The organism is Niveispirillum sp. (assembly GCF_052437035.1).
Lineage (GTDB): Bacteria > Pseudomonadota > Alphaproteobacteria > Azospirillales > Azospirillaceae > Niveispirillum.
This window is the reverse complement of the sequence record NZ_JBQVOH010000003.1, coordinates 230,004-287,674: the sequence shown is the minus strand read 5'-3', so window position 1 is coordinate 287,674 and position 57,671 is coordinate 230,004. Positions and strand designations below refer to the sequence as shown.

Below are 57,671 nucleotides of genomic sequence, written 5' to 3'. Positions count from 1 at the left end.
TCAGCGTCGTGGGCATGCCGACCAGCAGCCGGCGCAGGTTCGCCTCTGTCAGCAGGCTTTCAACCTGTAAAAGCTTGCCGCTGACCGGGTTAACGGCACTCCACCCGACGCTGGCAGCCAGCACTGACAGGGCGATGACCAGCAGGATGAAGCCCAGGAAGATGAACACCGGGTCGGGCAAGGCATTGCCCCAGCGTTCAACCCGGTCCAACCAACCGGGACGGTCATCTTTGCGCGTGGACTGCATGATGTAACCTTCAGACATCCGGCGGACGGGCAGCATGTCAGAACTTGGTCGACAGGGTGGCATAGAAGTACCGGCCCCGGATGTCGTAGGTGTACATGTCGAAATTGATGGGATTGTTGGCGGCGGACAAGGGCGGCTGCCGGTCCAGGACATTGTCGACGCCCAAGGCCACGCGCGTGTCGCTGTCGGGGATCGTGTAGCCCAATTGCAGATCCTGATAGGTGATGCTCTTGGTCCGTCCGCCATTGATGGCATTGCCGGCGACATCGGTGGAGGAGCCGATATAGCGGGCCTTCCAGCCCAGATCGACGCTGTCCACCTTGTACCGGGCCGATGCCTGCCCCTTCCAGCGGGGGAAGGTGGACCGCGGCTGATCACCCTTGCCAGCCCGGTCATCCACGGCGACGCTGCCATCGGGCTGCGGCACGAAGGTGCGGTACTTCTCCAGGTAGGAGACATCGACCGCAACCTCGAAATCACCGACATCGGTGGTGAATTCATAGCGGGCGGTGGCGTCGATGCCTTCCACCTCGATCCGGGACAGGTTGACCACTGCCTGGGTCAGGCGGGTGACCTCACCGCTGGCGGCGCGGGTCACCAGATCGCAGAACACGCCGGTATTGGCGCAGGAAGTCAGGATCTGTGTGGCGGTCTGGGACGCGATGGCGTCCTTCACCTTGATCTCAAACCAGTCGGCGGTCAGGGTGAGGCCCGGCAGGCCGGACGGGGTGATGGCCAAACCGGCGCTGTAGGTATCCGCCGTTTCGGGCTTCAGGTTCTGGTTGCCCGCCGTGATGCCGGCGATCAGGCCGCCATTGAACTGGTTCTGGTTATAGGCGGTGGGAACGCCGGTGCAGCCCGTCTTGCCCGCCCCGCCCCCATTGCAGGGATCGACACCCTGGAAATTCGTCTGACGCTGGCCCTGGTACAGTTCCAGGATGGAGGGGGCGCGGAAGCCCTGGGAATAGGTGGACCGGACCAGCAGATCCTCCACCGGGCGATAGGAGACGCCGAACTTCGTCGTCGCCTTGCCACCCACCGTGGAATAGTCGGAATAGCGCACAGCGGCATCGACATCCAGGCGATAGGCGCCCGGCAGATCGGCCAGAAGCGGCACATTCACCTCGCCATACACCTCATGCAGGTCATAGGAACCGCGCGTGGGGTCGCGCGACTGCGCCGTGGTCGGGGACTGCCGCGCACCCGACACCAGGGGCAGGACGGTCGACAGGCTGGCCGCGAAGGCGTCAGGCAGATCGTAGGCCTTTTCCTTGCGGTATTCATACCCCGCCGCGAAGCCCAGCGGGCCGGCGGGCAGTTCCCACAGTTCGCGGGAGACATTGACGGCCAGATCATACTGGCTGGCGCCGTTTTCATCATGCGCGTTGTAGCGGATATAGTCCGCCATCTGCGGCGTGATGGCACCAAAGATATTCAGCGGCACGCATCCAGCCGCCGCCGCGCAGATGGCGGGAGAGGCGAGCGAACGGTAGACATTTTCCAGATTGATCTGGTTGACCGCATCGAACGACGCCTTGTTCTTGGCATAGGATGCAAACGCATCCCAACGCCATTCACCGGCCAGATCAAACTGGCCCTCCAGGCTGCCGGCCAAACGATAGGTATCCACTTCCTGGATATTGTCGCGGTTACCCACCTCCAGCGGTACCCGCTGGATGCGGAAGGTGGAGCCGGAGAAGGCCAGGGCATTGGCGGTGGGCACGCCATTGGCCGTGCCGAATGGGTTGAAGGCCTGATCACGGGAGATGCTGAAACCGTTGGAACCGCGGATATCCAGGGGGAAGGGCGAGAAACGCTGGCTGGATTTGCGATTATTGTACAGCGCCTCCACCCGCGCCGTGACGCTGTCGGACAGGTCATAGGTCAGGCGCCCGAACAGGCCGGCCCGTTCTGCCGGACCCGTGGCATAGATGCCCTGGGTCATGGTGTTGTAATCATCGGCCACCAGCGTGGCGACGCGGAAGCTGCTATCGGCCGCCGCCCCGGCCCCGATGCTGCTGGTACCGGGGATCAGGGTGATCGCGTTGGCGGCATTGTTGGCGAAGGCGGCGGGGGTGCCGAAATAGCTGTTATTGGCCAGACCCGGCAGCACGAACAGGCCACGCGGGCTGGTCGGCGGTGCCGTCAGCGGGGCCAGCGCACGGCGCGTAATCTTGCGATCGCTGGTCAGGATCGGTTCGGATTTCGTGTAGCTGGCGGACAGCAGCACATGGCCCCGGTCAAAGCCGTGACCGGCATTCACATAGGCGCTGACATTCTCATTATCTCCGCGCTCGGTGATGCCGGCGCGCATATTGGCCTCAATGCCTTCCACCTTGCGCTTGGTGTGGATATTCACCACACCGGCAATGGCATCCGCGCCATAGATGGCCGAGGCACCGTCCTTCAGCACCTCGATCCGGTCGATGATGCCCAGCGGGATGGTGTTCAGATCCACGAAGTCGCGAAAACCGCGCCCACCGACGGCATTGACCCAGCGATGCCCATCCACCAGCACCAGGGTGCGATTGCCGCTGCCTTCCGCGCTGCCCAGATAACGCAGATTGATGGAACTAACACCGAAGGATGTCCCCTGGGTGCCGTTGGAATTCAGCGAGACGCCGACGCTAGGCAGGCTTTGCAGCAAGTCACCGACGGACGTGGGGGCGGCATAGACCATGTCTTCTGCCGTCATGGTGGTGATGGGCCCCACCGCCGTCGCATCGCGGCGGGCGATGCGCGAACCGGTGACCACGATCTCTTCCAGGATGCCGGCGTCGTCGGTGCTGCCCTGCGCCATTGCCTGGGGCGCCGTACCGGTCAGCAGCAAGGCCGCCAGGGTCAGTTTCGCAATCTTCGCACGTTCAAGGCTCATCACCGGTCCCCTTCTGTCCATGGGCGGCGCCATTCACGCAGCACCGCCATTTCGTTGTTTCGAAGGGCAGGTTATCGGCCAAGTCGAAATGCATGCAATGTGATGGTCATTTTTTATCAGGCCATAAAAAATTGATATGGCTGTGGCTCTACATTGACAGTGCAAGGAAGGCATCTGGCAACCATCCCTGACGGTCATCATCGGTACGGCACCAGATGAAGCCACTTTCGCTGTAAAGCGGCAGCACCCTGTCGCCGGTAGCGACGGTTAGTTCAATGGCATTGAAATCCCGCAGCAGGGTGCGCTGGTTCCCCGCCCCCTCCAGCCACGCCTCCGGCGTCCAGCCTTCCCGCCCGTCCGGCGCCCGGCACCAAACCCAACCGAACAGGTCGGTCTGTGCGCTCTTGCCCGGATCAATCTCCACCGCCTCACCCGCCCACACATTGATCGGATCATCATAAGGTCGTGTGTAGGCCTTTGTGACGCGGGCCTGAAGGCCGGGGGGAAAATGGTACAGCATGACAAAGCACCTCCGCCTGAACCGAACGCTCCCATCGAACGGTTCCACAACCCTGCTTGTCAATCATCGGCGCCGAAACGCACCACCATCAATTCGGTAGCTTTTTTCCGACCGAATTGGAATGTCTCATAACAAAATAAACGCCGAGGGTGGCAGACACGAAATCCGTGCGCGCCTTCGCAAAAAGGGGAGGTTGACCAAGATGAAGTCAAAACTGCTCGCGACCGTTGCCGTCGCGGCCTGTACAGCCCTGCCGACCATTGCCGGGGCGCAGGCCCCCGCCGACCCCGCTTCCTTCGATGGGTTGGAGGAGATCGTAGTGACGGCACAGCGCCGGTCGGAAAACCTGCAATCCGTGCCCATCGCCGCGACGGCCCTGACGGGTGACGCGCTGGAGGATAAGGGGGTGGAACGGCTGGCCGATCTGCAATTCGCGGCCCCTTCCCTGTCCATCACCGATCAGGGCCTGACCCAGTCGGTGAATATCCGCGGCATCGGCATCGCCAGCGGATCACCAGCCGTCGCGAACGGTGTCGCCACCTATATTGATGGCGTGTTCCAGCCTCCGATCCTGACCACCAGCAGTTTCTACGACATCCAGAATGTGGAAGTGCTGCGCGGGCCCCAGGGCACACTGGTCGGCTCTAACTCCACCGGTGGGGCCATCTTCATCAATACGCAAAGCCCATCGACCGACCGCGTGAAGGGCTATGCCCAGGCCAGTTACGGCACCTATGACGAGGTGACGGGTCAGGGGGCCGTTAATGTGCCGGTGTCCGACACGCTGGCAGTGCGTGTAGCCGGCAATTATCGCAAGCGCGACAGCTATTACGACGATGTCGGCAGCTTCAACAACAAGCCCGATAGCCTGGACGAGAAGGCGGGGCGCGTGGGTGTGAAATGGGAGCCGGGCAGCTTCCAGGCCCTGGGCAAGATCGAACTGATCGACAAGGAAACCGGCGGCTATGCCTATCGCCCCATCGCCAGCACGACCTTTGCGGTCAACCGCCGCGCCGATTTCCGCGAGTTGACCTATAACGCGCCCACGAAGAACCATGAGCGGGCGTTGCTGGCCAGCCTGGAACTGCGCCAGGAATTCGACAATGGCCTAACGCTGCGGTCGGTCAGCGGTTTCACCAACAAACGCATCAATAATCTCTATGACACAGATGCGGCCATCACGGCCCCGGCGGGCGAAAGCGCCACGCAAACCCAGGATCAATATGTCCGCGAACGGCAGTGGAGCCAGGAATTCAACCTGATCTCCCCCACTGACGGCGTCTTCGACTGGATACTGGGCGGATATTACCAGCGGAACAAGATCGACGTGGATATCCAGACCCGCAGCGGATCACCCGTCGATCCCACCGATATCAACCAGTATCCGGACAAGGTGACGACCGGCGTCTTCGCCCAGGGCAATTATGAACTGGCATCGTCGCTGGAGCTTCAGGCGGGCCTTCGCTACTCGCATTTCAAGGCCGAACAGGAAGGCAGCGTCGTGATCGGTGCCGGGTCCGCCATTTTTGGTCCGGCGGGCCTACAGGTTGCGGACCTGAAGGGCAGCCACCAGGATGGCCGCGTCACGGGCAAGCTGGGTTTGAACTGGCAAGCCGATGACGAGACTATGGTCTACGCTTTCGCCGCGCGCGGTTACAAGCCGGGGGGATCGAATTCCGCCGTGTCGGAATTCGGGCCGGAAACGGTGTGGGACTATGAGGCGGGCGTGAAATCGACCCTGCTGGACGGGCACCTGCGCACCCAGGCCGGCATCTTCTACATGAATTACAAGGGCTTCCAGTTCGATGCCCGCGACACCTCCACCGGTCAGTCGGGCGTGTTCAACATCGCCAACGCCACCATCAAGGGGGCGGAGCTGCAGGTTCAGGCAAAGGCGGGCGGCTTCTCTATCGATGGCGGCCTTGCCTATGTCGACAGCAAGCTGGACAAGCTGACGCTGGTCAATACCCGCACCCTGCCGTCCTTGGCGCAGTATGGGCCGCAATGCCCCGCCGGCACTGCGTCCAACCCGCCCGTCTGCTTTGATTTCCGGCCCTACCTGACGACGGCGGGTGGCGGGGACAACCTGTTCTCCCCGAAATGGAGCTACAATCTGGGTGTGCAGTACGACATGGATGTGGGGCCGGACATGGTCCTGACCCCGCGCCTGAACTATGCCTATGTCGGGCCGCGCTGGACCAACCTGCTCTATACCCCGACGCTGGATTACCTGAAGGCACGCGGCCTGCTGTCGGCGCAGCTTACGCTGGCCATGGGTGACTGGACGCTGGAGGCCTATGGCAGCAATCTGGCCGACAAGGATTATGTCAGCGGCCAAAGCGGCAATAACGAACTTTATGGCGCCCCGCGTGAATACGGTATCCGCGCCTCTGTACGGTTCTAAGGGAAAGGAAACGAAATGCAGCGCATGTTCATGATGGGGGCAGCGACCATTGCCCTTATGGCCTCACCGGCCGCCTGGGGGCAGGGCGCGCCGATGAGACCAGGCGAACCAGCCAGCCGCTGCGCCGCACTGGCAGGCTGGACGGGGGGCAATGGTGCACGCATCCTGTCCGCCACCTATAATGAGGCGGGACCCGCGAAGCTGCCGCCGCCCAACCCCATGGCGCCACCGCCGGGGCCGCCGCCGCAATTGCCGGCCCATTGCGAAATCGTGGGCGTCATGAAGGAACGGACGGGCGTTGATGGACAGCCCTATGCCATCCGTTTCCACCTGCGCCTGCCTGCCGCCTGGAACCAGCGCTTCCTGATGCAGGGTGGCGGCGGAACCAACGGGGAGTTGGGGGACGCGCTGGGCCGCACGGGACCGGGGGCGCCGGCCCTGGCCCAGGGCTACGCGGTCCTGTCGCAGGATTCCGGGCATGACAATGCCGTCAATGCCGCACCGGAACGCGGCGGCGCGCCGGCCTTTGGTTTCGACCCCGAGGCGCGGGCGGATTATGGCGGCTCCTCCCTGCCTTTGTCAGTTGGGGCCGCGAAGACGCTGATCGGCGCCTTCTACGCCGCCAACCCGCGCTACAGCTATTTCGCCGGCTGTTCCAAGGGCGGGCAGGAGGGGATGATGGCCGCACAGCGCTATCCCGACCTGTTCGACGGCATCGTGGCCGCCGCCCCCGGCATGTCCCTGCCCCGTGCCGCCGTTGCGGAGGCCTGGGACACGCAAAGCCTAGCCGCCGTCGCCGCCAAGCCCATCACCCCGGCCAGCCTGGCCGCTAGTTTCAGCGATGGCGACCTGAAGCTTGTCACCCGTGCCGTCCTGGATGCCTGCGACGCCGATGATGGCTTGGGGGATGGGCTGATCGGGAACTATCCCGCCTGCACCCCGCAGAAGGTGATGCCGGTTCTGCGCAAGGCCACCTGTACCGGCGACAAGCAGGCGGGGTGCCTCAGCAATGCCCAGGTCGATGCCTTGATCCGGGTGCAGGAAGGGGCACGCAACAGCAAGGGGGAAAGCCTCTACGCTTCCTTCCCCTGGGACGCCGGCTGGGCCGATATGGGGTGGCGGGTCTGGAAGCTGGGTTCCGGCGACGGGCGCATCCCCGCCATCAATGTCATGATGGGCGCCCCGTCATTGGCCATGGTCTTCACCACACCGCCCACCCTTCCCCCACCCGGCCTGCAAGGCCTGATGGACTATGCGCTGGCGTTTGATTTCGACCGGGATGCATCGAAGATCAATGCCACGGGCGGGGCCTTTGTCCGCTCCGCCTGGACCGATATCGGCGCGCGTTCACCCGATATCGATGCATTCGCGCGGCGGGGTGGGCGAATGATCGTGCCCCATGGGGTTTCCGATCCGGTCTTTTCCGTCAATGACACCACCGCCTGGTGGCAGGAGGTCAATCAGCGCACAGGCGGGAAGGCGGCACAGACGGTCCGTGTCTTCCCTGTTCCCGGCATGGGTCATTGCGCCGGCGGCCCGGCAACCGATGGGATTGATGCCTTCAGCTCCCTGGTTGCCTGGGTTGAACAAGGCAAGGCCCCAGACCGGCTGACCGGCATCGCCAACCCGATGTCGCCCTGGCCGGGCCGCACGCGGCCCATCTGCGCCTATCCCACCACGGTCCGTTACAAGGGAACCGGGGATGCGGAGAAGGCAGAGAACTTCACCTGTCAGGCACCATGAAGGTCAGCGGCGGGGCGTTCAGAATGGACCGCCCCGCCGCTCTGGCATCAGCAATTTCCCTGCTCCCGGTTGACGACGCCATGGATAGCACGGGCGACCTCGCCGCACTCCGCCATGGCGAAACGGGCGTCATCTGGTTTGCCGGCAAGGATTTCGGCCACAATCCGCTGTGTGACGGCAATCATCTCCCCCGCCAGCGCCGTGCTCAGGATCACCGGCGGCGCAGCGTTGCGCATGACCTTGTGGTGCCAGTAGTACCACAGGCAGCGGACCAGCATGTGCAACACCTCGTTCCCCGCACTGGTCGCGACATGCCGAAGCAGCGCCACATGCGAGGCGACGTTTCCGCGCCGTAATTCCTCCACCTGCAGCCGACCGGCCAGCATCCGCAGCCGCTCCGGGTCCCGTTCCCGTTCTGCCGCCTGAGCGGCATTGATCTCGTTCACGATGCCGATCAACTGGTTGCAGACCTCGATATCCATGGCGTGGGCCACGAAATGCGGCAATGTCGACCGAACCAGCGATCCAGGCGTGGGATCAATCCGCTTGAACCCGCCGGTACGGCCACGGACAGAGATGGCCACACCCAAATTCTCCAAAATCCGCAGGGATTGGATGATGATGGCGCGGCAGGCGGAATGGGTCTCCATCAGGTCATCGATGGTCCCCAGTTCAACGCCACCGCCCCATCCGTCACGCAGGATACGGTGCGCGATGCGAAGGGCGCGGTTGTTGGATGGCTGGGCCGCCTGCACATCCTGCCAGGCGCCTTCGATATGTCCGAAAAGCTCCACCACGAAGGCCCGCGCCGGCGCCAGATCAATCTGCCCGATGGGAAGACGCAACAGCAGGGTTGTGCGGGCGGCACGCACAGCTTCCACCGGAACACCGCGCGCCATCAGATGCAGGGCCATAAGCCGGCGCCCCGTGACGGCCAGTGACGGCGTATGGATAAGAAGGCCGCCTGACGCCCCCCTTCGCATCTGGCCCAAACCACGCCATTCCAGAACGCGCAGCGCCTGACGCATGGCCGGTGGTGTGGCGCCATGCTCGCGGGCAAGATCAATCTCCGACCCCAGGACGTGACCGACAGGCCAGCCCCGATCCATCAGCGACATTTCAAGGCGATCCGCCAGCAGCAGGGCGCGGCTGGTCGGGACATAATGATGGATGCCTGTCGCTTCCTGCAATTCGGGCGTCATCATGACCGCATCTCCCCCGGCATTCACAACCTGGCTGACCACGTCACTTCACTATCATGCATAACAATTAACAGGGGCAATCAGAATTCTGCAATCGATTGCCGCCTCGCCGCGACGGCATCGGCAGGCGGGGATTGCCGACAAGGCATGCGCACACGGCCCGCGCCCGGCAATCAATCATCAACGTCCCTCCTAAACGCGGCAAATGCCTGCGGCTGACAGGTAAGAAACCCATCCCATGGCCGGCGTGCGGATTCTTCATTTATTGTGGAGTTCATTAATCATTTATGGACAAAACCAACAGCCGCTTCTGCGCCGATACGAACGCTTGCAGGAAGATCGGTTGACCGAACATCAGGCAACCGAACTGTCCGGCCAGCATCTGGCCGAACAGGGGCAGTTCGCGGTGCAGATCGCCGGTCTGGCAACGGTCGGCTTCGGCAGCCTGATGGTCCTGGATGGCAGCCTGTCCGTTGGCGGATTGTCGGCCTGCATGTTGCTTGTCGGGCGCGCCCTGGCACCGATGCAAAGCATCATGCAATTCTGGTCGCTGCTGCAATCCGCCTCCATCGCCCGCCAGCAGTTGGCTCAGATCCATGACATGCCCCTGGCCGCCCGCAGCACCGGCACAGCCGACGCCATGGCAACCGAACCCCGCTTGCAGCTGTCGAACATTCACTACGGTTTCGATAATGGAAACAATCTACTGGACGGGATCGACCTTGAGGTTGGCCGGGGGGAGATTGTGGCCCTGGTCGGCGCGAATGGCAGCGGCAAGAGTACACTTCTGTCCCTTATCGCCGGCTTTTACGCGCCGTCAAAGGGCAAGGTTCTTCTCGATGGGCGAGAATTGACCGAATATGATCAGGAAAGCCTTCGTCACGCGATTGCCCTGCTTCCCCAACACGGAATACTGTTTCGCGATACTATCACTGAGAATATCACCATGTTCTGCCCCGAACTGGAGGAGGCGGACATGGCCCCTGCCGAACGGGCGGGCCTTCTAGACCTTATCCACGCCCTGCCACATGGTTTTTCAACCTATGTAGGTGACGGCGCGACCGAGCCGCTGCCCCGTGGCCTGGCCCAACGGATCGCCGTGGCACGCGCCCTGATGAACCGCCCCCGCATCATCCTGTTCGATGATGCGAATTCAGCAGTCGATGATGATGGCGACCGCAGCCTTTTCGCCCTGCTGAACGAAGTGCGTTCCGAATCCCTGGTCATCCTTATCAGCCACCGCCCGGCAGTCCTGAAACTTGCCGACCGCATCTACAGCCTTGCTGATGGCAAGCTCGACCTCACACAGGAGTGCCAGGCATGACCCTGTCACTGGAGGCCACCAAGACCCATCCCCCCGATTTCATCTGGGGCACCAATGCCGGAACGGCCAATGCCACGGTATCGCCCGTTATGACCCCTTGTTTTGAGGGTCTTTCGCTCCTGCTGAAGCATCTGGGCTGGCCGGTAACGTCCCGGCAGGTAGCGGAAGCGATGCCGGTTACGCCCGGCCTCGACCCGGCGAATGACCTGCGTGACGTGCTGGGCTGGCTGGGGGTTATTTCAGCCCGAAGACACTGGCCCGGCTGCACGGTACGCGGGCGCGATCGGCGCCTGCCCCTGCTCTACCTGCCGGTCAGCGGCCCGTACACCCCGCAGGGCGGCTCCATCCAGATCGATGGGCGCGACATCCGGCAGTTCGATCCGGTGCAGCTGCGCCGCTCCATCGCCTTTGTCACGCAGGTCCCGCAGTTCTTCCAGGGGACGCTGGCCGACAATCTGCGCCTGGCCGCCCCCACCGCCAGCGATAATGAGCTGATGGACGCGCTGGACCGGGCGGGTGCACTGGAGTCGGTTCGCCGGTTGAAGGATGGGCTTCAGACCCGCTTCGACCTGCATGAGAAACCGCTGCCGACGGCTGTCCTGGCCCGCCTGTCGCTGGCCCGCGCCTATCTGCGCCGCGCCCCGCTGGTGCTACTGGACGAACCGATCAGCGGCTTCGATTTCGAGGGTGAGTTCGCCTTCATGTCGGCCATCGAAACGCTGCGTCAGCAGGCAACCGTCTTCTTCGTCACCCACCGCCGCAACCATCTGGGGATCGCCGACAAGGTGCTGATCCTGGAACACGGCACCACCCGCTATTTCGGCACCGCGGACAAGGTCCGGGACCGTATTCCGAGGGGGATGATCTGATGCGCACCGCCCCCGCCCTGTCCATGCCCGCCCCCCCCTTCGCCACAGACGAGATGGTGGAAGATCCCGGCGTCCGCCCCCTGACCCGCGCCGCCATCCTGTTGTCCGGCGTCAGCGTCGCCGCCTTCATCGCCTGGGCCTCCCTGACCCCCGTGCAGGAAGTCGCCGTCTCCTTCGGTGAGATCGTGCCTGCCGGCGCCGTGCAGATCGTGCAGCATCTGGAGGGCGGGATCGTCGCCGAAATGCTGGTCCGTCAGGGTGAAATGGTGGAGCCTGGCCAGCCGCTGCTGCGCTTCCAGGGGGCCGCCACCCAGTCCAGCCGTGACCAGATGCTGGTCCGTCAGCGGGCGCTGCGGGCCCAGGCCGAACGTCTGGGCGCCTTTGCCGACGGACGGGAGCCCGACTTCTCCGCCTTCAGCGATAATCCCGACCTGATGGCCGAGAATGCCCGACTGCTGTCCAGCCAGATCGAGGCATGGGACAACCAGCGCAAGATCCTGGCCGATCAGGCGCAGGAGCTGCGCTCGCTGCTGCAATCCAGTCAGGCGCAGCTGGCCAGCGTCAACACCAACCTGGGCTTTGCCGAAAGCAAGGTGGCGCTGCGCGCCGACCTCGTGGAGAAGGGGTTGAACTCCAAACTGCTGCTGATCGAGGCGGAACGAGAACGCGCCGCCGCCATGTCGGAGCGGCAGCGGCTGGAAGGCGTCATCGCCGGCACGCGCAGCAACCTGAGCGGCAATGCCTCCCGCCTGACAGAGCTGGACGGACGGCTTCGGCAGGAAGCACTGGACAAGCTGGGCGCGGTCAATACCGAGCTGGCGGAACTTGAAAAGATGCTGGACGGTCAGGAGGATCGGGTCGAACGCCTTGTCTCCACAGCGCCGGCCCGCGGCATCGTGCAGGAACTGCCGGTGAAGACCGTCGGTGGCGTCATCTCCCCCGGCGGCGTTGTGGCGCGGCTGGTGCGCTTGGATGACGAACTGGTCGCCGATGTGCGCGTATCCCCGCGCGATATCGGCTTCGTCAAGGTCGGACAGCCGGTGAAGGTGAAGATCCAGGCCTTCGACTACACCCGGTTCGGGCGCGTGGAAGGCACGCTGGAAAGCGTGTCGCCCACCACCTTCCTGGATGAACAGAAGCAGCCCTATTACCAGGCCCGTGTGCGGCTGGGCACAAACCATGTCGGCAATGCCGACCTCCACCATGTGCTCGTGGCCGGCATGACGGTACAGGCCGACATCACCACGGGTGAAAAGTCGCTGATCCAATCCCTGCTCCCCCGCCCACCTCTTCTCGGCTGGAGATACCCCCATGGCCCCGTCCAACGGCGACAAGCCCACCCCCGCCCCCAAAGCCACCTTCGTGCGGGAAAGCGTCGCCGATGCCCCCGACCGCCCACTCAAGGCTCTGGAGCGCCCCGTCGCCGAAACTGTGCGCCAGACGCAGCAGGGTCAGGCCTATCCGGGGACCGTGCATCATGGCAGCCAGCAGGAAGGCGGGATCGGTGAAAGCTTCACCGGCGGTATCGCTTCCCTGGCACCCGTGACACCAGGGGGCAGCGGCGCCGCGCCGACCGGAACCGCCACCATCGGCGATTTCCGTCAGCACCTGGCCATAGGCACGGACGTGATCGCGGATCAGGGTGGTGCCGGAATGGTGGATGTCGGCGGCGGCGGTGGTGGCTTCGCCCAGGTCACCGACACGACGCCCCCCTCGCTTGCCGACAATGGCCGCCCGGTCACACCGACCCAATCTTTTGTCGCACAGCCCGGCGCCGGCGAGGCCCAAACCAGCTCCACCCCCATCCGCAGCGCCGCCGCCCCCGCCGAATCCACCAGCTTCGCCACCCCCGGCCCCGCGACAACACAAACGACGGGGGGTGAAACGGGCACCGGAACCAACACCGGCAGCACTGGCTCAACCGGCACCGGGACGGGCACTGGCTCCAACACCGGCAGCACAGGCAGCACCGGGGCGGGTCTGTCTGCCCCCTCGCTGACAATCTCTTCGGCCATCGGGCTGGAGGATCAACCGGTGTCGCTCTCCATCGCCGCAGGGCTGGTGGGCGCCGCTACGGGTGAGGTCCTCGCCGTCACCATCACCGGCGTCCCGGTGGGCGCCAGCCTGTCTGGGGGCACCAAGAATGCCGATGGCACCTGGACCGTGGGGCAGAGCCTGCTATCCACGCTGAAGATCACGCCGCCAACCAATGACAGCAGTGATTTCCAGCTGGGCATATCGGTCAAGATTCTGGGCATTACCACGCAGATCGGCCTGCTGAACGTCAATGTCGAAGGCGTGGCCGATCTGCCGACCGTCACCTTCTCCGCGGCAGCGGGAACGGAGGATCAAGGGGTGGCCTTGTCGCTGGGCGGGGTGTTGGGCGATCTAGACGGGTCGGAGGCCCTGTCCTTCGTGGTGAAGTGCCTGTCGGCGGGCACCAACAATGGCAATGGCACCTGGACCCTGACGGCAGCACAGCTGACCGGGTTGAAGCTGACGCCGCCGGCCAACGGCGACGCCGATTTCAACCTGGGCGTCACGGCCAAGGTTACCGGTCTGGCCGGCATCGACAGCAGCGTCAGCGCGCAACTGCATGTCACCGTGTTGCCGGTGGCGGACATGCCCAGCCTGAATGTCGCCGCTGCGGTGGGCGTTTCCGGCCATAGCATCCCGCTGAACATCCAATCGGCGCTGACCGATCTGGATGGGTCGGAGGCGCTGCATGTCACCATCGCCGGCGTGCCGGTGGGGGGCCTGCTGTCCGCGGGGACCGACAATCATGACGGCACCTGGATACTGGCACCGGGCGATCTGCCCAACCTGTCGCTGCTGGCCCCCGATGGCAGCAGCGGCACCGTCAACCTGACAGTCACCGCCACAGCGGTGGAAGGGGCGGATAACGGCCGGGCGTCGCTGTCCGCGAACCTGTCCGTCGCCATGACCGCCGATACGGGCGCCCTGTCCGACGATATCCTGGTCGCGTCCGGCATGGACCTGTCCCTGCTGGGTGGGCAAAGCGTGTCGCGGGCCATCATCAGCCTGGATCCGCTGGACTTCCATCAGGGCGACAGCCTGTCGCTGGCGGGTCTGCATCTGAAGACGACGGCCACGGGCAAGGTGATGATCGCCAGCACCAATATCGAACTGCTGGATGGTGGCTTCGATGGCACCAGCCATACGCTGATCCTGTCGGGTACGGCGGATGCGTCGGTCTATCAGTCCGTGCTGCGCAGCCTGTCGCTGGAACCCGGATCGGAGGGCGGCATTCGGGATATCTCCATCGATCTTTATGATCAGGCGGGTGCGGTGATCCCGGCAGGCCACCATGATCTGCATCATGGTATGGGCAATGGCGGATCGGCCATGGCCGCCATGATGGCCGCCCCGATGCCGGATATGGGCGGTGCCGATACAGGTGGCCTTGATGGGGCACTGCTTTCGGATGGGCTACACGTTACCGATCCGTTCCGGCATGATGGTGGAAGTTCCACCGTCGACCCGTCCAACGATCCGCTTCATCACCTGGATCCTACTGGAACCTGATATATGGAACGACCTATCCATGTTCTGGTTGTCGATGACGACCCTCTGATGCGGAAACTGCTGACGGCCCTGATCCGTCAGCACGAGTTCCAGGTGACCCATGCGGGCGACGGCATCGCCGCCCTGGGCCTCATCCAGGCCGGCCAGGAGGTCGATCTGATCATCAGTGACTGGGAAATGCCGGGTATTACCGGTGTTGAACTGTGTCGGGCGGTTCGGCAGACGCATCTGCCGAACTATATCCACTTCATCCTGCTGACCGCCCGCCAGCAGCAGGATGATTTCATCGCAGCCATTGAGGCGGGCACCGACAACTTCCTGCTGAAACCGATCAGTCCGCCGATCCTGAAAGCGCGGCTGTAGGTGGTGAAGCGGCTTCTGGGCCTGCATTACCGCCTGCAGAGCAAGAACAAGCTGCTGACCGATCAGCTGCGCGTGGCCTACGCCAAGCTGAAGGAGGATATGGAGGCCGTAGCAATGGCCCAGCGCTGCCTGCTGGCGGAGCCTTACAAGGAAATCGGGCGGCTGCGTTTCGCCTCCTGCCTGCTGCCATCGGCGCTGGTGTCGGGTGACATGTATAATTACCTGAAACTGCCGGACGGATCGGTCGCCTTCTATATGGTCGACGTTGCCGGACATGGGGCGCGGGCCGCCCTGATGTCGGTGACACTGAACCATCTGCTGGACGAAGCGGCCTTTCTGTCGGGGGCGGATGGCGGACCACCCCGCCCGGATCTGGTGGTGGCGGACCTGAACCGACGCTTCACCCGGGCCGATGGCGAGATGCTGGATTATTTCACCATGGTCTGTGGCGTGGTGAACCCAGCGGGCGACAGCATGACCTTCTGCCAGGCGGGGCACCCCAGCCCGATCCTAATCCAGGCCGGTCAGCCAGCTGAACTGATCGGTGATGGCGGCTTTCCCGTGGGCGTGATGGCGCATGAGGATTACACGGCGGTGACGGTCCCGTTGCCACGCGGATCACGCATCATTCTGCATTCCGACGGTACGACCGAATGCGCCCACCCGGACGGCACGCATTTCGGTCAAGATCGATTACATGCCCTTTTGGAGAAGGCGAAGGATCGGCCCCTAAACGCTCTGGAACCCCTGCTCTATGAAACCCTGACCGCGTGGCAGGGTGGGGAGAGGTTCGAGGATGATGTCAGCGTACTGGCCTTTGAAGTCGCGATAAGAGATTGAGGTAATGATGATTGAGATCAGGACATATCGGTTCCGTCCCCGTCGCCACCGTTGCCTTGCCTCGCATCGACGCCGCCGTGGCGGTACGCTTCCGGCAGCAGTTCCTGGAACAGCTGCCGGCCGCCGAGAATGGCATCGTCATCGATCTGGCCCCCGTCGCCTTCATCGATTCCAGCGGTCTCGGCGCCCTGATCTCCATCATCAAGGCCCTGGGCCTGAAGCAGCGGCCCACCATCTGCGGCCTATAGAAATCGGTTCAGACCATGTTCTCCCTGACGCGCATGGATAAGGTCTTCGCCATCCATCCCGACGTCGAAAGCAACGCTATGACAATGCGACGGATGACGTAGCGCCTGATGCCACCTCCGGTCGCGGGCTCGGCATCATCAAGCGATGCTTCGAACAGGTCCGCTTCTACCGGGCAGACGGCCTGAACCGGATCAGCGCCATCTATGTTCCGGGATGACCGGACCGGCAACCAATGTTTCCAGGCCGCCCCACTCCGCCATCACACCACATCCCGCAGGATCATTTCCGCGGCACGCCAGCCGATGACCATGGCGGGACCATTGGTGTTGCCGGCGGGTGGTACAGGCATGACGGAACAATCCACGACGCGCAGCCCCTGCACCCGATGCACCCGCAGGCAACCATCCACCACACTGTCCACCGGATTGCCAATGCGGCAGGTGCCTGTGGCGTGAACGCCCGGACTGGTCAGCCATTCCAGCACGTCAGCAATCTGCTCATCACTTTCGATGCGGGGACCGGGCACGATCTCCTCCCCGACAAAGGGCTTCAAGGCGGGCTGGCGCATGTATCGGCGAACCAGTCGCACCATCTCCACCATGAAGGCCTTGTCTGCCGGGTCACCCCACCAGTTGGCATCGACGTCGATCTGGTCGGCGATATCGGCGCTGCGGATCGCGACGCTGCCCCGACTTTTGGGGCGCAGGGCGATGGCATTGACGGTGATACCCGGCTTGTCCTCCAGCGCGCCGCGCCCCGGATCGGCTTTGATCTCCTCTGACGAGCGCATGGAGAAGGGGCCGATGCCGAACTGCACATCGGGCCAGTCGGGACGACCATGAAGGGACAGCAGCGCCGTCACCTCTGGCGAGGTATAGGCCATCAGACCCTTGCGCGTCAGGTAATAGCGCAGAACGTGGGTCATTAGGCGCCAGCCGGAAAATTCCCTGTTAAAGCCTGGATCATTATGTAGCCGGTATGACATGGAGAACATCGCATGGTCGGCCAGATTGCGCCCCACGGCGGCCAGATCATGCCGCACCGCCAACCCGGCACGGATCAGCAGATCGGCGGGACCGATGCCCGATAGCTGCAACAGCTTCGGGCTTTGCAAGGCACCGGCGGACAGGATCACCTCCCGCCCCGCCTTGATGATGCGGGTCCCCTCGGCGGTACGGATCGTGATGCCGGTGGCGCGCGCTCCCTCCAGTTCCACCCGTTCCACCAGCGTATCGGTCAGCACGCTCAGATTGGGGCGCGACAAAGCCGGCTTCAGGAAGGCGCGGTAGCTGGACGCCCGCCGGCCCCGCCGATCCACACTCGCCTGGGTATAGCCGATGCCCAGCGTGCCCGGCGTGTTGATATCGCTCAGCCGGGGCAGGCCCATTTCCACCCCCGCCTCGATTGAAGCGGCAATGGCGGGCGAACGGTAGGGAAGCTGCGTCACCTGCAACGGCCCATCAAGGCCACGCGTTGGGTGTGCCCCGTGCCCGCGATAGCTTTCCATTGCCTGGAAACAGCGCGAAATCTCCGTCCAGGACCATTCCGGTCCCCAGCCTTCATAGTCAGCCGGCATGCCACGCAGGTACCAGGTGCCATTGGTGGAACTGGACCCGCCCAGCCCCCGCCCATAGGGCCAGACCTCTCCCGCCGGGCGGCCCGGCTGCGGCTTGATCGGGAAATGCCAGAAATGCGTGGGATTGCCGAACATCTTCATGAAGGCGCGTGGCATGTTGACCAGTTCGGTCTCGTTCCGGCCACCAGCCTCCACCAGCAGGACTTTGTGCCTGCCACTGGCGCTCAACCGGTCGGCAAGGACGCAGCCGGATGAACCCGCCCCCACGATGATGTAGTCGTAAACGGTGTCGGTCATGATCAGCTATTCACGGTTGGGGTGGGGCGGTTTCCCGCCGGGATCAGGCGGGCCAGCAAGGCGAAGACCAGGGTGACAACACCCAGCGCCGTCATGGCCGGGGTCAGACCACCCGTCAGGCTGGTGGCCAGGGCGACAATGGCGCCACAGGCAAAGGTGCCGCTGAAGAAAGCGGTTGCCCAGATACCCATGCCACGCCCGCGCTGTTCCAGTGGCAGGATCGCCTGCCCCCAGGCCAGCAGGGCCGGGATCACCATGCCACCGCCAAGCTGCTGAATGGCAGCACCCACCGACACGACCTGCCAGGTCGGCCCCATACCGATGACCAATTGTCCCGCACCGATCAGCAGTGCCGCCAGCCCCAGCAGACGGCCAATGGGCCAGTGATGCAGGCGACGATACAGGAAGGCGCCGGCGATATAGGTGAGGCTGGTCGCCGCCTGGATCAGGCCGATCTCTGTCGATGATCCGGCCCCCTTGGCATCCAGCACACGGGCAATGTTCAGCGGTTCGACATAGTAGAGAACGGAGCTGATCAGGGTGACGGTGCCGATCAGCAGCGCCTCCTTCCACGGGAACGCCAGTTGGCGGCGGGTGCCGCCCTGTGCGCTGACCGTGGGGCGTGGCTCATCAATGAACAGCACCGCCATGATCAGACCGGGGATGGCCGCCAGATAGATGGAGAACGGGCCACGCCAACTGATATCCGCCAGCGCACCACCCGCCGCAATCAGCCCCGTCCCCGCCACGGAGGTGGCAACGCCGACCCAGGCGGTCCAGCGGTGACGCTTTTCACCGAAATAATCGCCGATCAAGGCGCTGGAAATGGTGATGGCAAAGGCTTCGGCAATGCCCAGCACGGCACGGCTGGCAATGATCAGGCCCAGATCGGCCACGAACAAGGGGACCAGACCGGCCAGCACATAAAGCGCCATGCCGCCGATGAAACTGCGCCGCCGGCCATATCGGTCGGCGATGATCCCCGCCAGCGGGGCGAACAGGGCGGCACAGAGCGATGGCGCCGTGACGATGGCGGGGATCAGGAAACCGGCATTGGGATTGGACCCAAATTCCGCAAACAGCTTGGGAATGGCGGGAAACAGCGAGACAATCGCCATCACCGGCAGAATCTGGGCATAGATCAGGGTAAGGCCCTTGGCCACAGTCCCCTGACCGGCTTTTGTCGCGTCGGTCATGATCACATTCCCGTTTTCGCCGGCTCTGGGCACCATCGGCCCCGCCGGCGGTGAATTCATCAGCAGGCATTGGCGCGCGCGATGGCACCCAGAACGGCGGTGCTGGGCTTTGGCGTGCGGGCGAAGGTCTGGCGGTCCAGACTATGCAGCCCGAACTGCGGCTTATACCCGAAGCCCCATTCGAAATTGTCGATCAGCGACCAATGGAAATAGCCCTTCACCGGCACGCCCTCGGCCATCACCTTGTGCAGTTCCGTCAGGGCCGCCGGGATCAGACGTTGGCGCACAGCGTCATCAGGGGTGTTCACACCATGCTCGGTCACGATCACCGGCACCTTGGCAATGAAATGGGCATAACGGACCACGCCCGCCAAGGATGCGGGATAAACCTCCGCCCCGCCCATGTTGCGGTCACCGCCGGCTGGCGGGTTGACGCGGCCCTTGGCATCCCACAGCGCGCGTTCGTAATTCTGCACGCCGATAAAATCATCCTGCTGTGCTGCGCGCAGCCAGGGATTATAGAGCCGCTCCCGCACGCTGTCGCGCATGCTGGTGTCGCTGCCCACCGCCTGATCATCGATCATGGCCAGCGTCAAGCCGACCGGCAAGTTGCCACGTTCAGCCTTGATCGCCTGCCGGCCCAGCGCGTGGCCCTTCAGCAGATTGGCCTGCACGGCAACCGGGTCGGGATACCAGATGTTATTGCCGGTCAGGAACAGCGGCACGCCGAAGCGCCTGGCCACCGCCTCGCACGCGGCCTTGTCCGCCGGTACCAGCCAGTTGACCACCGCCGGCGGCAGTACCGCAGGCAGGTTGCCCGCTAGGTTCGGCTCGTTCAGCGTCATGGCAAAAGCAATACCGTCGCCCAGATGAGCGGCGGCTTTGGCACAAAAACGCGCGAACAGATCCGGTGCTTCGGGATTGTGCCAACCGCCCGCCAACGCAAACCAGAGCGGATTGCTGAAATGGTTGAAGGTCACGGCTGGCGTCAGACCACGCGCGTGACAGCCCTCAATGATGCGCTTGTAATGGTCCAGCATGGCGATAGAGAACTCACCCTGCCGTGGTTCGATCCGCGCCCATTCCAGGCTGAACCGATAGGATGTCAGGCCCATATTCTTGACCAGATCAAGATCGACCGGCCACAGCATGAAACTGTTGGCGGCATCGCCGGCCACATCGGCATAGGGCGATCCGGGGGCGCGTTCCGCCGTCCAGACGTCGGAATTGATATTATTGCCTTCCACCTGATAGGCAGAAGTGGAGGCACCCCACAGGAAACCGTGGGGAAACTGACGCTGGCCGGTTGACGCCAGACCGGGTAAGGGGCGGGCCGCCGCCGCAACGCCAAGTCCAGCCAGACCCAAACCGATTTGCCGCCTCGTGAGCATGTTTCTAACTCCCTCATTCATTTTGTTTCATTTTACGATTTCGCGTGACCCGTCACGGTGCCGTGCTTTCCACGAGATCCAGGCGGGCACGGTAGGGGTCATCGATAAACCGCGGACCTTGCAGGGTGAAATCCAGTATCTTGTCCGCCGCAGGGTCATAGGGGCGCCAATCTGGCCCCCCCGTTGCGCTGGGCACACCGTCGCGGGCAAAGGACACGACGTAATCGTGGAAGGCCTTTGACGTTGCCTCGTCCGCCGGCGTCACCTGCCCCGGAAACCGGACATTGATGGTGCGGAAGACAAACGGAATTTCGCTGGCATGCATGGCGCCCATTGCGGTTGCCTGCTGCGATTGTGCGATATAGGAAAAACGGTACCCGTAACTGGTGGCGTTCCGCGCTGCTGCCGCGCGGACGACGTAACGCGCCGGTTCGATGAACCCCCGGTCGCCGGCAATCTTCCAGACCGTGATCAGATCATTCCGGCTGGCATAAAGGCGGCTGGCTTCATCGGCCCTGGCGCCGAAGCTGGCCAGCGCACGCGCCGGGTCGCGGTCCAGGGGAAACCCGTCCATGCCGGTGGCACCGACCATCACGGGAATGTGGGGCGAGCCATGACCCGCCGCCAACAGCCGCTCCGGCTCATCCGTCACGAACCGCCCGTCAATATGCGGGTTGATCATCAACTGATCGCCGGTTTTCAGCAGGCTCGCCATGCTTGCATCGCCCAGCGTGGATGCCGGCAGCGCCCGCAAGGCCGCAAGACCGGCGGGTCCGGTATCGGTGACACCAACGGACCGGGCGTAAGCCACACCCTTTTCTTCCGCCGCCTTACGATCCGTCATGCTCATCACGCTGCCGGGGCGCCCGGCGCCCGACATCATGATGGCCCGACTGAAAAGCCCTTTTGCAGCATCCAGCGACTGCAACATATGTACCGACCGGCCACCGGCGGATTCACCGAAGATCGTGACGTTCGCCGGGTCGCCGCCAAAGGCAGCGATGTTGCGCTGAACCCATTTCAGCGCCGCAAGCTGATCCATGAAACCGAAATTGCCAGTGGGGCCATCGGCCGCCTCCGCCGTTAGGGCCGGATGGGCGAAAAAGCCAAGCCGGCCGATGCGGTAATTGGCGCTGACCAGGATCACACCGCTGCGGGCAAAGGCACTGCCATCATAGATACCCGGAGAGGTGCCGCCATTGACGAAGCCACCGCCATAAATCCAGAACATCACCGGATATTGGACACCCGGCTTCGCGTCCGCCGGTGCCCAGATATTGAGGTAAAGGCAATCCTCCCCCAAGGGACCGCCCAGGGGAGCGGCATCCCCTGCGAACGGCAATTGCTGACAATCATTGCCAAAGGATTTTGCCTGCCGCACGCCTGTCCAGGACGCGGTAGGGGCGGGCGCACGCCAGCGCAAGTTCCCCACCGGCGGTGCCGCAAACGGAATGCCCTTGAAGGTGCGGACACCATCCTGCGCCACACCTTCCAGCGTGCCCGTATCCACCCGCACCGTCACATCGTCGGCATACGCAGCGACAGCCAGGAGAGGGAAAAAAACAATAGATGCGATGATGTGTAAATGCATTCAGCCCTCCCCATAAAATCAGCCCATCAAGGCAGGATGATCGTGGCGTGCCGTGCATCGCGCACGAAAACCGGCTGGAACTGCGGCGGGAAATAGGGGTGGCGGAAACGGATGGAACTGGCGACATGGTGGACGCCCGGCGCCAGACCACCGGCCTTGGGCACGATCACCGTGAAGAAGGTGCCAACATAGAGGCGGGCCATCGTTTCCTCGGCCATCTCGGCATGGCTGTATTCCTGGTCGCCAACACGGATGCGGCTCTGTTCTGCGGGATATTCCACCCCGTCGATTACCAGATCGACCCCTTCGATCAGGCTGAGGCGGGAGCTGCGGTAATTGGGCTGACGGATACGCACCTCAAAGCCGGTGCGCGCACCGACAGGGCCGATATTGTGGAAACCCGTGCTCTGGATATGGCTGCGCTCAAGCATGGCGGTTCCCCCCGTGGGCGGCATCGTATTCGGCTTCAAGTTTGCGGATCAGGGCGTGCTGACGGCGCACCTGCTCAATGGATACCCAGGGATCGCGCGCGCCCTCATACTCGCTCGACAGGTAACCCGCATAACCCAGCTTCTTCAGCATGGGCACGATCCGGTCCCACGGGATGTGGTGGTCGTGCAGCGTCTCGTCGATATGGTGGAACTTGGCCTGGATGAAGGGCACATATTTGATGACGTCGACCAGATGCTCCACCGGCACCTTGATACCGTTCAGGAAACTCAGTGCACCTTTGCGGATTTCGTCCGTTTCCCCGCCGCCCCATTTGTTCAGGGGACGGTCCTGGAAGATGCCGGTATCGATCATCAGACCGAAATTCTTCGTGCCGGTCCGTTCGATGAAGGCGATATAGGCATCGGTCACCGGATGGCGGATCGGTGTCGGGGAATGGATTTCCGGCAGGATCACGATATCCAGCTGCTGGGCCAGATCAAGATTGCGCTCAACCGCCGGCTCCCAGATCGGATCGGGGGTCAGGTCGCCATCGATCACCCCGAACTTGGGCCGCAGGAACTTGAAGCCCAGCCGGTGCGCAAGCCGCAGGTCCTGGGCAATCTGCGCCGTCCCCTCCTGCTCACTCATGTTGCGGCCAATGGTGATGCGGGTATCCACCCAGGCCGCCATGTTGGTCGGCTCCAACTGGTATCGGTCCAGCAGAGCGAACCAGTTATCCAGCCAGGCCGATGTCGGCTCCGGATAAGTGGGAATGCTGGTTTCACCCAGGATTTCGATACCCGTGGAACCGGTACCCGCGACATGATCGAAGGCATCCTCCAAGCTCATCACGGTACCGAGATCTTCGGTGTAGCTATAGAGCGACACCCCGTATTTGAACGCGCTCAAGGCGTTGCACTCCCTCTTGGTCAGGATTTCCGTCATCGCCCCCGGGGGAAGCGCCCGCTTCCCCCGGGGGTCGTGAGGATCAGAAGTTCACGCCCATGCGCACGCCAACGGTGCGGACGGAGTCGTAGTTGAACCGCTGCGTCAGAGACAGGGTCTTGGCATTGACGGCATCGCCGGCGTCATTGCCGATGGCGTAGGGCCTGATCTGGTTGAAGCAGTTCTTGCAGAACAGGCTGACCGACCAGCTTTCCGCCTTGATCCCCAGATTGGCGTCGAAGCGATCCGTGGTGGGAACCGTCATCCCCGGCGCAAAGCCGGAATTCAGCGGCGAGCGGTGGTAATAGGTGACGCCAGTGACGCCATCCAGGCTGTCGGTCACCGGCACCGTGTAATCCGCCGTCAAGGTGCTGGTGAACTTGGCCGATAGCGGGACCCGCAGGCCGCCGGCGTCGAACGTGTTATTCACGGCACAGCTTGCATTGGATTGCAGCACATAGCACTGCGCCCCCGGATAGGAATTGAACTTCGCATCCGTATAGGAAAGCGACGCACCCAGGGTAAGGCCCCGAACCGGACGGGCCTGCAGGGTCAGATCCGCCCCTTTGGTGGTCGCGGTGGCGGCGTTGTTCAGGGTGTTGGCCTGCAAGACCTCGTCAAATGACTGAACCTGAAGGTCGGTGAAGCGGGTGTGGAAGACCGAAGCGGAGATGATCAGCTTGCGGTCCAGCAGTGACGACTTGATGCCAACCTCACCGCCCTTCGAGATTTCAGGACGCACGCTGATATCAGCGCCCGCCTTCGGTGAGGCGTTGGAGAAACCCGGCCCCTTATAGCCACGACCATAGAAGCCATAGACGAGGGTGTTCGGGTCAAGATCATAGTCCAGGCCAACTTTCCAGCTGAAGTTGGTGTTATCGACATCGCCCTTGCTGACATTGTTGGGAACGCCAAGCGTGACGAAATACTTCTTGGTGTTTTCCACCAGATCGATGGAGGCCTTGTCGTAGGTCAACCGACCGCCGGTGGTCAGCTTCAACTGCTCGGTCAGGGCGTAATTGAACTGGCCAAAGGCGGCATAGCTGCGCACCTGGCTTTCCAGCCGTGAATCCTGCCCCAGGAAGTAAAGGTTGCTGACGCTGCACGCCGGCGGCGGCCCCGCCGTGACGGTGGCGTTCACACAGAAGGGGAAGCGCGGCAGGGCCGCGGCGGGCAGATTGTTAAAGCCTCCCCGCTGTACCTGATTGTCAGTATTGCTCTGGAAGTAATATAGCCCCGCCTGACCGCCAAAGGGACCATCATCGGGAAGCGCCAGACGTACTTCCTGGGAGAACTGGTCGTACTGCGTGCTGTTGGTATTGACGTTCAGGAAATTGACCGGGGTCTGATCGGAGTCATTCGCGTAGGAATGATCCATCTTCTTCCAGGCCGAAATGCTGGACAGTTCCATACCGTCATCGAAGACATAGGCGAGCTTTGCCTGGACACCACCCATCTCGATATCGCGCCAGGACTGGCCGTCCTGGGCGATTTCCAGGTTCTCAGCGCTGGGGACAACGCCGGCCCCGCCAAGGATCGTCCGGTACTGCGTATTGGCACCCAGCGACCGGTAGGTGGTATCCCAGAAACCCGAGATGCCGGTGCGCTTGAAATAGTCGCCGCCAAGATTGATGGTGAAACCATTGCCGGGATCGCTCAGGAACTTGAGGCGGACACCCTTCTCCTCGACATCATCCTCATAGCGGCCCGCAGGCTTGGTGACATTACGGACCAGCGAGTCCTGTGAACTGTAGGTGCCGGCAATACGAAGGGCGCTGGTTTCCGTGACCGGAACATTCAGGGCCGCGCGATTGCGGATGCCCAGGCCGTTCGATCCGGGCCGGAAACGGCTGGTGCCCTCCGCGTCGATGAAGCCGCTTGTCTCTCCCAGAACCGGATTAACGGTGGTGATGTTGACCAGACCGGCAGAGGCGTTCTTGCCGAACAGCAGACCCTGCGGACCGTTCAGAACCTCAACCCGCGCAACATCATAGAAGGCATTGGCAGCAAAGGCGGGAATGCCCAGCACAACGTCATCAACAACCTGCGACACGGTGGACTCAACGGTCGGCGCATAGGTGTTGGTGCCGATCCCGCGGATGGAGAAGGTGTCATCAATGCCGGTCTGCAGGCTGGGCGTCAGCTTGGTGATCGAGGCAAGGTCATTGACCCCGTTGGAGGTCAGCAGGTCGGCAGACACCACGGCAACGCTGGTCGGCACCTTCAGCACGCTTTCGCTGCGGCGCTGCGCCGTCACGATAATCTCGGCCAGCACATCATCCTGGGCCGATGCCGCCGGGGCCTGCGCCTGGGCAAGACCGGGGACCATGGCGGCGCACGAGGCCAACAGCAGCATCTTGATCGACTGACACGTTCTCATTCTTGCATCTCCCTAATTTTATCTTGGTTTTGTGAGCCCCAATTCGGGCGTGACGGCGCAAAGCCCCGGAAGCAGGCCGGAACCAAACATCACCTCCATCAAGAGACAGGGCCGACTGCCGGCCGCCGCAATTCCCTTGCACCAAACTCGAATTGGAATATAATTTTAGTATGGCTGTTGAAGGACGATGTCAAGTGCCCTTGTTTGCCCCCCGAATAAATCATGCTCCAAAAGGCCGACAGATCGCGACGGGGGCGGGGATGACAGCATAAGTCATTGATCTGAAATAACTCCCTTACCCATCCCGAGAAACAGCCCATGGGTTGGAACCGGCGGCATCAGATATGTCGGCGGATCAAGGGTCAGAAAATCCCTCGCAACGGACGTTGCGAAATGTGCCGTCTTCGGAGTAAGCAATGCTTATGGTCAAACAGCTGAAATCGCCTGAAAACGGACAATCCCCGGCGCGGTCCCGCCGGGCTTCCGTGCCATCGGGCGATCCGGTTCCGCTCAGCCTGGACCGAGAGCCGGTGCAGGGGCGCAGTCAGGCCTCCTTGAAACGCATGCTCGCCGCCGCCCGCGACCTGATGCTGGAACGCGATGGCGAAGAATTCACCCTGAACGAGGTGAGCAGCACCGGCAGCGTCTCCATCGGTTCCATCTATCATCGGTTCAGCAGCAAGGACGAACTGGTCCGTGCCGTCCTTGAAGCCGAAATGCATGAGATCGAGGCCGCGGAAACACTGGTTCAGCAGCAGTCGCTTGACCGCTCATCCTCGCTGGATCAGTTCATCAAGCTCTACGTTCTTGATTTCTTTGAGGTACTGAAGCGCAACTCCCTTTTCATCCGCCTCAATATCCGCCGCGCCGCCACGGACCCGGCCGCCGCAACGCTGGGTGACCTGCATGAGCAGCGGGCCGCAAAACGGCTGCATGAGGCGTTGAAAAGGTTCGCGGGTGACATTCCGGGCGATCTCGACCTGAAGGCATCCTATGCGCTGCATATGATCTTCTTCGCCCTGGCCTGGCAGCTGACACCGGAAACCCAGCGCCCGACCAAGCCACAGCAGCACCCGGACTGGGTCGTCCAGGAACTGTGCAAGATGATCAGTTCCTATCTGAAGAACTGACCAGCGCAGGCGCCACGCTGCGCAGGCCTTAGAACAATCCCCGGCTTTGGAAAGTGAACATCATGATCACGCCGAAGGGCCTTTCCGCCATTCGTCTGGCCGCAACCCTGCTGCTGGTATCCCCGGTGCTGGCCGGGGAGCCGGATGGCACATTGGACCAGCAGTTCCGTAACCCACCGGCCCAGGCACGTCCGCATGTCTGGTGGCACTGGATGAATGGGAATGTCAGCGCCGACGGGGCGAAGCTTGATCTGGAATGGATGAAGGGGGCCGGGATCGGCGGTGTCCAGATTTTCGAAGGCAATCTGGAAACGCCGCAATTGGTTCCTGAACGGCTGATCTACATGTCGCCAGCCTGGAAGGCGGCCCTACGCAGTTCTGTCGCGAAGGCAAAGGAACTGGGGCTGGATGTCGCCATCGCCTCTTCCCCCGGATGGAGTGCGACGGGCGGCCCCTGGGTCACGCCCGAAGCGGCAATGAAGAAGCTGGTATGGAGTGGCACCACCGTTACGGGCGGGCGAAAGCAGCGCATTTCCTTATCAAAGCCGCCAGACGTGGCAGGCCCTTATCAGGACGTTCCGCGAAACCTGATCAAGCCGGGCAGTGGCGATGGACCCGCCTTCTACCGGGATATTGCTGTCCTGGCCTGGCGGACGCAGACCGATCCCCTGCCCCCGGCGCGGTTGACGGCCAGCAGCGGCACGGTTCCCGCCCACTTGATGAATGACGAACGCTATGGCGAGACAATCGACCTGCCCTTCGGTGGTCCCACATCAGCCGCCTGGGTCATGCAGAGTTTTGAAAAACCGGTCACCATCCGCTCTGTCGTGGTCGGACAGCCGGGGGCGCGCGGGTTCGGTTCACCCGTCCCGCCACTGGTCCGCTTGGAGGCCAGTGACGACGGCGTCGCTTTCCGCGAAATTACCACCCTGCCCGCCACACGCTCTCCCGTTCGCTCCGCCTCCTTCGCGCCGGTGACGGCACGGCATTTCCGTCTTACCCTGTCGGTGGAGGCATCATCCGCCGGCGGTCCGCCCCCGCTGGCATCGGGTGTCGTCCTGCCCCGCTTTCCGGCACCCCCGGCAAACTACCGCCTTTCCGAATTCCACCTGGACAGCGCCCCGCGCGTCCATCGGGCAGAGGAAAAGGCCGGGTATGCCACCGTTCCCGACTATTACGCCATCGCCACACCCGCCGAAGCCGTCGGTGGCGCACCGCCGCCGGGGAATGTGATCGATCTGACCCGTCATCTGCGGCCCGATGGCATTCTGGAGTGGGCTCCGCCCGCCGGGCGGTGGCGTGTAGTCCGGCTGGGATATTCCCTGACCGGGCACCAGAACGCACCGGCGCCGAAGGAAGCGACGGGGCTGGAGGTGGACAAGCTGAATGCGCAGCATGTCGGGGACTATGCCAACAGGTATTTCGGCATGTACCGCGATGCGGTCGGGGCGGAACTGATGGGGGAGAAGGGCATCCGCGCCCTGCTCTCCGACAGTATCGAGTCAGGGCCGCAGAACTGGACCGAGACTATGCTGGCCGAATTCCGGTCCCGGCGCGGCTATGACGCCCTGCCCTGGCTGCCCACCCTGACCGGTGCGGTCATCGGCGGGGCGGAGGCCAGCGACCGCTTCCTCTGGGATTTCCGCCGTACCATCGCCGAACTGCTGGCCGAGAACCATTATGGCGTACTGGCCAGGGCCGCGCGGGACCATGGGCTGACCTACTACGCTGAAGCGCTGGAGGACCAGCGCCCGCAGCTTGGCGACGATATGGAGATGCGGTGCCATGCCGATATTCCCATGGGCGCCATGTGGACACTGCCCAAGGGGGGACAGCCCAAGCCCACCTATGTCGCCGACCTCCAGGGTGCGGCATCGGTCGCCCACATTTATGGTCAGAAACTGGTGGCCGCCGAATCCTTCACGGCCTTTGGGCAGCCCTGGGCTTTTTCCCCGCGCGACCTGAAACCGACCGCAGACACATTATTCGCCCTGGGCGTCAACCGGCCGGTCATCCACACCTCGCCGCATCAGCCCTTCACCGACGGGCGGGTCCCCGGCTTGGCGCTTGCCACTGTACTGGGCCAGTATTTCAGCCGGGGTGAAACCTGGGCCGAACAGGCGCGGGGCTGGACCGACTATCTCGCCCGCTCCTCCTACCTGCTGCAACAGGGGCAGTCGCAGCGGGATATCGCCTATTTCTATGGGGAGGAGGCGCCAATCACCGGGCTTTATGGTGAGCGCTTCCTGAACGATATCCCCGCCGGATACGCGTTCGACTTCGTCGGGGCGGATGGGCTGCTGAACCAGTTATCCGTCGAAAACGGGGATCTGGTGGGCAAAAGCGGCGTGCGCTATCCCATTCTGGTGCTGGGCGGTTCCAGCCGGATGATGACGCTGTCCGTCCTGCGCCGGATCGCGGCCTTCGCGGCGGCGGGTGCCACCATCGTGGGGCAGAAACCCGTGGGCACGCCCAGCCTTGCCGATGATGCCGGTACGTTCCGGATATTGGCCGATCAGCTCTGGGCGTCAGGCCGCATTCATCCCGATCTGGACACAGCCCTAAAGACCCGCAACCTGACACCGGACTGGGATTCCGGTGCCTTGGCGGGGGATATACAGGTGCTGCACCGCCGTCTGCCCGATGGCGACCTTTATTTCGTCAGCAACCGCCGGGCGGAACCTCTCAACGGTGAGATCAGCTTCCGGATCAGCGGCAAGGCACCGGAACTGGCGCGGGCCGAAACCGGCATTATTAATCCGGTATCCTACCGGATCGCAGAGGACCGCACATATCTGCCGCTGACGATGGATGGGCACGAGGCATTTTTCGTGCTGTTCCGCAAAGCCTCCCTGTCGGACAAGCTGGACCTGCAAACCCCACCCCTGCGGCCCATGCTTGAACTGAAGGGGCCATGGGAGGTGCAGTTCCAGGCCCAACGCGGCGCCCCCGCCCAAAGCCGCTTCGACCGGCTTATGTCATGGACGGAACGGACGGAGCCGGGCATCCGCTATTTCTCCGGCACAGCCAAATACAGCCAGACATTTGATATGCCAAAGGGCCGGATCGGGCAAAGCCAACCGGTGCTGCTGGATCTGGGCGTGGTGCGGGACATCGCAGAGATCAGCATCAACGGCCAACCCGTGGGCCTGCTGTGGCATCCGCCTTACCGGATTGAGATAACACCGCACCTGGCGCCGGGTCGGAACCGGATTGAGGTGAAGGTAACCAATCTTTGGGTCAATCGCCTGATCGGCGATGCTCAGCCGGGGGCAGAAAAGATCACCTACACCCAGGCCCCCGCCTATGGTGCGGATGCCCAACTGCTGCCTTCCGGTCTTCTGGGACCGGTACAATTGCTGACGCGATAGGCCCACATTCCGGGTCGGCGAACCGACCCGGAAGCAGGACCTTGGTCAGAACCGGGCCTTCAATTCCACGCCAACCGTGCGCGGCGGGGCCTTGGTGGTGAAGTTGAAGACGGTGGTGTTGGGCACGACCAGGACCACACCATCGACATTGTACCGCTTGTCAAACAGGTTACGGGCATAGAGCGTGGCGCCCCAGGTCTCGTTCTCCACACCCAGACGGACATTGACGAGGTCCAGGGCCGGACGTTCCGTGCCCGGCGTGTTCAGCGTGTCAAAGAACATCGGGCCGGTGCGGTTATACTCCACACGCGCCGACATGTCATAGTCGGCGAAGACCGGGACCGTGTACTGCGTACCCAGGATCACGTCATACTTGGCCGTGAAGGGGAAGCGGTTGCCCACGGTCTGCGGCAGTTCAGCATTCTTCTTGATCTCGCTGTCCAGGTAACCATAGCCGAAGAACAGGTCCAGGCCTTCAGCAATTCGCGCCTGCCCGTCCAGTTCGAAACCCTTGATCTGATTGCGGTCCACGATGGAGATCACGCGCGACAGCGAGAAGGGGAAGAACTGGAAGAACTGTGCATTCTCGACCTTCGTGCTGAACGCCGCGACATTCAGGGTCAGGCGCCCATCAAGAAGGCGGCTTTTCACACCCGCCTCATAAGACGACGACGTCTCCTTGCCGAACGCATCCTGAACCGTGGTGTTGCGAACGCCATCGACATTGATGATGTTGAAACGACTGCCCAGCGGATTGAAACCGCCCGAACGGAAGCCCTCGCCGTAGGTGGCGTAAAGCGACACGTCATCGGTGGCCTTCCAGCGCAGGGAGACGCGCGGCTGTGCGGCGCTGAAATTATCCGACCGGACCAGACCCGTGACATTGGGGATGGGGGAGTAAGCGGCCGGCGTCAGGTTCTTGGACTTGCGGTCTTCCTTGTCGTACCGCATGGCGGTGGATATTTCGAGTTCGGGCGTAATGTCATAGGCCAACTGACCGAACAGGGCCCAGGCCTCGTTGGCATTGTCGGTCCAGGTGACGGCCACGATGGGGTTGGCGGGACCGCCCAGCGGATCGGATACAATCACACCCTGCCCCAGATCGTTGCCACGGTTCAGCACGACCTCGCGGTTGAACTTGATGTAATAGGCACCGGCGATGTAGCGCAGGCGGTTCTCGCCCGGAGAGGTAAATCGCAGTTCGAAGGACGTATCGTCCTGATTACGCTCCTGATACTGCGTACCATCACGCAGGGTGGGGCCGTAACCTTCAATCAGGGCCGGATTGGTGAAGAAATCCGTCGGCGCCGGCCCACCGGGGAACGGCACGCCGAACAGCGCCAGATCGACAGCACCCTCGCCGCCCATATTCTCCTTCAGGTCATGATAGGCGGCGGTGAAGGTCAGGGTGCCGGCATCGCCGTTCCAGTCGATCTTGCCCGACAGGTCGACACGTTCCTGATTGTTGAAGCTGCGGACATTGCCGGCATAGGGGATGGACGTGTCCTTAATGTTCACGCCATTGACGAAGCCGGGCGTGCCTGCCGTCTGGTTGTTGAAATTGAAGGCATAGCCCTCGATCTCGCCATAGCCAGCCGACAGATCGACCTCGATATCCTCCGTCGCCTTATAGACGAGGCGGCCGCGCACCAAGCTCTCGGTGAAGGGATCTTCCTTCTCCTTCAAGGTGATATTGTCGTAATAGCCCTTGCGATCCTTGTGTACCGCCGTGATGCGGGCGAACAGCTTGTTCTCCACCAGCGGACCGCCGACATAGCCGCCTACCTTGTATTCATTGCCCCGGAACTCATAACCCGCCTGCACCTGACCCTCGGGCGTGTCGCCAGGCTTCTTGGTGTTGACCAGGATGGCGCCGCCAATGGCGTTGCGGCCATAGATCGACCCCAGCGGCCCCTTGATCACCTCGATCTGCTCAATATCCACCATTTCCTGGTTGAAGGCGTTGGGATTGGGCACCAGCACGCCATCCAGAACATAGGCAAAGGGCGGTTCGGCATCGCGCGGCTGGATCACGCCGCGGATATGCACCTGGCTTTCACCGACATTGGTGGTCTGCAGGAAGCTGACATTGGGCGTCAGGGCCAGGAAATCAGCCGGGCCGGAGATGCCTGCCTTTTCAATGGTCTCGGATGTGAAGGCCGCCACGGCAACCGGGGTTTCGCGCGCCGTCTCGTTACGCTGGCGGGCGGTAACGACGATCTCCTCCAGCATGATCGGGTTGCTGGCGCCCGCCGACGGGGCGTTCTGCGCCTGGGCCGGCATATTGGATACAATCATGGATGCACAGATGGCCGTGCCGGTCAGCAGGTGGCCTAAGGAAATACCGTTGCGCATGATCTCTTGTCTCCGCTGTTCTATGGATTTTATTGATTTTCCGGGGTTGGCCCGACTATTCGCCGTACCGCTCGCCTCAGCAAAAACTTATATGAGATTCCGCTTTCGGCAAGCACCGATGCATGACATTGTATACTTTATGGATGGAATGTGACGCGAAAGCCGCGCTGGCCCCCAAAGGCTGCGCAGCGCAGGGATCTGTCACTCAACGTACCGGCCCGGCAGAACGGATGGGTGGTGCGAACAGGGTTCCTTGCGCTAAGAACAAGCGTCACACCGCCGGGACGGAACCCACCAGGACATACAGCGATGAGTAATGCCGTCGAAAAGGCCTATGCCGAAATCCGCGACGCCATCCATGCCGGCCGATTCCCCCCCGGCGCGCACCTGAAGGAAGGCGAACTGGCCGACCTGATCGGCGTCAGCCGCACGCCGATCCGCGAGGCGCTGCGCCGGTTGAATGCCGAGGGGGCGGTGAAGTTCATGCGCAACCACGGTGCCTTCGTCGCCGACTGGTCGCTGGACGAGATCAAGGAAATCTTCGATCTGCGCGCCATGCTCGAAGGCTACGCCGTCGAACGCGCCGCCGAACGCGCCAGCCCGGAACAGGTGGTACGCCTGCGCCATTTGGCGGAGGAGATGCTGGCACTGGAAGCCAAGGGGACACCCGACGCGCTGTCCCGCATCGCGGAGGCCAATGGCGAATTCCATCGCCTGATCATCCAGGCCGCCGGCACACAGCGCCTGTCCTTGATGATGGCGCAGGTGGTGGAGGTCCCGCTGGTCTTGCGCACCTTCCACCGCTACAACGCCGAGGCGCTGCGCCGCAGCCTGCGCCACCATATGGAAATTGTATCAGCGTTCGAGGTGCGCGACGGCGCCTGGGCCGGCTCCGTCATGCGTAGCCACATCGCCGCCGCCTGGCACGCGATTGAGGCGAGCCGGGCGGAGAAGGCGGTGGGGGCGAGGGAAGCGGCGGAGTAAACGGCGGGACCGCTGTAAGCGACCCCGCCAATCAACACATTCAGGCAGCCCGCACACTCTCCTGCATCGCCGGATCGACTGGGGCTGGCAAGCCGGTCTCGGCAAGGCAGCGTTCGCGTAGTTCCTCGATACCGGCGCCAAAATTGAACAGGCTGGTGTCACCGCGTGCTTTACGCAGGCTGTCGCGCAATGCCTCCGTCGCAGTCATGTCCACGCCCCCATTGGCGGCCAGGACCACACCATAACGCTTTGCGCCATCCACCGTCACCAGCCCGCGCTTCACATCGCCCGCCACCAAAGAAGCATCGCGGGCCAGGGGGTCGCCCCAGCCGCCACCGCCCCAGGTGTCGAAGATCAACAGGTCGCCGGGGCGGACCTGGATATCGTCGATCTTGGCGGCCAGCACCTTTTCCGTACCATCAGCGCGGATGAGAACGCGGCGGGAGCGCCAGCCCGGTTCGCCGCCATTCACGCCCCATGGATAGGTGAACCAGCGGTCATCATGGATGGCGATGGCGCCGGGCTCCAGGAAGCGATAGGCGATGCGGACACCATTGCCGCCGCGATGCAGGCCAGGGCCCCCACTGTCGGGGATGGTCTCGTACCGCTCGATCCGCAGCGGGAAATAGGCTTCCAGGAACTCGTTGGGCACATTGGTGAAATTGGGCCACAGGGAATGCCCGTCAGGCCCGTCACCAAAGGGCCGGCCCGGAATGCCGCCGAAGCCGATCTGGAACAGCTGATAATATTTCCCCGACCCGCGATAGCTGCCCGACAGCATCAAATGCGGGGAGGAGGAGAAGCCGGCCGCGTTCAGGAATTCCGGCGTGCGCTGGCCCAAAAGCGCGCCCAGTACGTCGAACACACGGCCAATGCCATGGGTACGGCAGGACAGGGCGGCGGGATATTTCGGCTTCAGCAGCGATCCTTCCGGAATGCGCGTTTCCACCAGATCGTAGAAGCCGTCATTGAACAAAATCTGCGGGTCGAAGACCATGATCATGTAGATGCCGAAGAACATCTTCAGCATGTTTTCATTGAGGTAGAAGTTGATGGAGCTTTCCGATTGGGGCGAGGTGCCTTCCCAGTCCAGGATCACCTTCTCCCCCTCGCGCCACATGGTAGCTTTCAGCTTGTAGGGGCCATAGCCGCGGCCATCGTCGCAGATATAATCCTCAAAGCTGACCTTCTCCTCACTGATCGAGGTGGCGATCAGCTTGGCCATGGCGCGTTTGTTCCGCTCCAGCAACTCTCCCGTCGCAGAAACGAACGTCTCGGTTCCGAAACGGCTGCATAGCTCCGTGATGCGCCGCGCGGCGATGCGGCAGGACGCGATGATGGCGTTCAGATCCGACCGGCACCAATCCCGTGTGCGGGTATTGTTCAGCACCAGTTCCAGCAGATCCTCGTTCAACACACCCTTGCGGTAAAGCTTCACGGGCGGGATGCGGATGCCTTCCTGAAAGATGGAGGTAGCGTCGGTGGGCAGGCTACCCGGCACCTTGCCGCCGACATCGGTCTGATGCCCGAAATGGCAGGTCCAGGCGACCAGCTTACCATCCTTGAATACCGGCAGGATCACCAGCCAGTCATTTAGATGGCTGATGGCGCCCTCTACCGAATAGGGGTCGGACAGCCAGATGATGTCCCCGTCCTCAATCGTACCCTTGTAGTTCTTCAGAAAGCCGCCGAGGAAGGAGCCGAACTGCCCTACCACCATCTTGCCTTCGTTGTTGGCGATCAGGGGGAAGGCGTCGCCCTGCTCACGGATGCCGGGCGACATGGCCGTACGGAACAGGGTGGCGTCCATTTCGGCCCGCGCATTGCGCAGGGCGTTTTCAATGATGTCCAGCGTGATCGGGTCGATGGCGATCTTCTGAAACGGGGTGGGGTTGGTTTCGATGATCTTGGCAACCATGGGTCTGTCCCTCTTTCCAGAAGTATCGTCAGGCGGTGGCGAGCGGGCGGATCAGGATCAGCCCGTAATCGTCAACCTCCGCCCCATGGTCGGGCAGCAGCACGGTGGTGCTGTCCATCTCACAGATGATGGCGGGACCCGTGATGAAATCCCCGGCCTTCAGCTTGGCCCGGTCATAGATTATAGCCGGATGCTCCTTGCCATCGGCCCATATCGCATGGTCGCGCACCTTGGCCGCCGACGGATCGCCATTACCCTTGGGCAGCTTTTCCAGCCGGATGGCCGACGCCTTGCCAAGGGCCGTGGCGCGCACCGTCACCAGTTCGCGGTCACTGTCCAGGCAGAAGGTGAAAAGCCGCTCGTGTTCCTTATCGAACGCGGCAGCCAATGCCTCCAGTCCGCCATCGGCAAACCCGTCCAGGGCCACAGGCAGAGACACTTCAAACGCCTGACCGGAATAGCGCACACCCGCTTCGAAGGTGATTTCCTGGTCCGTTTCGGCCACGCCTTCCGCCAGCAGTTCCCGCGCCACGGCGGCACGCAGGTCGGCCAGCAGGCCGGCAACATCGCCATTGGTGACATCGGCAAAAACCTTGCCCACCGACTTGGCCCGTTCGGCGCGCAGACGCGTGGTGGCGTCACCGAAGGCACAGAGCACGCCAGGGCTGGGCGGCACGATGACGGGCCAGCTGCCCAGAAGCTTGCCCAGCGCATTGGCATGCAGCGGACCCGCCCCGCCAAAGGCCACCAGCGCAAAATCGCGCGGGTCATAGCCCTGCTGGACGGAGATCAGGCGCAGGGCACCCATCATCGTCTCGTTGGCGATGGAATAGATGCCATTGGCCGCCGCCGACAGATCAATGCCCAGCGTGTCGGCAATCCCCTGTACCGATGCCGCCGCCGCTGGCCGGTCCAGCCGCATGGTGCCGCCCAGCAACTCCTCCGGCAGGTAACCCAGCACGACATTGGCGTCTGTCACGGTCGGCTTGTCCCCGCCACGGGAATAGCAGACAGGGCCGGGCACGGCACCAGCCGACGCCGGGCCGACACGCAGCGCCTTGGTCAATTCCGGGACAAAGGCGATGGACCCGCCGCCGGCCCCCACGGTACGGATATCCAGCGAGGTGGCGCGCACCTTCAGGTCGCCGCACTCCGTCTCCCGCGCCAGACGCGGCTGACCATTTTCGATCAACGCCACGTCGGTTGACGTGCCGCCGACATCCACGGTCAGCAGGTTCTTGAAGCCCGACTTGCCGCAGACCCACAGGGCGCCTGCCACACCGCCGGCAGGCCCACTCATCAGCAGATTGACGGGATGGTCCTGCGCCTTCTCAAAGCTCATCAACCCGGCGTCGGAGCGCAGCAGGTTCATCTGCCCATTCATGCCGGCCTTGTTAAGCTCGGCCTTCAGGTTGCGCACATAATTGGCCACGCGCGGGCGGACATAGGAATTGGCGACGGTCGTCAGGGCGCGTTCATATTCCTGCATCTCCGGCAAGACTTCGGACGACAACGACACCGGTAGGTCGGGGAACAATTCCCGCGCGATCTGTCCGGCCCGCACCTCATGCGCGTCATTGCGATAGGCATTGATGAAGGCGATGGTCAGGGCCTCGATCCCCTCCCCCTTCAGCCTTTCCAGGGCAGTGCGGAGCGCGGCCTCGTCCAGCGGCGTGACGATGGACCCGTCGGCACCGATACGTTCCGGCACCTCCACGGTGCATTCCAGCGGGGCCGTCAGCGGCGGCTTGTTCCAGACGATCCAGCCGGCCAGACCGCCCGGCACAAAGCTGCGGGCGATATGCAGCACCTGACGGTAGCCGTCGGTGGTCACCAGACCGACGCGCGCGCCGGTACTGGTCAGGACCGTGTTGGTGGCAACCGTGGTGCCGTGCATGAAAAGCTGCACATCCTTCGGGTCGATACCCGCCTTGGCGCAGATTTTCAGGGTGCCGGTGACGACAGCGACCGACGGGTCATGCGGGGTGGACGGCACCTTGTCGCGGAAGGTTTCACCCGTCTCATCCTCGATCAGCAGCAGGTCCGTGAAGGTTCCCCCCACGTCCACGCCGAGCCTGTAAGCCATCCTAAAACTCCTGTTCCCGAATGTTTTCTGCTTTTGATGCGGCGTGGATTTTTCCCGCCGCTATTGCGTCTTCGCCGGCGGCGGGAAGATACCCGCCCGGCCCAGCATTGCCGGGTTCCGGCGTCCGATGATCCCTTCCAACCAACTAGCGGCCTCGATGGCGGCGGCAAGGTCGATGCCTGTCCCGATCTTCATGCGGTTCAGCATGTAGACCAGATCCTCGGTCGGGATATTGCCCGTGGCCGCCGGTGCAAACGGGCAGCCGCCAATGCCGCCCAGCGAGCTGTCCAGCACACCCACACCGGCCATCACGGCAGCATAGGCATTGGCGATACCGGTGTTACGGGTATTGTGGAAATGGGCACGCAGCCGGATACCGGGCAGCGCCGCCGACACGGCGGCAAACCGTTCCACCACATCGGCGGGGCTGGCGACGCCGATCGTGTCGGCCAGCGCAATTTCATCCACGCCATGGTCGGCGGCGCGTTTCGCCACCTCCACCACGCGTTCCACCGGCACTTCCCCTTCAAAGGGGCAGCCGAAGGACGCGCCGATGGTGATACTGGTTGGCAGCTTTGCAGCCTTGGCCGCCGCCGCCACCTCTGCCCAGCCCGTCAAGGTCTGCATCGTGGGCGCGCCATTGTTGCGCTGACTGAAGGTATCGGACGCCACCAGGACGTAGTTGACCTCCGTCACCCCGGCGGCCAGCGCCCGATCGAACCCACGGCCATTCATGGCCAGCCCGATATAGGAGACGCCATTGCCACGCGGCAACGCCGCTAGCACCGCCTCGGCATCGGCCATCTGCGGCACGCGCTTGGGGTTCACGAAGCTGGTCACCTCGATCCGCCTTGCACCCGCCGCAATGGCGCGGTTGATCAGTTCCACCTTCTGATCGGTGCTGACGGGAGTGGCTTCGTTCTGCAATCCGTCGCGAGGGCTGACCTCGACGATTTCCACCTGGGAAGGCATCCGCTGCTTCCTTGCTACAGGCATGCGGGCTTGCCGCCCGACGCGCCCTGATCACACTCAAATGTATACAACCATGCGAGACGCGACCCTGACAAGAGGATTTAAACAGCAGATTTAAACCCCACCACCCCTTGCCATCAGGCCTTAATATGTGCATCTTTTAGCGGAATTCCAGTCGCCCGCCATTCACCGGCGGACCTGCTGACCGATAAAACCGAATGTATACATTGATCGGGAGATGATGGTGACGGACCAGGGCATCGACACCAATGACGGCACGGGACAGGTGGCCAAGCGCCAGGGCCCCCTGACGGACCTGCGCGTGATCGAGATGGGGCAGCTTCTGGCCGGCCCCTTTTGTGGTCAGCTGCTGGCGGATTTCGGGGCGGAGGTGATCAAGCTGGAACAGCCCGGCAGCGGTGACCCGATGCGCGAATGGGGCCGGGAAAAGCCGCATGGCAAGTCGCTATGGTGGCCCGTGGTCGCCCGCAACAAGAAGTCGGTGACCCTGAACCTGCGCGAAAAGCAGGCGCAGCAGATTGTGCGCGATCTGGTGGCCAAGTCCGACATCCTGATCGAGAATTTCCGCCCCGGCACCATGGAACGCTGGGGCCTGGGCTATGATGTGCTGTCGCAGATCAATCCTAAGCTGGTGATGGTGCGTGTCACCGGCTTTGGCCAGACCGGCCCCTACTCGTCCCAGGCCGGCTATGGCTCCATCGGGGAGGCCATGGGCGGTCTGCGCTATGTCGTAGGTGATCCGTCCACGGCGCCCTCGCGCATGGGCATTTCCATCGGTGACAGCCTGGCTGCCACCTATGCCGCCCTGGGCGCCCTGATGGCGGTTCATGCGCGCGAACGCACGGGTCGGGGTCAGGTGGTGGATAGCGCCATTTACGAGGCGGTACTGGCCATGATGGAAAGTCTGGTCACGGAATATGATCAGACTGGTTACGTTCGTGAACGTACCGGCCCCATCCTGCCCAATGTCGCGCCCAGCAATGTCTACCCGGCCAGCGACGGGCAGATGATCCTGATCGCCGCCAACCAGGACACAGTGTTCAAGCGGCTGGCCGAGGCGATGGGGCGCCCGGAACTGGCCACCGACCCGCGCTATGCCACCCATTCGGCGCGTGGTGCCGTGCAGCAGGAACTGGATGATCTGATCTCCGACTGGACCCGTACGGTCGAATCCAGCCTGCTGCTGGACCTGATGGAAAAGCATGGGGTGCCCGCCGGTCGCATCTATCGCGCGCCGGAAATGATGGAAGACCCGCATTTCAAAGCGCGGCAGAACATCATCAAGGTGGCACATCCGATCTTCGGCAAGTTGGCCATGCAGAATGTGGCCCCGCGCCTGTCCGATACGCCGGGCGGTGTGGTCCATCCGGGACCGGAACTGGGTGAACACACGGTCGAGGTGCTGGGTGGAATTCTGGGGCTGGGCGAAGACCGTCTGGCCGAGTTGAAAACCGCAGGGATCATCTGACCATGGCACAGGACCTGGATGCTGATTATGCACAGGCGGGGTTCGGCAATCGGCTGGGCTGGGGCAAACGCCCTGCACTTCTGATCATCGATTTCGTGAATGCCTATCTGGATCCCGCCTGCCCCCTTTATGCCGGCGTGGAAAAGGTACGGGGTCAGGCAGCAACCTTGCTGCTGGCGGCCCGCGCAGCGCGCATCCCGGTCCTCCACACCAATGTCGCCTATACGCCGGGCGGTGTGGACGGCGGCGTTTTCTTCCGCAAGGTCAAGGCCCTGTCCTGCTTTGAACGCGGCCTGCATCCGCACTGGGCATCCTTCGCGGAGGGATTGGAACCCATCGCAGGGGAACCCGTCATCACCAAGCAATATGCCAGCGCCTTTTTCGGCACCTCCCTGGCATCCACCCTGGCGTCCAGTGGGATTGACACGTTGCTGATCGCGGGCCTGTCCACCTCGGGCTGTGTCCGCGCCTCAGCACTGGATGCCTGCCAGCATGGGTTTGTGCCCCTGGTGGTGCGAGAGGCCGTGGGTGACCGTGATGCGCGTGTGCAAGAGGCCAACCTGTTCGACCTCCACGCCAAATATGCCGACGTCATCGGGCTGGAGGAGGCGGTAGCCCACCTGGGGGCCCTTCAGGCTTAGGCACTCCTGTATCCCTTCTCCCGACGGCGATTTATTGGCCGGGGTGTCAATTTCCCCTTCATAAAGGCACGGGAAAGTGTCAATGTTGATTGACACTCTTCTGGGGAAACGTGTCCCATGCCTAAGCCGTTTCCATTCTCCGCCATCGTCGGTCAGGAGGATATGAAGAAGGCGCTGCTGCTGGCGGCGGTTGAACCGCTGCTGGGCGGGGTGCTTGTCATGGGTGACCGGGGCACAGGAAAATCGACCGCTGTCCGCGCCCTGGCCGAGCTTTTGCCGAAGATCGAGACGCGCACCAATTGCCGATATAACTGTCAGCCGAATGACCCGCAGCCGGCCTGCACCCGCTGTCAGGCTGCGGGGGCGGAAAAGCCGGCATTGGTGAAGATCCGCACGCCCATGGTCGACCTGCCTCTGGGTGCGACGGAGGACCGGGTCTGCGGATCGCTGGACATTGAAAAGGCGCTGGTGGCGGGGGAACGGGCGTTCGAGCCGGGCCTGCTGGCCGCCGCCAATCGCGGCTTTCTATATATTGATGAGGTCAACCTGCTGGAAGATCACCTTGTTGACCTGCTGCTGGATGCGGCGGCATCCGGCGTCAACGTGGTGGAACGGGAAGGGTTGAGTATCCGGCACGCCGCCCGCTTCGTGCTGGTCGGCAGCGGCAATCCGGAGGAAGGCGACCTGCGACCGCAATTGCTGGACCGGTTCGGCCTGTCGGTGGAAGTACGCACCATCATGGACCTGAAGCAGCGGATCGAAGTGATCCGTCGCCGCGATGCCTATGAAACTGATCCGGAAGCATTCGTGGCAAGCTGGGCCAAGCGGGACACCGCCATCCGCAGCCGGGTCGTGGCCGCGCGCAAGATCATGAGGCAGGTAGCGGTGCCCGATGCCATCTTGTTCCGCCTGTCACAGCTATGCATGCGGCTGGGCATCGATGGGATGCGTGGTGAACTGACCCTGATGCGGGCGGGGCGTGCGTCGGCGGCGCTGGATGGGCGCTTGGAGGTAAACTGGACGGATATCGAGGAGGTGGCGCCGATGGTGCTTTGCCATCGTCTGCGCCGCGATCCAATGGACGAGGCGGGAACCGCCCCCCGGATCGAACGCGCCCTGGCGGCGCTTGATGCCGGGCACGGCCATGCATGAGGATGGCGACGGACCCTTTGGCGCGTTGCAGCGGCAAAGCGAGGATCGCTGGCGCGACGCCCTGACCGCAGCGCAGATTCTGGCTGTTGCAGGCCCGGACATCGGGGGCCTTTGGCTGACGGCGCGGGCCTCGGGTATTCGTGATCATTTCCTAGATCATCTCTGCACCCTGAACCAGCCGCGCCGGGCGACAAGGCTGCCGCCGGGCACCACCGCCACGGCGCTGTGCGGGCATCTGGATATTGCCCGCTCCACTGCGGCAGGGCGCATTGTCTGGGACAGCGGCATCCTGGCTGCAGCGGATGCGGGCATCCTGTTCATTCCCATGGCCGAACGGCTTGACCCCGGGGCGGCGGCCATGATCGCCGAAGCAATGGACACAGGCACCTGCCCCCGTTTGCGGCCAAACGCCAACGAAGCACGGCACCCCAGCCGCGTCACCATCGTGGCCCTGGACGAGGCATCGGCACCGGAGGAGATGATACCGTCCTGCCTGTCCGACCGGCTGGGTCTGCATATCCAGTTGGATGGCGTGATGCTGAAAACCATTAAAGCGGTGGTGCCGGACACGGCGCCGGCGCCTGTAACGGACTGGCGCTCGGTTCGCCTGGACGATGGCATGATGGAGCAGCTTTGCGCCATCAGCAGTGCAACCGGCCACATGTCTGTCCGTGTCCTCCATCACGTATCGAAGGTAACCCGCATCCATGCGGCCCTTGGCGGGCGGGTGGTTGCGGAGGCACAGGATGCCGTAGCGGCCCTGCGTCTTTGCCTGGGTGTCAGACTGACGCAAACCCAGCCTTCAGCCGATCAGGCCCCACCACCACCGGAACCCGCCGCCGCGCGTGACGCACAGAGCCAGCCCCCACTTGGAGATGCCGGCGAAAGCGAGGGCAATGGAACGCCGCAAGATTTGGACAGCCTGACGGAACTGCTTGCCGCTGTGGAACAGGGGGCGGTGGACGGTCTGACTTTGACGGTCGGTGAACGGGCAGCGCGGCAGGGAAGCCGTACCGGCAAGGGCGGGGCAACGGCCCGCAATGTCCGGCGCGGCCGCCCCTTTGGAAGCAGCAGCACGCCCCCCTTTCCCGACGCCCGACCCGATTTGGTGGAAACCCTCCGCGCCGCCGCCCCCTGGCAGAGGCTGCGCACCCGCCTGATGGCAGCACAGACCGGGGCCGCTCCCCCCGCCCTGCTGATCCGGAAGGAGGATTTCCGCTATCGCCGGCGGAAGCATCAACAGGCATCGACAGCCATTTTCGTCGTGGATGCCTCGGGCTCCACGGCACTGGAACGGTTGGGTGAAACCAAGGGGGCCATCGAACAATTGCTGGCCAGTTGCTATGTCCGCCGGGATGAGGTGTCGTTGATCGCCTTCCGGGGCAAGGCCGCTGAAATCCTGATGCAGCCGACACGGTCGCTGGTGGCTGCCAAACGCAAGCTGGCGGCGCTGCCGGGCGGGGGACCGACGCCGCTCGCCTCCGGGCTGGAGCGCGGGTTGGAAATGGCGCTGGCCGCGCGCCGCCGGGGCAGCACGCCGGTCGTGGTGGTCATGACCGATGGCAGCGGCAATATTGCCCTGGACGGTACTGCCGACCGGGCGCTGGCCGGACGTCAGACGGAAACCATCGCCCGGCTTTATCGTGCACAGGGCCTGAAATCCATCTGCATCGATATTGCGCGGCGGCCGCGTGAAAGCGTCACCAATCTGGCAGGTCTGCTGGGCGCGGATCTGCATCTGCTGCGTCAGGCCAACGCCGCCCACATGTCGGAAATTGTCCGCGCCTCCATGCATCGGGGGCCACCGGTATGATGGACGGCAGCTGGCTGGACTGGAACAGGGACGGACTGGACTGGCCCCATCGGGCGGCCAGCCGCTTTGTCGATGTCGCCGGGCTGCGCTGGCATGTGCAGGAAATGGGGCCTGCCGACGCGCCGGTCCTGCTGCTGCTGCATGGGACCGGTGCCGCCAGCCATTCCTGGCGTTATCTGCTGCCGGTCCTGGCCGCCACACACCGCGTCGTGGCTCCTGATCTGCCCTGTCATGGCTTCACGCGGCCACAGCGTTGGCCCGACCTGTCGCTGAACGGCATGCGGATGGCGGTGCAGGCGCTGATCACCGCCCTTGGCATTGTGCCGGCGGTCATCATCGGCCATTCGGCGGGTGCGGCCATCGCGGTATCGTTGGGCACGGGCGACGCGGTCAAGCCGCCCCCCACGGTGGTGACCATCAATGGCGCCTTTCGGCCCATCCGGGGGGACCGGATCTTCTCCCCCCTGGCGAAGGCGCTGTTCGCCGCCCCCCTGTCGGCCAGCCTGTTCGCGGCGGTGGCACGGGGCGGCTGGTTCGGCGACAACCTGCTGACGGCCACAGGATCGCAGATCGACAATACCGGGGCAGTGCTCTATCGCCGCCTGCTCACTTCCTCCGGTCATGTGCGCGGTGCGCTGGGCATGATGGCGGCATGGGATCTGACACGGTTCGATGCCTTGCTAGCGGCCCTACCCGTCCCGCCCACACTGATCGCCGCAAAGGATGACCCCATGGTTCCCTGGTCAGACACTCGCCATGCGGGGGATATCGCGCGGGATGCCCGGCTTAGGCTGGTGGATCGTGGCGGTCACCTTGTGCATGAAGTCAGGGCCGAGATGGTCGCGGGATTGATTGCCGACGCCATACAGGCCCGACCCGCCAGCCGGGTGGATGCCGCATGAACATGATCACCCCCCATATCAGGCCCGACGTCCAGGCACCCGACCCGTCACGGCCACAGGCCGTGGTCATCGGTGCAGGTGTGGGCGGCCTGTCGGCGGGCGCCCTGCTGGCGGCGCGCGGCTATGGCGTCACCATCATCGATCCGCTGGATGCACCGGGGGGCCGGGCCTACGCCCACCGGCAGGATGGTTTCATCTTCGATGCCGGACCAACCATCATCACCGCGCCCTGGATGTTTGAAGATCTCTGGCGTGATTGCGGTGGACGCCTGTCCGATGATGTGCAGATCCGGCCCTGCAACCCGTTCTACAAGATCCGTTTCGATGATGGCGCCTGGTTCAACTATTCCGGCGATCCGGCGGCCATGGAGGCGGAGGTTGCGCGTTTCGACCCGCGCGACGCTGCGGGTTATCGCAGCTTCATGGATGAAAGCCGCCGCATTTATGAGGTGGCCTTTGAACAACTGGCCGACCAGCCATTCCACAGCCTGGCCTTCACCGCCAAGACCCTGGCAGGACTGGTCCGCCTGGGCGGGTATCGCTCGGTTTATTCGGTTGTTTCCAAGCATTTCAGGAACGAACGGCTTCGCAACATCTTCTCCTTTCATCCGCTGCTGATTGGCGGCAATCCCTTTTCCGCCACCTCCTTCTATTGCCTGATCGCGCATCTGGAGGGGCGGTATGGGGTGCATTATGCCATGGGAGGCACAAACGCCCTGGTCCATGGCATCGCCAATCTCGTTCGCCGCAATGGCGGTGTCATCCGGTTGGGGGAAACGGTTGAAACCATCCTGACGGAGGGGCGCCGTGCCACAGGCGTACGCCTGAAATCGGGAGAGATTGTACCGGCGGATATCGTCATCTCCAACGGTGACCCGGCCACCACCTATGGCAAGCTGTTGAGCCATCATCCCCGCCGCCGCTGGACCGATGCAAAGATCGCACGCGGCGACTATTCGATGGGGCTGTTCGTCTGGTATTTCGGTACCAACCGTCGCTATGACGATGTCTATCACCACACCATGCTGTTCGGCCCCCGGTACAAGAGCCTGTTGACCGACATCTTCAAGCGGCAGCATCTGGCCGATGATTTCAGCCTCTACCTACACCGCCCCAGCGCTGTGGACCCCAGCGTGGCACCTGACGGCTGCGACGCCTTCTATGTGTTGAGCCCGGTTCCGAACCTGGGCGGGACCACAGATTGGCAGGACATGGCGGAAACCTATAGGAAGCGGATCGCCGCCCATCTGTCGCGCACGCTTCTGCCTGATCTGGAGCGCCATGTCGTCGTGTCCAAGATGGCCACGCCGCTGGATTTCCGCGACCGGCTTCTGTCCTGGCAGGGGGCGGCATTCGCGTTGGAGCCGAAGCTGCTGCAAAGCGCCTGGTTCCGCCCCCATAACCGCAGCGAGGAATTGGACAATCTGTTCCTGTGCGGGGCCGGTACGCATCCGGGCGCGGGGCTGCCCGGTGTTCTGTCGTCCGCGCGGATCGTGGATGGGCTGGTTCCGGATGCCGCTGCGGTCACTGGTCACGGCAGGGGGAGTAATCGACCGTGAGGGACAGACTACCCGCCAATGATTGCGACGATATCGGGATTTCATCCGACGGCCCTGACAAGGCCCGCTTGGCCCCGCGCCGGACGGTGGACATGAATTACGGCTTTACCGGTGACGGGGTGGATCTGGATGCCTGCACCGCCTCCATCCGTCGGGGATCGAAATCGTTTCACATCGCCTCCCTGCTGTTGCCACGCGGCACACGTCAGGCGGCCCACGCGCTCTACGCCTTCTGCCGCCATTCCGACGATCTGATCGATGATCAGGCCCGGCGGCCCGACGCCCTGTTGCGCTTGCGGCAACGGCTGGACAGGATTTATGAGGGCATGCCCTGCGACCATGCCTGTGACCGCGCCTTTGAACGCATTGTGAGTGGTCACAGCATTCCCAAGACCATACCGCTGTCCCTGCTGGACGGGTTTGCCATGGATATGGTGGACCGGCGGTACCGCAGCATTGCGGAGGTGAAACAATATGCGGCGCGGGTGGCCTCTACTGTCGGGCTGATGATGTCGCTGGTCATGCGGACCGGCGATGCCTGGACGCTGGCGCGGGCCGCCGACCTGGGCCTTGCCATGCAGTTGACCAATATCGCCCGCGATGTGGGGGAGGATGCACGCAATGGACGGCTCTACCTGCCGTTGGACTGGCTGCGCGACGCCGGCATAGAGGGCGATGCATTTCTGCGCGATCCCCGTTTCACGCCGGCGCTGGCCGGGGTGGTGAAACGGCTGTTGGACGAGGCGGATCGCCATTACCTGCTGGGCCATGCCGGCATTGCCCGCCTGCCCGCCGGCTGCCGGCACGCCATCCGCACCGCCGCCCTGACCTATCAGGATATCGGGCGCTGCATCGCCCAAAACGGCTATGACAGTGTGTCCCAGCGCGCCCGGACCACGCTGTTGCGCAAACTGTCCCTGGTATTGCGGGCCAGCCGGCCTGTCATCCTGTGCCCGGATAAGGTCGCCATGGCCGCATCGGCGCCCGCCGATCCATCGGTTGCCCGCCTTGTTGCCGCCGCAGCCGACGCCCTTGCATTGGCGGAAAGGCAGCGTGTGGCGACGGAAAGTCAGGGATCACAGATTGAGCGGGTAACCAGCATCCTGATGGATCTCCACCGGCGGCGGATTGAAGACCGGCGTGCGCGACGGCTGCAGCGCTGGCAAAAGGTGGCGCATCTTGGCTGAGAATTATTTCGGGCTGATCGAGGCGGGAATGGTCTTCGGCCTCGCCATCGCCTTCTACATCTGGCAGCGGCGTGACCTGCGCAGATATGAAAAGCAGGATCGCGCCGCGCGGGAGGCCAAGCAGGCCAAGACAGATGACAATACCCCGTGACCTCACCCCGACCGGGCCCGACGCGGCATGCGGAAGGGCAGCATCAACCGCACCAATGGGTTGGACAGCCGGCGGCAATCCAGCGTCTCATGGACCATCTCCAGTCGTTGTCCATCCAGCGTAGTCTCTACACAGGCCCGTGTATAAAAGGGCGAATCCTCCAGCCGCGTGATAAGCGTCGGGGACCAGTCCGCGTCACAGGCAATACCACTGCGCACGCCCCAGAACCCACGTGGCAGTTCCTGACGCGCCGGCAGGTCAAGGATGTCAGGCGTTCCTGAAGCGCTGTAGCGAAGGGCCAGACGGCGGGGCGCCCCAATGCACGGTGTGGCATCATAAAGGATGACGGCATCGCCGCCGGCACCCACATTACCCCGCGCCCAGTCCCAGCCGATGAAATCCTGTTCAACCGGGCGCTGGCCATAATTCATGTCATGATAGGCACGCCCCCGCCAGCCACCGTCCGGCAGCGCATCGCAGCTGACAATTGCCGTGGCCTTGGGCATGCGGGGGGACCAGACGTGCCGCCCCTCCGAATCCAGGTCAACATAGCCGTCGCTGACAATATCCGGGTGCAACTCAACCCGTCCGGTGACCCGGCGTGGCAACAGGCGCTGCCCCGGCCAGGGCAGGGCCGTTTCCGTGAAATCGATCACCAGCCTGCCATCGTGCATCGCCATGCCGCTGGACCCGATCCGCAGGTGATCCCGCCCACGGTCCAGACTGGCCTGCCCGCGTTCGGTCATGCACCAGATATTGCCGTTCGGGCCATAGAGCGCGACGTTGAAGGCGACATGATCCTCCGGCCGCTCCCGCCCGGACCAATGATAGTAGGGGGAGAAGACGGAGCCGATGAAGGCAATGATGGTCAGGGCGTAGTGTCCGCAATCACTGACCGCATCGGCATACCACCAGTGATAGCCACCGGGCGGGACCGGTCGATCAAAGCCCGGTCCGCCAGTAACCGTTCGGCGGCGATCTTGCCCGACAGGGCCGCCATCGGTACCCCTGGTCCCGGATGCACGCTGCCCCCCGCCAGATACAGGCCCGTGATCGGGCCCTGCGACGATGGCCGTCGGAAGGACGCCATGGCGCCATGCGATGCCATCCCGTACAGCGCGCCGCCCGTACCCGGAAACAGACGGTTGAACCCGTCCGGTGCCGTGATCGACATCACCCGCCTGTCGAACGGCAGGGTCAGCCCGTTGCGGGCCAGACGACGTTCCATCGAAGACAGACATCGGTCGATCTCGCTTTCCGTATAGGCATGGCCATCGCCGTCCGCCGGCATGTTGATCAGGCTGTAAAGCCGTTCCCCGCCCCCCGCCACCGTCCCACGCAAGGCGCCGGCATCGGTGCGGTCCTGGGCACAGACATAAATGGTGGGGTCCGCCGGTGGGCGTCGCTGATGCAGGATGGCGTCGAATTCCGCCTTGTAATCGTCGGAAAAGAAAACTGTGTGATGGGCCAGCGGTACGCCCGACGGGATGGCCGAACCGCAGGCCACCAGCGCCGACAAAGACCGCTGCCCCATCCGCCGGCGTGGCAGTTCGCCCGGCTCCAGCAGCGGGGCAAGGGCCGCTGCATCACCATTGAAGATCACCGATGCCGCCCCGATCTGCCGCTGCTGGTCGGTCGTGACACCCGTAACGGCACGGCCCGAACGGTCCTTATCGATGGACACGACATTCTCTGCGAACCGGAACACGACCCCCAGACGCTCCGCCACCGCCATCAGGCGCCGGGCCAGAAGATGCATGCCGCCCTCAACGATCCACACGCCATCCTGTTCCACATGCGCCACCAGCATCAGTGTGGCCGGTGCCAGGAACGGCGACGAACCGCAATAGGTGGCATAGCGCCCGAACAATTGCCGCAGACGCGGATCGGCAAAATAGTCCGACAGCGCCGACCACAGCGTGCTGTACGGCTTCAGCGCCAGCAACGACCCTGGCCGGTGCAGCCCGATACGGGCCGATAGCGATAAGGGATTGGGCCGGGGCGCATCAATGAAGCTGCGTTCCAGCAATCGATAGATGCGGGCACTGTCATTGGCAAAGCGTCGGAAGCCAGCAGCCTCTCGCGCGCCCGCGAAATCGCCGATGGCATCGGCATTGCGGTCCAGATCCGCGAACAGGTCCAACCCTTCACCGCCCCGCCAGTAATGCCGGGCCAGCAGGTCGGAGCGGACCAATCCAACCTCCGACTCCAACGCCGTGCCGCATCGGGAAAGAAGCGCATCGAACACCCACTTCATGGTCAGAACGGTCGGCCCGGCATCGAATGACTGCCGGCCAGCCGCGACCTGCCGCAGTTTTCCGCCCGGCCCCGCCGCGCCATCAACCACCACAACCCTGAAACCGGCACTGGCCAGAACCAGGGCAGCCGACAGGCCGCCCATCCCGGCACCAACAATCACCACGTCATTTTCAGTTCCGCCGCTCACGCCCGTCCCTCGCGGATTGACATTCGCTTAAGGTGTGTCAATTTAGATTTACACTTTTTATCGTCAAATGAAATTGACAAATAAGTGCAAGGAGACGGCCCCATGGATTTGCCCGAGCGCATCGAAACCGGACTGCAGCTCGCCCTGCGGCTGTCAACGGCCAATGGCTGCCCTCCACTTCTGGCCAAGGGGCTGCGTCACGCGGTTTTCCCCGGCGGCGCACGCATCCGGCCCCGTCTGTGTCTGGCGGTGGCGACGGCCTGCGGTGACCGGGACCCGCAGGCCGCCAACGCGGCGGCTGTGGGGATTGAGTTGCTGCACTGCGCCTCCCTGGTGCATGACGACATGCCCTGCTTCGACAATGCCGCCACCCGCCGGGGACAGACATCCGTGCATATGGAGTTCGGGGAGGATATTGCCCTTCTGGTGGGTGACGGCCTGATCGTGGCGGCGTTTGAGACGGTGGCGCGGGAAACCCTGCACAATCCCCGCCTGACGGCACCATTGATTGCCACCATCGCCAAGGCCGTGGGGTCACCCTATGGGCTTGTCGCCGGCCAGGCGTGGGAGAGTGAGCCGGAGATCGACATCACCCAGTATCATCGCGCCAAGACGGCGTCGCTGTTCGCGGGCGCGGTTTCTGCCGGCGCCTTGGCATCCGGCGGCAGCCCGCAGGACTGGCTGACTTTGGCCGATGCCCTGGGTTCTGCCTATCAGGTGGCGGATGATCTTTATGATGCCATCGGCCTGACGGGCAGCATGGGCAAGCCGGTCGGCCAGGATGGGCGCAATGGCAAGCCCAACATCGCAATCTCGCTCGGCATTCCCGCCGTGCTAAACCATCTGCGCACCCTGGTGGAAACGGCTGCGGACAGTGTGCCCGATTGTGCCGGTCGGGATGCGTTCCGCGCGATGATCCGAAACGAGGCGACGCGGCTGATGCCAAAGACGCTCTCTGTCAGCGCAGCTTGACACAGGCATGTCGGCACAGTCCGCCAAAAGCCAGATTATCCCGCCGGTCCTGACGGACAGCCTGCCGCTTGCCCTGCGCCTGCGGCTCTGGCGCAACCGGCTTGTGGCCTCGCCCCGTTTCCGCCGGCTGATTGCCCGGCTGCCGCTGTTGCGCAGTATCGGCAACCGCAAGGCCAATGACCTGTTCCGCCTGACCGGCGGTTTCATCTTCTCCCAGGTGCTGCTAGCCGGTGTCCGGCTGGGGCTTTATGAGACCTTGCAGGACGCGCCGGCGACAACCGGGGCATTGGCCGCGCGTCTGGGCATCCCGGAGGGGCGCCTGCGCGTGCTGCTGCGGGCCAGCGTTTCCCTGGGCCTTCTGCTTGAACCGGCACCCGACCTCTGGGTGCTGGATGATGCCGGGGCAGTGCTGGCCAGTGACCGGGGACTCGGTGCCATGGTGCTGCACCATGCCATGCTATATCGCGACCTGACCGAACCCGACCATCTGCTGCGCACTGCCGGCGCAAAGACGGAACTGCGCCAATACTGGGCCTATGTCCGGGATACGGGGACCGGGGGGCCACAGGCGGCAGAGGTCGATGGCTATTCCCTGCTGATGCGGGAAAGCCAGGCCATGATGGCAGACTGCATCCTGACAGCCTATGATTTCGGACAGTCGCACATCCTTCTGGATGTCGGGGGTGGCGACGGCGCGTTCCTGGCAGCCGCAGCCGACCGCCATGCAGGCCTGGAACTTCGGCTGTTCGACCTTCCCGCCGTCGCCAACCGTGCCGTCCACCATCTGGAATCACTGGGGTTGGGCGCGCGCACACGAGTTCATGGCGGGGATTTCGTTCGCGATCCGCTGCCCGATGATGCCGATTGCGTCACCCTGGTCCGGATTCTCTGCGACCATGATGATTCGCGGGTGGCGGCCATTCTCGCCAATCTCCACCGGTCGTTGCGCCCCGGAACGACGCTGATCATCGCTGAAGCCATGGATGGAAAGTCGGAAGGCGCGCGTCTCAGCGCCGCCTATTTCGGCTTCTATTTCCTGGCCATGGGGTCCGGGCGCTGCCGTAGCGCGCAGGAAATCGCCGGCTTTCTGTCATCCGCCGGCTTTCAGGCGGTTCGCACGGTGACCACGTCGAACCCGCTGATCGCCACTATGGTCACCGCCCGCCGATAGCAAGGCGGGGCCAGACGGTTAAAAAGTGTAAATATTGATTGACAGTTATATGTGTCAACTTAATATGACACTTGCGTAATCAGAAGCTATGCCTTGGGGAGGCGACAAGATGTACGCGTCGGCCATCGTGTTCGAGAAACCGGGAGAAGTTGCCGTTCGGCGGCTGGATCTCCACGTTCCCGGCCCCGCCGATGTCGTGGTCGAGACGGTTGCCAGCGGCGTTTCCACAGGAACGGAGAAGATGCTTTTCCAGGGGACCATGCCGCGTTTTCCCGGCATGGCCTATCCCTTGGTCCCTGGGTACGAGACCGTCGGCCGCGTGGTTCAGGCCGGACCTTTGTCCGGGCATCAGGTTGGCGAGATGGTGTTTGTACCGGGTGCCAGTTGCTATGCCGATGCGGCGGGCCTGTTTGGGGCCAATGCATCGCAACTGATCGTGTCGGGTGCACGGGTATTCAGGGTTGGCCCGGCCCTGGAAGAGAATGGGGTGCTGCTGGCCCTGGCGGCAACCGCGCACCACGCGGTGATGCGGGCACGGGGGCCGGTTGATCTGGTTGTCGGCCATGGCGTGCTGGGGCGGTTGATCGCCCGCATTGTGATGGCCCTTGGTTTTGCGGCACCGACTGTCTGGGAAAAGGCGCCTGTGCGCCGTCCCGGTGCCACCGGTTACACAGTGACCGATCCCGGCGATGACGGCGATGCCCGATACGGCACCGCCATTGATGCCAGCGGCGATGCCGCCGCCATCGACGGGATCATCACACGCCTGCGCAAGCCGGCGGAGCTGGTTCTGGCCGGTTTCTACGGAGAACGCGTTGGCTATGCCTTCGCGCCGGCCTTCATGCGGGAACTGACTCTGTCCATCGCGGCGGAATTCCGCCCGGAGGATGTTTCCGCCGTCATCGCGCTGGTGGAAACCGGGCGCCTGTCCCTCGACGGGTTGCTGACGCACCGGGCCGCACCGGCCCAGGCGTCATCCGCCTACTCAACCGCGTTCAACGACCTCGGCTGCCTGAAAATGGTGATCGACTGGAGGAAAGCCGCATGAGTCTTGATCTGGACGTCCGCAGCAGCCCGAAAACTATGAGCAGGCGCCTGCGTGAAGAGGCGGCCATCGAACCCGATGCGCCGCATGTCGGCAAGGTAACCAAGGAAACCCAGATTATTGCCATCTATGGCAAGGGCGGCATCGGCAAGAGCTTCACGCTCGCCAACCTGTCCTACATGCTGGCACAGTTGGGCAAGAAGGTGCTGCTGATCGGGTGCGACCCGAAAAGCGATACGACATCGCTGCTGTTCGGTGGCCGTGCCTGCCCCACCATCATTCAGACGGCCTCGCGCCGCAAGGATGCGGGCCAGGAAGTGTCCATCTCCGACGTGTGCTTCAAGCGCGATGGCGTGTTCGCCATGGAACTGGGCGGGCCGGAAGTTGGCCGTGGCTGCGGCGGTCGCGGCATCATCCATGGGTTTGAGACGTTGGAGAAGCTGGGGTTCCATGAATGGGACTTCGACTTTGTCCTGCTGGATTTCCTGGGTGATGTAGTCTGCGGCGGCTTCGGCCTGCCGATTGCCCGCGACATGTGCCAGAAGGTGGTGGTTGTCGGTTCCAACGATCTGCAATCGCTGTATGTGGCCAACAATGTCTGCTCGGCGGTGAAGTATTTCCGCAATCTGGGCGGAAATGTCGGCGTGGCCGGTCTGGTCATTAACAAGGATGACGGCACCGGTGAGGCACAGGCCTTTGCGGACGCCGTCGGCATCCCGGTCCTGGCCTCCATCCCGCAAGATGAGGATATCCGCCGCAAAAGCGCCAACTACCAGATCATCGGCACGCCCGATAACCGCTGGGGTCCGCTGTTTGAGGCGCTGTCCATCAATCTGGCGGAAGCCCCGCCGGTGCTGCCACGCCCACTGGATCAGGACGGCCTGCTGGGCCTGTTCGATGCCAGCCAGACGGGTGGCAATTTCCAGCTGGAGCCGGCAACGCCGGAAGATATGTGCCCCGCGGGTGCGCTGAAACGCGCCTCGCTCGAAGTCATCTACGACCGGGTCTGAGGGGCACACAAGATGGACGACCAGCCTTTGGACTTCACACGCGACGCTGCCGGCGAGACGGCCCTTTCGGGGGACGACGGACACTCTGCTACTGCCGCCGGGTGCCATGGTGGTGTCGAACTGTCGCGTGCCGCCGCCCGTGCGGCCGGTAATGACGAGGTGATGGACCGGCTGGAGCGCGATTACCCCAAGGGGCCGCACGATCAGCCGCAATCCATGTGCCCGGCCTTCGGGTCGCTGCGGGTCGGCCTGCGCATGCGGCGGGTGGGGACCATTCTGTCGGGGTCGGCCTGCTGCGTCTATGGCCTCACCTTCACCTCGCACTTCTACGGTGCCAAGCGCTCCGTCGGCTATGTGCCGTTCAGTTCGGAGACGCTGGTCACCGGCAAGCTGTACGAAGATATTGTCGAGGCGGTGCATCAGATGGCCGATCCCGGCAAATATGATGCCGTGATCGTCACCAATCTCTGTGTGCCCACAGCCTCCGGCGTGCCGCTGAAAATGCTGCCGAAGCAGATTGACGGGGTGCGCATCATCGGCATTGATGTCCCCGGCTTTGGCGTGCCCACGCATGCAGAAGCCAAGGATGTGTTGTCGGGCGCCATGCTGGCCTATGCGAGGCAGGAGGCAGAAGCCGGCCCGGTGCAGATGCCGCGTGCGGGCCTCAAGGACAAGCCCACCGTAACGCTGGTGGGGGAAATGTTCCCCGCCGATCCTGTGGTGATCGGCAATATGCTGGACCCGATGGGTCTGGCCGTTGGGGCGACCATTCCCGTGCGGGAATGGCGTGATCTCTATGCCGCGCTGGATTGTGCCGCCGTCGCGGCCATCCACCCTTTCTATACGGCCACCTTCCGGGAGTTCACAGCCGCCGGACGGCCCATCGTCGGCTCGGCCCCTATCGGGCTTGACGGTACCGATGCCTGGCTGTCAGCCATCGGGCAACGCTGCGGCGTGCCGCAGACGCGGATCGATCAGACGCGCAACACCATGCGCGCGGCCATCATGGCGGGTCTTGCCGCCAACCGCATCAATGGCCGCATCACCCTGTCAGGCTATGAAGGGTCGGAACTGCTGGTCGGGCGGCTGCTGGTCGAACTGGGGGCTGACCTGCGCTATGTCGGCACGGCCTGTCCCAAGACGCCGTACAATGCCGAAGATGCGGAATGGCTGAAGGCCAAGGGCGTGATCGTCCGCTTCCGCGCCTCGCTGGAACAGGATCTTGCGGCCTTTGCCGAGTTCAAACCCGACTTGGCCATCGGCACCACGCCCGTGGTCCAGAAGGCCAAGGAAGCGGGAACGCCGGCCCTTTACTTCACCAACCTGATCTCCGCCCGTCCCCTGATGGGTCCGGCGGGGCCAGGATCACTGCCACCGGTGATCAACGCGGCCATTGCCAACAAGCATCGCTTCGATGCCATGAACGCCTTCTTCGAAGGGGTTGGCACCGGTGATGCCGCCGGCATCTGGGAAGATATCCCCCAGGACCGCAGCGCGTTCCGCCGCAAATACGGTGCCCGTGTCAACCAATCGCGCAATGCGGTCGAGAATGGAGATAGCGTCGGATGCTGATCCTCGACCATGACAGAGCCGGCGGCTATTGGGGCAGCGTCTACGCCTTCACGGCGATCAAGGGGCTGCAGGTGATCATCGACGGCCCCGTAGGCTGCGAGAACCTGCCTGTCACCTCCGTCCTGCACTATACCGATGCCCTGCCCCCGCATGAGTTGCCGATTGTCGTCAGCGGCCTGTCGGAGGATGAGCTGGGCCGTCATGGCACCGAAGGGGCGATGAAGCGGGCGCGTCAGGCGCTGGACCCCAACCTTCCCGCCGTGGTGGTGACCGGATCAATCGCGGAGATGATCGGCGGCGGCGTGACGCCGGAAGGATCGAACATCGTCCGGTTCCTGCCGCGCACCATCGACGAGGATCAGTGGCAAAGTGCCGACCGCGCCATGAAATGGCTGTGGACGGAATTCGGGCCCAAGGGCGGCAAGGTCCCTGCCCCGCGCCGCCGCCCGGAAGGGGCCAAACCGCGGGTCAATATCATCGGCCCGATCTATGGCACCTACAACATGCCATCCGACCTGGCCGAAATCCGGCGTCTGGTCGAAGGGTTGGGGGCCGAGATCAACATGGTCTTCCCCCTGGGCAGCCATGTCGATGATGTGCGCAAGCTGGCCGATGCCGATGCCAATATCTGCCTGTACCGGGAATTCGGGCGCCTTTTATGCGAGACATTGGATCGCCCCTATTTGCAGGCCCCCATCGGTATCCATTCCACCACGGCCTTCCTGCGCCAGCTGGGCGAGATGCTGGGCCTGGACCCGGAGCCCTTCATCCGCCGTGAAAAGCACACGACACTGAAGCCGCTTTGGGATCTCTGGCGGTCGGTGACGCAGGATTTCTTTGGCACGGCCAGCTTCGCCATCGTGGCGGGTGAGACCTATACGCGCGGCGTGCGCAATTTCCTGGAAGAGGAAATGGGCCTGCCCTGCGCCTTCGCGGTGCAGCGCAAGCCGGGCGTGAAGACCGATAATGATGCGGTCCAGGACCTGATCACCGGCAAGCCGCCGATGGTGATGTTCGGTTCTTTCAATGAACGCATGTACATGGGCGAACGTGGGCAGCGGGGCAAGTTCATCCAACTCTCCTATCCCGGTGCCATTGTCCGCCGCCATATCGGCACGCCGGTCATGGGCTATTCGGGTGCAGCCTGGTTGATCCAGGAAGTCTGCAACGCCCTGTTCGACATGCTGTTCGAAATCCTGCCCCGGGCAGGTGAACTGGATGCCATCGAACCGACAACCACCCGGAGCGGCGCCATGCCCTGGTCGGCGGATGCGCAGGCGCTTTTGGAGCGTCGCATCCTTGCGGAACCTGTTCTGGTCCGGATTTCAGCTGCCAAGCGCATGCGCGAAGCAGCCGAACGTGAGGCGCGCCGCGACGGTGCGCCGGAAGTCACGCTGCGTCATTTCGACGGGGCGGCGAAGGTACACGCTTGAAGAAGTAATCAGAGGATGCCGTCAGGGGATGGCAGCGGGGAGGACAAAATGATGTTCAGCATTGGACATGGGGGCGCCAGGGGCCGCCAGTTGGAGCGCGCGGAAATGCGCCTCGTCTTCCTGATCTCCTATCCGCTCTGCCTGGTGGCCGCGATGGCCAGCCGGATTACCCACATTTTTGACCGCCGGGCCGCCCGCCCTGTGCAGTCCATCTTTGCTGAGGCCCGTTCGTCGGCCCACGCCGCTATTGGTTACGCGTTTAACGTGTAACCGCTTCCTTGCCGGTGTGCTCGACACCGTCAAAAACCCGGTAATGCTGCCT

Annotated in this window: 43 protein-coding genes (1 of these 43 only partly in view); 26 read left to right on the top strand and 17 right to left on the bottom strand. The window is 63.3% G+C overall.

What is annotated here, in order from left to right; translation table 11 throughout:
* From ACT6Q8_RS10515 to ACT6Q8_RS10505, 3 genes are all read right to left on the bottom strand, one after another.
* Positions 1-247 carry the beginning of an AbgT family transporter gene (locus ACT6Q8_RS10515; protein ID WP_444732268.1) on the bottom strand. It extends 1,310 nt beyond the left edge of the window, so only the first 247 of its 1,557 coding nucleotides appear in the window; it begins with the start codon at positions 245-247; its stop codon lies beyond the left edge, outside the window.
* 37 nt (positions 248-284) lie between these two features.
* On the bottom strand, positions 285-3,122 hold the full coding sequence (locus ACT6Q8_RS10510; protein ID WP_444732269.1) for a TonB-dependent receptor: 2,838 nt from the start codon (positions 3,120-3,122) through the stop codon (positions 285-287).
* 148 nt (positions 3,123-3,270) lie between these two features.
* Positions 3,271-3,642 carry an SH3 domain-containing protein gene (locus ACT6Q8_RS10505; protein WP_054166414.1) on the bottom strand — a complete coding sequence of 124 codons (372 nt, stop codon included), beginning with the start codon at positions 3,640-3,642 and terminating at the stop codon, positions 3,271-3,273.
* Positions 3,643-3,844: 202 nt separating this feature from the next.
* Here ACT6Q8_RS10505 and ACT6Q8_RS10500 point away from each other — a divergent pair, with 202 nt between their 5' ends.
* Entirely contained in the window at positions 3,845-6,046 is a 2,202-nt protein-coding gene (locus ACT6Q8_RS10500; RefSeq protein WP_444732270.1) for a TonB-dependent receptor, read from the top strand.
* Between the two features lie 15 nt (positions 6,047-6,061).
* A complete protein-coding gene (locus ACT6Q8_RS10495) occupies positions 6,062-7,789 on the top strand; it encodes a tannase/feruloyl esterase family alpha/beta hydrolase (RefSeq protein WP_054166412.1) in 1,728 nt (575 codons plus the stop codon).
* Between the two features lie 47 nt (positions 7,790-7,836).
* On the opposite strand, the gene ACT6Q8_RS10490 is transcribed toward ACT6Q8_RS10495, so the two are convergent.
* Complete coding sequence (locus ACT6Q8_RS10490) at positions 7,837-8,994, bottom strand: hypothetical protein (RefSeq protein ID WP_444732271.1); 1,158 nt, start codon at positions 8,992-8,994, stop codon at positions 7,837-7,839.
* Positions 8,995-9,334: 340 nt separating this feature from the next.
* Between ACT6Q8_RS10490 and ACT6Q8_RS10485 the strand changes: the two genes are divergently transcribed.
* From ACT6Q8_RS10485 to ACT6Q8_RS10460, 6 genes are all read left to right on the top strand, one after another.
* Positions 9,335-10,315 carry an ATP-binding cassette domain-containing protein gene (locus tag ACT6Q8_RS10485; protein WP_054166410.1) on the top strand — a complete coding sequence of 327 codons (981 nt, stop codon included), beginning with the start codon at positions 9,335-9,337 and terminating at the stop codon, positions 10,313-10,315.
* Positions 10,312-11,184: an ATP-binding cassette domain-containing protein gene (locus ACT6Q8_RS10480; RefSeq protein WP_444732272.1), complete on the top strand. Its 873-nt coding sequence runs from the start codon at positions 10,312-10,314 to the stop codon at positions 11,182-11,184. The genes ACT6Q8_RS10485 and ACT6Q8_RS10480 overlap by 4 nt, the downstream gene beginning before the upstream one ends.
* Positions 11,184-12,692, top strand: coding sequence for an HlyD family type I secretion periplasmic adaptor subunit (locus tag ACT6Q8_RS10475; protein WP_444732273.1), 1,509 nt, complete (start codon positions 11,184-11,186; stop codon positions 12,690-12,692). The genes ACT6Q8_RS10480 and ACT6Q8_RS10475 overlap by 1 nt, the downstream gene beginning before the upstream one ends.
* Positions 12,693-14,733: 2,041 nt before the next feature.
* Positions 14,734-15,093: a response regulator gene (locus tag ACT6Q8_RS10470; RefSeq protein ID WP_444732274.1), complete on the top strand. Its 360-nt coding sequence runs from the start codon at positions 14,734-14,736 to the stop codon at positions 15,091-15,093.
* Between the two features lie 3 nt (positions 15,094-15,096).
* Entirely contained in the window at positions 15,097-15,933 is an 837-nt protein-coding gene (locus ACT6Q8_RS10465; RefSeq protein WP_444732275.1) for a PP2C family protein-serine/threonine phosphatase, read from the top strand.
* A gap of 11 nt (positions 15,934-15,944) precedes the next feature.
* The gene (locus ACT6Q8_RS10460) at positions 15,945-16,181 is read left to right on the top strand and encodes an STAS domain-containing protein (RefSeq protein ID WP_444732276.1); all 237 of its coding nucleotides are present in this window, start codon (positions 15,945-15,947) and stop codon (positions 16,179-16,181) included.
* Positions 16,182-16,441: 260 nt separating this feature from the next.
* Here the strand turns inward: ACT6Q8_RS10460 and ACT6Q8_RS10455 are convergent, their stop codons facing one another.
* The 7 genes from ACT6Q8_RS10455 to ACT6Q8_RS10425 form a co-directional block, all read right to left on the bottom strand.
* Complete coding sequence (locus ACT6Q8_RS10455) at positions 16,442-18,055, bottom strand: GMC family oxidoreductase (RefSeq protein WP_444732277.1); 1,614 nt, start codon at positions 18,053-18,055, stop codon at positions 16,442-16,444.
* A 2-nt stretch (positions 18,056-18,057) separates the two neighbouring features.
* Positions 18,058-19,251, bottom strand: a complete 1,194-nt coding sequence (locus tag ACT6Q8_RS10450) for an MFS transporter (protein WP_444732278.1) — start codon at positions 19,249-19,251, stop codon at positions 18,058-18,060.
* Positions 19,252-19,310: 59 nt separating this feature from the next.
* Positions 19,311-20,642 carry a family 1 glycosylhydrolase gene (locus ACT6Q8_RS10445; protein WP_444732279.1) on the bottom strand — a complete coding sequence of 444 codons (1,332 nt, stop codon included), beginning with the start codon at positions 20,640-20,642 and terminating at the stop codon, positions 19,311-19,313.
* Positions 20,643-20,694: 52 nt separating this feature from the next.
* Entirely contained in the window at positions 20,695-22,233 is a 1,539-nt protein-coding gene (locus ACT6Q8_RS10440; protein ID WP_444732280.1) for a carboxylesterase/lipase family protein, read from the bottom strand.
* 26 nt (positions 22,234-22,259) lie between these two features.
* Positions 22,260-22,664: a C-glycoside deglycosidase beta subunit domain-containing protein gene (locus tag ACT6Q8_RS10435; RefSeq protein WP_444732281.1), complete on the bottom strand. Its 405-nt coding sequence runs from the start codon at positions 22,662-22,664 to the stop codon at positions 22,260-22,262.
* Positions 22,657-23,574: a sugar phosphate isomerase/epimerase family protein gene (locus ACT6Q8_RS10430; RefSeq protein ID WP_444732282.1), complete on the bottom strand. Its 918-nt coding sequence runs from the start codon at positions 23,572-23,574 to the stop codon at positions 22,657-22,659. Before ACT6Q8_RS10430 ends, ACT6Q8_RS10435 begins: the two co-directional genes overlap by 8 nt.
* A gap of 79 nt (positions 23,575-23,653) precedes the next feature.
* Entirely contained in the window at positions 23,654-25,990 is a 2,337-nt protein-coding gene (locus tag ACT6Q8_RS10425; protein ID WP_444732283.1) for a TonB-dependent receptor, read from the bottom strand.
* Between the two features lie 416 nt (positions 25,991-26,406).
* Between ACT6Q8_RS10425 and ACT6Q8_RS10420 the strand changes: the two genes are divergently transcribed.
* The gene (locus ACT6Q8_RS10420) at positions 26,407-27,120 is read left to right on the top strand and encodes a TetR/AcrR family transcriptional regulator (protein ID WP_082372006.1); all 714 of its coding nucleotides are present in this window, start codon (positions 26,407-26,409) and stop codon (positions 27,118-27,120) included.
* Positions 27,121-27,182: 62 nt separating this feature from the next.
* Positions 27,183-30,491 (top strand): glycosyl hydrolase, encoded by a 3,309-nt coding sequence (locus tag ACT6Q8_RS10415; protein WP_444732284.1) that lies wholly within the window; start codon positions 27,183-27,185, stop codon positions 30,489-30,491.
* Between the two features lie 45 nt (positions 30,492-30,536).
* Here the strand turns inward: ACT6Q8_RS10415 and ACT6Q8_RS10410 are convergent, their stop codons facing one another.
* Positions 30,537-32,846 carry a TonB-dependent receptor gene (locus ACT6Q8_RS10410; protein WP_054166394.1) on the bottom strand — a complete coding sequence of 770 codons (2,310 nt, stop codon included), beginning with the start codon at positions 32,844-32,846 and terminating at the stop codon, positions 30,537-30,539.
* 309 nt (positions 32,847-33,155) lie between these two features.
* Here ACT6Q8_RS10410 and ACT6Q8_RS10405 point away from each other — a divergent pair, with 309 nt between their 5' ends.
* Positions 33,156-33,830 carry a GntR family transcriptional regulator gene (locus ACT6Q8_RS10405; protein ID WP_082372005.1) on the top strand — a complete coding sequence of 225 codons (675 nt, stop codon included), beginning with the start codon at positions 33,156-33,158 and terminating at the stop codon, positions 33,828-33,830.
* 40 nt (positions 33,831-33,870) lie between these two features.
* Here the strand turns inward: ACT6Q8_RS10405 and ACT6Q8_RS10400 are convergent, their stop codons facing one another.
* From ACT6Q8_RS10400 to ACT6Q8_RS10390, 3 genes are read right to left on the bottom strand one after another with little or no spacing between them, the layout of a single operon-like run.
* The gene (locus ACT6Q8_RS10400; protein WP_444732285.1) at positions 33,871-35,748 is read right to left on the bottom strand and encodes a hydantoinase B/oxoprolinase family protein; all 1,878 of its coding nucleotides are present in this window, start codon (positions 35,746-35,748) and stop codon (positions 33,871-33,873) included.
* 28 nt (positions 35,749-35,776) lie between these two features.
* Positions 35,777-37,834 carry a hydantoinase/oxoprolinase family protein gene (locus tag ACT6Q8_RS10395; RefSeq protein ID WP_054166392.1) on the bottom strand — a complete coding sequence of 686 codons (2,058 nt, stop codon included), beginning with the start codon at positions 37,832-37,834 and terminating at the stop codon, positions 35,777-35,779.
* Between the two features lie 60 nt (positions 37,835-37,894).
* Positions 37,895-38,806 carry a hydroxymethylglutaryl-CoA lyase gene (locus ACT6Q8_RS10390; protein WP_444732286.1) on the bottom strand — a complete coding sequence of 304 codons (912 nt, stop codon included), beginning with the start codon at positions 38,804-38,806 and terminating at the stop codon, positions 37,895-37,897.
* 238 nt (positions 38,807-39,044) lie between these two features.
* On the opposite strand from ACT6Q8_RS10390, the gene ACT6Q8_RS10385 reads away from it, so the two are divergent.
* The 8 genes from ACT6Q8_RS10385 (at position 39,045) to ACT6Q8_RS10350 (ending at position 47,700) form a co-directional block, all read left to right on the top strand.
* Positions 39,045-40,295, top strand: coding sequence for a CaiB/BaiF CoA transferase family protein (locus ACT6Q8_RS10385; protein WP_444732287.1), 1,251 nt, complete (start codon positions 39,045-39,047; stop codon positions 40,293-40,295).
* Between the two features lie 2 nt (positions 40,296-40,297).
* Entirely contained in the window at positions 40,298-40,936 is a 639-nt protein-coding gene (locus ACT6Q8_RS10380) for an isochorismatase family protein (RefSeq protein WP_054166390.1), read from the top strand.
* Between the two features lie 117 nt (positions 40,937-41,053).
* Positions 41,054-42,088, top strand: coding sequence for a magnesium chelatase ATPase subunit I (bchI, locus tag ACT6Q8_RS10375; protein ID WP_054166389.1), 1,035 nt, complete (start codon positions 41,054-41,056; stop codon positions 42,086-42,088).
* Positions 42,066-43,901, top strand: coding sequence for a VWA domain-containing protein (locus ACT6Q8_RS10370; RefSeq protein ID WP_444732288.1), 1,836 nt, complete (start codon positions 42,066-42,068; stop codon positions 43,899-43,901). Before bchI ends, ACT6Q8_RS10370 begins: the two co-directional genes overlap by 23 nt.
* Positions 43,898-44,803, top strand: coding sequence for an alpha/beta fold hydrolase BchO (bchO, locus tag ACT6Q8_RS10365; protein ID WP_054166387.1), 906 nt, complete (start codon positions 43,898-43,900; stop codon positions 44,801-44,803). Before ACT6Q8_RS10370 ends, bchO begins: the two co-directional genes overlap by 4 nt.
* On the top strand, positions 44,800-46,362 hold the full coding sequence (locus ACT6Q8_RS10360; RefSeq protein WP_444732289.1) for a phytoene desaturase: 1,563 nt from the start codon (positions 44,800-44,802) through the stop codon (positions 46,360-46,362). Before bchO ends, ACT6Q8_RS10360 begins: the two co-directional genes overlap by 4 nt.
* Entirely contained in the window at positions 46,359-47,549 is a 1,191-nt protein-coding gene (locus tag ACT6Q8_RS10355) for a phytoene/squalene synthase family protein (protein ID WP_444732290.1), read from the top strand. Before ACT6Q8_RS10360 ends, ACT6Q8_RS10355 begins: the two co-directional genes overlap by 4 nt.
* Positions 47,542-47,700, top strand: coding sequence for a hypothetical protein (locus ACT6Q8_RS10350; protein WP_156344427.1), 159 nt, complete (start codon positions 47,542-47,544; stop codon positions 47,698-47,700). Before ACT6Q8_RS10355 ends, ACT6Q8_RS10350 begins: the two co-directional genes overlap by 8 nt.
* A gap of 2 nt (positions 47,701-47,702) precedes the next feature.
* On the opposite strand, the gene ACT6Q8_RS10345 is transcribed toward ACT6Q8_RS10350, so the two are convergent.
* Together ACT6Q8_RS10345 and crtD are read right to left on the bottom strand one after the other, a co-directional pair.
* Positions 47,703-48,446, bottom strand: coding sequence for a carotenoid 1,2-hydratase (locus ACT6Q8_RS10345; RefSeq protein WP_444732291.1), 744 nt, complete (start codon positions 48,444-48,446; stop codon positions 47,703-47,705).
* A gap of 122 nt (positions 48,447-48,568) precedes the next feature.
* Entirely contained in the window at positions 48,569-50,146 is a 1,578-nt protein-coding gene (gene crtD / locus ACT6Q8_RS10340) for a 1-hydroxycarotenoid 3,4-desaturase CrtD (RefSeq protein ID WP_156344426.1), read from the bottom strand.
* A 102-nt stretch (positions 50,147-50,248) separates the two neighbouring features.
* Here crtD and ACT6Q8_RS10335 point away from each other — a divergent pair, with 102 nt between their 5' ends.
* The 7 genes from ACT6Q8_RS10335 (at position 50,249) to ACT6Q8_RS10305 (ending at position 57,619) form a co-directional block, all read left to right on the top strand.
* Complete coding sequence (locus ACT6Q8_RS10335; protein WP_444732292.1) at positions 50,249-51,118, top strand: polyprenyl synthetase family protein; 870 nt, start codon at positions 50,249-50,251, stop codon at positions 51,116-51,118.
* Positions 51,119-51,125: 7 nt separating this feature from the next.
* Positions 51,126-52,289, top strand: a complete 1,164-nt coding sequence (locus ACT6Q8_RS10330) for a methyltransferase (protein ID WP_444732293.1) — start codon at positions 51,126-51,128, stop codon at positions 52,287-52,289.
* Between the two features lie 109 nt (positions 52,290-52,398).
* Positions 52,399-53,337 carry a chlorophyll synthesis pathway protein BchC gene (gene bchC, locus ACT6Q8_RS10325; RefSeq protein WP_054166383.1) on the top strand — a complete coding sequence of 313 codons (939 nt, stop codon included), beginning with the start codon at positions 52,399-52,401 and terminating at the stop codon, positions 53,335-53,337.
* A 35-nt stretch (positions 53,338-53,372) separates the two neighbouring features.
* Positions 53,373-54,344 (top strand): chlorophyllide a reductase iron protein subunit X, encoded by a 972-nt coding sequence (locus ACT6Q8_RS10320; protein WP_054166382.1) that lies wholly within the window; start codon positions 53,373-53,375, stop codon positions 54,342-54,344.
* Positions 54,345-54,356: 12 nt separating this feature from the next.
* A complete protein-coding gene (bchY, locus tag ACT6Q8_RS10315; protein ID WP_054166381.1) occupies positions 54,357-55,916 on the top strand; it encodes a chlorophyllide a reductase subunit Y in 1,560 nt (519 codons plus the stop codon).
* Positions 55,910-57,349, top strand: a complete 1,440-nt coding sequence (gene bchZ, locus ACT6Q8_RS10310; RefSeq protein WP_444732294.1) for a chlorophyllide a reductase subunit Z — start codon at positions 55,910-55,912, stop codon at positions 57,347-57,349. The genes bchY and bchZ overlap by 7 nt, the downstream gene beginning before the upstream one ends.
* Positions 57,350-57,397: 48 nt before the next feature.
* Positions 57,398-57,619 (top strand): hypothetical protein, encoded by a 222-nt coding sequence (locus tag ACT6Q8_RS10305; RefSeq protein WP_156344425.1) that lies wholly within the window; start codon positions 57,398-57,400, stop codon positions 57,617-57,619.
* Positions 57,620-57,671 lie beyond the last annotated feature (52 nt).

Coding starts and splice junctions, on each gene's coding strand:
- ACT6Q8_RS10510 (WP_444732269.1), bottom strand. CDS start 3,122: ATGAGCCTTGAACGTGCGAAGATTGCGAAACTGACCCTGGCGGCCTTG.
- ACT6Q8_RS10505 (WP_054166414.1), bottom strand. CDS start 3,642: ATGCTGTACCATTTTCCCCCCGGCCTTCAGGCCCGCGTCACAAAGGCC.
- ACT6Q8_RS10500 (WP_444732270.1), top strand. CDS start 3,845: ATGAAGTCAAAACTGCTCGCGACCGTTGCCGTCGCGGCCTGTACAGCC.
- ACT6Q8_RS10495 (WP_054166412.1), top strand. CDS start 6,062: ATGCAGCGCATGTTCATGATGGGGGCAGCGACCATTGCCCTTATGGCC.
- ACT6Q8_RS10490 (WP_444732271.1), bottom strand. CDS start 8,994: ATGATGACGCCCGAATTGCAGGAAGCGACAGGCATCCATCATTATGTC.
- ACT6Q8_RS10480 (WP_444732272.1), top strand. CDS start 10,312: ATGACCCTGTCACTGGAGGCCACCAAGACCCATCCCCCCGATTTCATC.
- ACT6Q8_RS10475 (WP_444732273.1), top strand. CDS start 11,184: ATGCGCACCGCCCCCGCCCTGTCCATGCCCGCCCCCCCCTTCGCCACA.
- ACT6Q8_RS10470 (WP_444732274.1), top strand. CDS start 14,734: ATGGAACGACCTATCCATGTTCTGGTTGTCGATGACGACCCTCTGATG.
- ACT6Q8_RS10455 (WP_444732277.1), bottom strand. CDS start 18,055: ATGACCGACACCGTTTACGACTACATCATCGTGGGGGCGGGTTCATCC.
- ACT6Q8_RS10450 (WP_444732278.1), bottom strand. CDS start 19,251: ATGACCGACGCGACAAAAGCCGGTCAGGGGACTGTGGCCAAGGGCCTT.
- ACT6Q8_RS10445 (WP_444732279.1), bottom strand. CDS start 20,642: ATGCTCACGAGGCGGCAAATCGGTTTGGGTCTGGCTGGACTTGGCGTT.
- ACT6Q8_RS10440 (WP_444732280.1), bottom strand. CDS start 22,233: ATGCATTTACACATCATCGCATCTATTGTTTTTTTCCCTCTCCTGGCT.
- ACT6Q8_RS10435 (WP_444732281.1), bottom strand. CDS start 22,664: ATGCTTGAGCGCAGCCATATCCAGAGCACGGGTTTCCACAATATCGGC.
- ACT6Q8_RS10425 (WP_444732283.1), bottom strand. CDS start 25,990: ATGAGAACGTGTCAGTCGATCAAGATGCTGCTGTTGGCCTCGTGCGCC.
- ACT6Q8_RS10420 (WP_082372006.1), top strand. CDS start 26,407: ATGCTTATGGTCAAACAGCTGAAATCGCCTGAAAACGGACAATCCCCG.
- ACT6Q8_RS10415 (WP_444732284.1), top strand. CDS start 27,183: ATGATCACGCCGAAGGGCCTTTCCGCCATTCGTCTGGCCGCAACCCTG.
- ACT6Q8_RS10410 (WP_054166394.1), bottom strand. CDS start 32,846: ATGCGCAACGGTATTTCCTTAGGCCACCTGCTGACCGGCACGGCCATC.
- ACT6Q8_RS10405 (WP_082372005.1), top strand. CDS start 33,156: ATGAGTAATGCCGTCGAAAAGGCCTATGCCGAAATCCGCGACGCCATC.
- ACT6Q8_RS10400 (WP_444732285.1), bottom strand. CDS start 35,748: ATGGTTGCCAAGATCATCGAAACCAACCCCACCCCGTTTCAGAAGATC.
- ACT6Q8_RS10395 (WP_054166392.1), bottom strand. CDS start 37,834: ATGGCTTACAGGCTCGGCGTGGACGTGGGGGGAACCTTCACGGACCTG.
- ACT6Q8_RS10390 (WP_444732286.1), bottom strand. CDS start 38,806: ATGCCTTCCCAGGTGGAAATCGTCGAGGTCAGCCCTCGCGACGGATTG.
- ACT6Q8_RS10385 (WP_444732287.1), top strand. CDS start 39,045: ATGATGGTGACGGACCAGGGCATCGACACCAATGACGGCACGGGACAG.
- ACT6Q8_RS10380 (WP_054166390.1), top strand. CDS start 40,298: ATGGCACAGGACCTGGATGCTGATTATGCACAGGCGGGGTTCGGCAAT.
- bchI (WP_054166389.1), top strand. CDS start 41,054: ATGCCTAAGCCGTTTCCATTCTCCGCCATCGTCGGTCAGGAGGATATG.
- ACT6Q8_RS10370 (WP_444732288.1), top strand. CDS start 42,066: ATGCCGGGCACGGCCATGCATGAGGATGGCGACGGACCCTTTGGCGCG.
- bchO (WP_054166387.1), top strand. CDS start 43,898: ATGATGGACGGCAGCTGGCTGGACTGGAACAGGGACGGACTGGACTGG.
- ACT6Q8_RS10360 (WP_444732289.1), top strand. CDS start 44,800: ATGAACATGATCACCCCCCATATCAGGCCCGACGTCCAGGCACCCGAC.
- ACT6Q8_RS10345 (WP_444732291.1), bottom strand. CDS start 48,446: ATGACCGAACGCGGGCAGGCCAGTCTGGACCGTGGGCGGGATCACCTG.
- ACT6Q8_RS10335 (WP_444732292.1), top strand. CDS start 50,249: ATGGATTTGCCCGAGCGCATCGAAACCGGACTGCAGCTCGCCCTGCGG.
- ACT6Q8_RS10330 (WP_444732293.1), top strand. CDS start 51,126: ATGTCGGCACAGTCCGCCAAAAGCCAGATTATCCCGCCGGTCCTGACG.
- bchC (WP_054166383.1), top strand. CDS start 52,399: ATGTACGCGTCGGCCATCGTGTTCGAGAAACCGGGAGAAGTTGCCGTT.
- ACT6Q8_RS10320 (WP_054166382.1), top strand. CDS start 53,373: ATGAGCAGGCGCCTGCGTGAAGAGGCGGCCATCGAACCCGATGCGCCG.
- bchY (WP_054166381.1), top strand. CDS start 54,357: ATGGACGACCAGCCTTTGGACTTCACACGCGACGCTGCCGGCGAGACG.
- bchZ (WP_444732294.1), top strand. CDS start 55,910: ATGCTGATCCTCGACCATGACAGAGCCGGCGGCTATTGGGGCAGCGTC.
- ACT6Q8_RS10305 (WP_156344425.1), top strand. CDS start 57,398: ATGATGTTCAGCATTGGACATGGGGGCGCCAGGGGCCGCCAGTTGGAG.